This is a genomic window from Bacillus sp. LQ16 (assembly GCF_057784645.1).
Genome location: NZ_CM173491.1, coordinates 2500213 through 2557883, shown reverse-complemented (window position 1 = coordinate 2557883; position 57671 = coordinate 2500213). Strand labels below are relative to the sequence as shown.

Genomic DNA, 57671 nt, shown 5'->3' with positions numbered 1-57671 from the left:
ATTATCATCAACATAAGATTCACTATCCCATAATTTATTAAGTAACACTTCTCTACTCACAACACGCGGATAATTTTTCATTAATGTCTCTAATAAAATAGCTTCGTTTCTCGTTATATCAATCTCGTCATTTCTAAGTTTCAATACAAGTCTTTCAGGATATAAACAAAGACCTTGTTGCTCAATCATTCGCTCTTCTAGTTTCGGTGCATAATCTCCATATGCACGTCTTAAATGACTACGAATTTTCGCCACTACAACTTCATAATGAAAAGGCTTCGGAATAAAATCATCGCCACCGTTTTCTAACGCCATAACTTGATCCATCGTGCCTTCACGGGCCGAAATGAATAGTATCGGACATGTTGAAACTCCGCGAATTTGACGACACCAAAAGTACCCATCAAAACTCGGTAAATTAATATCTAATAAAACTAACTCTGGTTGTTCTTCTAAAAAAATGTTTAATACATTTTGAAAGTCCGATACAATAACTCCTTGATAACCATATTTCGCAACATGTGTCGATAATAGTTCTGCAATTTTCATATCGTCTTCTACAATCATAATTTTGACCATTATTGAACTCCTTTTTAATCCACAATCTCAAATATACTTATATAAAATAAATACTACCTCTTTTCACAAAATCCGTAAATTAAAAAAGGAGGCTTTTATACAAAAGTATCCTTTTTCGTCCCTTATCTATTTAATATGAAATTTACTAAAAGTAAATCCTAGTTTCTCCACATAATCCATTCCTAGTTCCATACGCGCTGTTTTCAGCGGATCCACAACTTGGCAAACTTTTAAATTACCTGCTGCCGATAATAAAAGCGTTGCATCCGTTTTAGACATTGCTAATTCTTCATGTAAAAATGTCACCATATTACGTACAGCACGATTTGCTGCATCATCTAACAATTTCTCTGAAGCAATCGTCATCATTTTTTCTTTTTGAATAGCCATTGGTAATGGCCATTGTTTTCCTTTTATAATTTGAACTGTTACAGTTACCTCACCAGCAACCTCTACACCACTAACACCAATTTCACCATCACCCATTGCTGCGTGTAAATCACCTAATGCTAATAGTGCTCCTGGGACATTAACTGGTAGTAGTAATGTTGTTCCTTCTTTAATTTCTTTACAGTCCATATTCCCGCCGTGATCATGCGGTGTGCCACATGAAATGCTCTCTTCTTTCGGTGCAGTACCAATTACCCCAATCATTGGATTAATCGGGATTTGTAGTTCACTTGAAAACAAAACATATTCATTATGTATTGGGACAATTTTCACTTTATTTTCATTTAACTCATCACCCATTACACCAAGGTTTGCACCTGTAGTTAAAACGCCCTGCTCTGCAATTTCAATTTTTTCAATCGTTACGACTAATATATCGCCAGGTTCTGCTCCTTTAACATATACAGGTCCAGTCGCTGGATTAATTCGGTTCCAATCTAATTCTTGTAACACAACATCTTCAGAATCGATTTGATTTTCAAAGCAATCATATGTTTCAAATACAAGACTGCTCCCAATTTCTACCTCCATACACGGCTTATTTTCTGGTGACATTGCGTAAATGATATCATCTTTATGAATTCGATACATAATACCTCTCCCTTTTATATTTATCTACTATTACTAATTAGCTTTTTTTATACAAGCTCCTCTTAAAATTAAATGTTATTTTTATGTAAAAAAGCACGCAGATTGTTTTATAACATACACTCTTTACTATAACAGAAAGGTGGTATCACTATGCCCCTTATTCCATACAACGAAAGTGATGTTGATTTACTAGCTCGTTTAATTCGTGCTGAAGCTGAAGGCGAAGGTCGCCAAGGTGAGGAGCTTGTTGGATGCGTTGTCGTAAATCGTGTATTTTGTGATTGCTTAGATTTTAAACAACTCCGGTCTGTACGTGATGCAGTATACCAAAGCCCCGGCGGATTCGAAGCAGTGCAATACGGGTATTTTTATCAACGCGCTCGTAATTCAGAAAAAGAAATTGCAAGAAAAGTTTTACAAGGTCAATGGCGCTGGCCTGCACGATGGGCTCTTTGGTATTTCCGTCCAGTTGGAGCTTGTCCACCTGAATGGTATGACCAGCCATTTGTAGGACAGTTTAAAAGCCATTGTTTTTATGAACCAAGTGGTGATGAATGTCCGAAAATGTATTCACGATAGTAAAATTTGCAACGCAAGTACTTAGAAAGTTTGGTACTTGCGTTGCTTATAACTGTGCTTTAGAAATCTAATAGTGTGATGAATCTTTCTATGCCGACCACATGTATTAATAATGGTATACGAGGACCATTTGATTGATTCATAATGAGCTTATATATAATAGTGAATAATTGTTTTTGATTTTCTTTCATTATTTTTTTATTTTCATGATGACAAATCGCATATAATTGCTCCATTAAGTTAGAGTAATCTTTATTAGAACGAAGTATTTTACAAACTTCTACTAGCCATTCTTTCTGCCTTTCATCTAATGTATAGTAAAACTCTGCATTTTTCTCCTGATTTACCGCGATTAATTTTTCAGATTGAAAGTTTCTTATCCAATACTCTGCGCGATTACTTATCGCTCTCATTTCATCTAATGCATAGCTCCTATCTATTTTCTTTAATATCCCCTGTAAAATAGTTGAATCAAAATTTAATAATGGTAACGTTCCTGCTACTTGATTAAATTTCGGATATTCTTTAATCTCACTATCAACTCTAGAGATTTTAATTGCATCAAATAAATCTTCATTTTTGAGCGTTTTATTTTCATAACTATCTTTCAATCGCTCATACTCTGTATAATTACGAATCACATCTTCATCCAACCCAATATGAAAAGCAGCACCTGGTTTGTATTTTGCAAACATAAAGAGAATTACTTCTGGTATATACACTTTCAATAAATTGCTTGGTGTAATACTATTCCCTGAAGAACTAGACATTTTTTCATGATTCCCTTTAATACCAATAAAATCGTAAGCAACGTAATGAGGCGCTTCTCGATTGAATATTTTCCTTGCAATTTCTTTTGATACATTATAACTACCCGTTTCTGATGAATGATCTCTACCGCCCGGTTCAAAAATAACATCCTCTATCATCCATCTCATCGGCCAATCGATTTTCCAGTTTAGTTTCATTTTATTTGTATTTAATACGGATAACTCTTTTTCATTTCCGCATTCACATTCATACCGGACTGTTTTTAATACTTCATCAAAATGTGTAATAGTTGTTGTATCTTTTCCGCATCTCTCACAATATAATGTAGCTGGATAAAAGCTCTCTCGCTCTTCTTCACTACACTCTCTAGTTTTAAAACCCATTAAAATATCATATATTTCTTTTCGTTTATACAAGGCCTCTAATATATTTTCGTTATACCTTCCGCTTCTATATTCATCATGTTGATAAATAAATTCTACTTCAATTCCAAATGCTTGAAGCGATTTTTCAAACTCTTTTTCAAAATGCTCCGCATACGAGTTATGACATCCATACGGATCTGGAATATCACAGTATGGCATACCAATATACTTTGCAAAAGATGGATCAATATTTTTTGGAACTTTTCTAAACCTATCATAATCATCCCACGAAAATATAAAACGAGTCTTTTTCCCTAAATCTTGAAGTGCTCTTACTACGAAATAAGTCGTTACGATTTCACGAAAGTTCCCAATATGAACAGAACCTGACGGACTAATTCCAGATGCACAAACAAACATTTCTTTATTTGGATGTTTCCTAATTAATTCATGTGCTACTTCATACGCCCAATGCATATATTACTCACCTCAATTATTTTTTGTTTCTCATTTCCAGTTTTATGCAACAAAAAAACTCCCACCCCCAAGATTATTCATCTTGAGGACGAGAGTTGTTAGCTTCGCGGTACCACCTCAGTTTGTTAATATGTCACCATATTAACCTCTTCAGGTACGGCAAAATATGCTTATACCCTATCTCTATAACGGGAGAACCCGTCGCACCATCCCTAAATAAATTCGTTCCTTGCGCAGCTCCAAGTCTTTTTTCATTAAGATGTATACCGCTCTTTCTCAGCTACCAGAGCTCTCTGTACGTATTCTTTCTTAACTACTCTTCTCTTCTATGCCTTAAATATTAGTTTTTTAATATGATAATTTATAACACTTTTATTGTCAAACTTTTCCGAATCGAAATCGTAAAATTATCTAAAAAAATTCTTTATCGCTTCTAATTGAATTTTGTGGCTACACTCATCACAACAATATGCCCCTTTTGGTTTCTCTTTAAATCGCTTATATTTTTCACTGCCTTCGTAAACACGAAATATATTCTTACAAGAAAAGCAAACAATCTCATAAAACATCATATGCATTTTTCTCTCCGTGTTTATAAACCTTTTAATCACTTGAGAAGATTAGTTTTCTAGAGCAAAAATCATAATATCCTCTGACTAAAAGGTTTACCTCTATTCTTATCGAATTATATTAATATCTTATAACGCGAGGTGAACATCTTGTTCAGTAATATAGACTTAGTTTTAAATATTAAAGCAAGTTTAGCTGAAGGACCATGTTGGAATGAAAAAAAGCAACTTTTATATTGGGTTGATATTATGGAGAAAAAATTATGCATATATAATCCTACTACCAATACGAACCGAGTAATCGCACTCAATCAACAAATTGGCTGTGTTGTTCCATATTTAGAGGACATATTACTCTTAGCTATGGAAAACGGCTTTTATTCTATTAATGTAAATACAGAAAAACTGACACATATTTTTGACCCCGAACCTCATTTAATAGAAAATCGTTTTAATGATGGAAAATGTGATCCCGCTGGTCGTTTCTGGGCAGGTACTACAGATACATACGGTATGAATGCTGCAGGTTCCTTATATTGTTTACATAATAATTTGAGTGTAGAGAAAAAAGTTTCACACGTAAATACTTCAAACGGAATCGCTTGGTCACCTGATCATACATACCTTTACTTTATAGATACACCTACTAAAAAAGTGGTTCGCTATCAATATAATATACGTACTGGAGACATTCATAATCCAAGTGATGTAATCAATTTCTCTGAAAATGATGGTCTACCTGATGGTATGACAATTGACGAAGAAGGTTGTTTATGGATTGCACATTGGGGAGGTTCAAAAATAACTAGATGGAATCCCTCTACTGGAGAACAAATATTAAGCATTCCAATTCCCGCGTTATATGTAACATCATGTACATTTGGTGGGCCTAATTTAACAGATTTATATGTTACAACAGCCAGAACAAGAATGAGTGATAACGAATTAAAAGAGTATCCACATGCTGGTGGTATTTTTCGAATTCAAACAAATGTTAAAGGCTGTCCCACCTATTCATTTTGCAATAAAAATATTGGAGCTGAAACAATGTGAACCGTATCGATTACATAAGACAAGAAGAAAAGAAATATCACGACCTTTGCTATGAACAATATAAACTGTTTGAAGCTGGCTCTTGGCTTTTCAAACCAGTTAAAACGGTTATGGACTTGATGAACCACTTTGACGGACAAAACAACTTGCAAGTACTTGACCTTGGCTCTGGCGTTGGGAGAAATAGCATTCCAATTGCAAAAAAAATAAAAAATACTAGCGGCACCGTTACATGTATTGATTTACTTGATTCCGCTTTAACAAAGCTACAAATTTATAGCAAAGAACATGACGTATTCGAGGTTATAAAAACAGAAGAAGCAGCAATTGAAAACTATCATATTAGACCTAATACTTATGACTATATCGTTGCAGTATCAAGTTTAGAGCATGTCAGATCAGAAGAAGATTTTAAAAATGTACTCCACTCTATGAAAAGAGGTACAAAAAACGGTGGTATTAATTGTTTAATTATTAACTCTAACATACAAGAAATTGATTCAATAACGAATGAAGAATTAGAAGCTTTAATTGAAATTAATCTTTCAACCGAAGAAATGATAAGTACTTTAAAAAGCATTTATAAAGAATGGAAAGAACTAAAAGTTGAAATAAAAGAATTAGCTTATGATATTGTTCGAAATGAAAGACACATTCAATTAAAAACAAATGCCATTACGTTTGTCGTTCAGAAATAATACTATAAAAAGTAAGGATATTTCCTCATATATTCATAGGAATACCCTTACCTTTTATTTTCATAAAATTATTTTGTTATTAGTTTTCGCATCATCTAAAATATACTTTTCATTCGAAATACTACTCAGCTATTAATTGAATTCATTAACTGGAAGAAATATTCTGCTTCATGAGTCTCATTCAATTTATACCATGAATGAAGTGTATCCGGCGCAAATACATCTAATTTTTTCAGTACTTCCATTGCAAATTCTAGAGGCGCTACACCCGATGCAGTAATAAGATTTTCACTGGTTGCTACAGGTCCCATTTCATAAAAATTTTCTCCATTATAATTAGGACAAACCATCTTCATATAATCTAAACTATTACTTGTATGCTTTCTAGAATTTAAGTAACCGTAATTTGCAAGACCTATAGTTGCACCGCAAATTGCCGCTACAATTGTACCAAGTTTTAAAGCTTCACCAATTGTTTTCAAAATAGGTTTATGTATTTCTTCACTCCAAGTATTCCCTCCAGGTAAAATTAATAAATCGTTACTTTCAAGGATACATTCATCTAGGGAAATATCCGGCTTTATATTCAAGCCTCCCATTGAAATAATCGTTTCTCTATTTATTCCAACTGTGACTACTTTAAAAGACGCTACATCTTTTTTGAAATATCTTCCTGTATTAAGTTCAGCAATTAAATGTCCGTACTCCCAATCAGACATCGTGTCAAATACATATAGATAGGCTTTTCTTGTTTGCATTCAATAACACTCCATTCATATGCTACACTCTTAATTAAAACGAGTGTTCTTTTCAGTTTAACATTTTATGCAATATTTATGGTGTAAAATTCCAAATAAAAGAGCACTTGTTTCCGCAAGTGCTCTTTTCGGGGATTTTGAGATACCCTATTAACGAAAGTTAAGGTTACTTAAAGTTAAGAGGTATTTATACTATATGCTTGTCCTTTTTATTTGTGCATGATCAATATATAAACATCTTTAGAAATATTTAAAAACTTTTATTTATAGTTCCTTCTGGCATTTTATCATTAAGAAATTGATTGAAGGCTTATTTTCCATGTGCTTATTTGGTTCATCAATTTCGGAAACTTGTACTAGTCCATATTTATTAAAATCTCGTTTTATAGATTCAGAATTATAGAAGAACATTTTTACTCCTTCCATTATTTCGAAATAGTCTTTATCCAACTGTTTTCCCTTGCCAAACATTGGAGCTTTTTGAGAAACAGTTGTGAAAACCATATATCCACCTGGTTTTAGCTGATTATAACAATCTTTAATAAATTGCTCTCTCTCCTGCTTATTCAACAAATGTAGAAGTGCATGACTATATATACCATCATATGATTTGTTATCAAAAGGCATCTCATTTACCGAACCGTGATAGATACTAATATCTTCTAGGCCATTTTGCATTGCTAAATTAATGGCTGTTTTTGAAATTTCAATACCTGTTACATTTATACCATTATCGATAAAAACATTTGCATTTCTTCCATATCCAATACCCGGAACTAATATATCCTTAACGTTCTTTTCAAGAAAAAAATCTTTTGTCAAAATTGCAGATTCTGTAGGTTCAAATCCCCACATCGTTTGTTTTTCAATAAAACTTGATTCCCAAAATTCCATTATGTATCTATCTCCTTATTTTCAATCCATTTTCAGTATCAAATTAAAAACATTTTTGTATTTGCTATACAGTTTTTTCTTCTATTCATACCACTTACCTTAGTCATCGTAGCTCCATTGAATATAGCATAATAATAAGCCTATATCTAATATAAAGATTGGTGAAAAATCTACCCTATTTTATTAATCTTTACGTTTATTGAAAATAAAAAAACAGCCAATATTTTTATTGTAGTATTGGCTTTTTCTCACGAGAAATTATCTTTTTATATTGTACCGATCTAATACTTTTTCTAACATTTCTAAAGTTATTGGTTGTGCTTTTTTTATTAATTGATAACCAATACGACCATTCGGTTCAGCTGTAACTTTTTGTAAAATCTTCAAATCATGAATTCCTTTTTCTCTTAATTGCATATAAAGTTGTTGTTCCGACATTTTTGCCTGCATCAAATTCTCTTTTACAATCTCTCCGTTTTCAACAATTATAATGCTACTTCCATTTAAAAATTCTTCCACCTTCCTTAATTTCAATTCAAAGAAATGAATGATAAGTAATATGCTTGCAAATATGATAGCCGCGAATATAGATGGGACTACTTTTCTACTTAATACAGGTTCTACAATAATACGGCCAATTGATACAACTATAATGATTTCAGCTCTTGTCATTTGGCTGACAGATGTACTACCTGTCATTTTCAAAACAATTATTCCAGTAAGAGTTAATATAATACTTTCCCAAATTATATTCATAATAACCCAATCCTTTAATGGTGTATTTTACTATCATTCCCATTAAAGGTGTGTTTTACTTACCTATTAAGTTGTTAAATCCTTCAGACCATGATGGAAATAAAGGTATCCAACCATACTCTTTACGTGCCTTATTATTGGAAGCTCCTCTTTCCCAACTATTTTTCCCTTCTTGAACTTTAGGCTGAGGTGCCCCTATCGCTGCTGCATATATTGGTAACCATTCTTTACTAGTTGCTGGATAATTATCTACAATATTTACGATTCCTGAAGGCCAATTAAGAGCTAGCATAGTAGCTCTTGCAGCATCTTCAACATGTATAAACGAGCTTATCCCGTCTGATGCGATAATTTCATTATTACGAACTTGACTTGCTATTAATCCGTTTTCCGCATACCATGTTCCTGGTCCGTATAATGTGCCGTAACGAAGTATAACCGATTCAGGTAACTCAGTAACAGCTTTTTCTAATTTCAATATGCCATTAACAGTGACTTGCCGAGGCATAGAAGCAGTAATATGTAGTGAGTCTTTTTCAGTCGCAAATGTATCCCCTGATTCATACGCCCATGAAATACTTTGAGCGATTATTTTCTGTACCCCTACATTTTTAGCGGCATCGACAAGGTTACGAGTGCCTTTTGTTCTAATTTTTGCATTATCCTCAAAATTCCATGAAGACAATGACGTTAATTGATGAATAACTACATCGGGATTTGTTTCTTCTAATACAGAAAATACAGCCTTTCTATTAAATACATCAGCTATTACTGGTATGGCACCAATCTTTTTCATTGCTTCTACTTGCGAAGTATTACGGATCATCGCAAAAACTGTATGCCCATTTTTTATTAACATTGGCAATAAAGAACGTCCTATTACACCAGTTGCACCTGCTACAAATATTTTCATATATGTTCCTCCTCATTTAGTAATCATAAATGTGACGAAACATTTGTAAGGAATGTGACAAATATTTGCTTATTTTTTTCGTTATTCATATGAAACATATACTTTTAATGGTTTAATTATCCCTAAACTCAATTCATCAAAGCATTCTATGAGTGAAGTATAATGTATTTCATGTTGAAAGATCTCTTCTATAAATGGTGTTTTTCCTATTTCTTTAAAAAACCAATCTGCATGCTTTTGATAATGGTATCCGTCACTTGATCCAATGATTTGCAATTCTTTCTGATAAAAGTTAGCAATTAATGTTAGTTCTTCTATATTACCATCAGACAGTATACATATTTCACCATTAGTTTTAAGAGCTTTTTGCAAAGTATGGAACCCACTATTTGTAGCAGAACATTCGAAACCATAATTATATGTTTCTATTATTTTCTCTTCTGAATCATATATGTTTTTCACACCAAAATTCTTTGCAAAATCTTTTCTATTTTTATTAGGCTCAACAACATCCACGTGCTCAACGCCTACATAGTATTTTAAGAAATAACAAGCGAGTAAACCAATAACTCCCATTCCAGTTATAAGTACTTTTTCATCCTGTCGCGGGTTTAGTTTCAATACTCCTTTAGCGGCATCACACGAAAGAATAGATAATAAAGCAACTTTAGGTTGTATAGAACTAGGCACTCGAATTACTTTATAACCCTTAACTATCCCTATCGTTTCATGTCCATAAAAAGAAACTACTTTATCGCCTACGTTTACATGTGTTACTTTATTACCAACTTGAATCACTTCACCATAACTTTCATATCCAGTTTTTCTTGGATAAAAAGGATTCGTATCTGTAACATCGGATCCATTATACTGTGGTAACTCGGCCCCAATGCTTATCGCTCCTGCGATTGTTTTAACGATAATTTCATCGTCCTGTATGTCCTTAATTTCATTTGTTTCCCACTCAAGTTGTTTAGGCCCTTTTACAATTAACTTATATTGTTCCATTTATATCCTCTCTTTTTATAAAGATGTTATAAGTAATATTGTTATCTATCTAGATTTCGACTAAATTTATTTACCTAATAGATGATAAATTACCCTTGCCCACGTTTATACCTTTAATGCTCCTGTACCTTTCTGTTCAGCGTCTAATACTTTAAGATTACTATTCTGATAACATTTTAAGAAAAGTCGTTGCCGCCCAAATGAAATACGCAAGTTGCGTCACGATATACATCGTAATTTCAAAACCTGTAAGCTTTCTTTCCCTTTTTATTTTCTTTAAGTATCTATAAAAACAAAATGAACATAAGATCAGTAAAACAATAGACATTTGATATAGATTATCCACTAAAAGAACTGCCATTTATTTCATCACCTTTCCAATAAAGTGAAACTTTAATCAGTGGGGGTTTTGTTCATCCTTCACTGATTATCAGCCCTCACCAGTCGGGATTTAACGGGATAAAAAATATATAGTTCAAGCATATCATTTTAACGGAACAAATTACCACAATTTTCAAATTGAATAAACTTCCTAAGTAAAAGAAGTCACTTTTTGGAAATGTTTCAATACAATATTATGTAATTCAATACTCACTATATAATATTAGATTAGGTTTTCTTTTACTGTACATGCTTAGGAGGAAGTTTTACATGCAATTGATTCATAACATACAAAAAACGTTTAATAACCTATGTAACTACGATACGGTCAATTTAATACACGCTATTCAATCATTAAATATTTCACTTCATAAAATATCTCCTTTTATTACTTCACCAGTTAATCTGGAATATGGAAGGAACGTTATCTATCAGTCTGAATTTGTAGAGATTTTAGTATTAAATTTCCCCAGCAAAGCAAAGACTTTTGTGCACGATCACGGAATATCTGTAGGATGTATACTAATAGTCAATGGTACGCTACAAAATATAACGTACGAAAATAATAGCGAGCGGATTGAAGAGTTTACAGAGGGAAATATTTTTACAGTAAAAAAAGATACTGTGCATAAAATGTATAACGCTACAGATTCAACAGCAATAACATTTCATGTATATTCCCCACCATTAAAAGATGTACAAATATATGAGTAGTCTTTAAAAGGAGGAAATATGCAAAATTTAAAGGATTACTATATAAAGAGCTTACAAGATGGTCGTAACGTTTGGCTCTATGGACAAAAAGTAGATGTAACTACAGACAAACATTTTGCAGGTACATTAAGTACCATTTCTAATTTATTTACATTGTTTGATGACCCCATACGAAGAGATTCTATTGGATATGTGAGCCCAAAAACGAAAGAATTTGTTCATACTGCATTTTTAGTTCCGAATTCCTATAATGAATTATTAATGAGAAGAACTGCATTTGAAACGTGGAGTTATGCTACAGACGGTGTAATGAGTAGATTATCTGATTATGCAAGATCGAGACTTACTGGCTGGTACGTATCAAGATATTTTTATAAAAAATTCGATGCACAGTTTCCAGATAAAATTACATCTTATTATGAAAAAGCAAGAGATAATCACTTGTTCTTAAGTGTAGTTCAACGTGACCCACAAATAAATCGTTCTACAGAATCAATATTGAATGCAAAAAATTTAGGGTTACTAAGAGTTACGAAGGAAACTTCTGATGGAATTTATTTAAATGGTGCAAAAATGGTAGGTACTGCTTCTCCTTATTCAAATGATTTATTAATCTATCCATTAGCAAAACTGACTGATACTCAAAAAGATTTAGCTCACTTTCTCATTGTGGCAGCCAATTCCCCTGGATTACATATGGTTTGTAGAGAACCATTTGCGAATGCAAACTCAAGTACAATTGATTCCCCTCTTAGCTCACAGTACGATGAAATGGATGCACTATTAATCTTTGATAATGTATTTGTACCATGGGAACGTGTCTTACTGTATAACAACCCTGAAGCATTATGGAAATTAAAGTCAGATATAGCTTCTAGTAGTTTAGCTTATCATCAAGCAATTGTACGATTAGTAGTAAAACTAGAATTTATAACTGCAATTGCTTGTGAAATTGCTGAAGCGATCGGTGCTACTACTTATTTGCATGTTCAAGAGAAGCTTGGGGAATTAATTATGCAAATCGAAACAATTCGCGCACTTTTAATTGCTGCTGAAGTTGAAGGTACTACAAATGATACGAAAACTTATTTGCCGAATTTTAAATATATCGAAACTGCAAGGGGTCTTGGTTCCAAATATTATCCCCGTGCAATAGAAATTTTACAATTAATTGGAGCAGGTGGGTTCATTCAACTTCCTTCGAGCTCGAATGACTTCAAGAGTCCTATAGCTGATTTATTGAAAAAGTACTTTAAAGGAACGAATATAGATGCCGAACAACGCACAAAATTATTTAAGTTAGCCTGGGATATCATCGGAAGCCCCCTAGGATCTAGACACGAATTGTATGAAAGATTTTATGCTGGAGATCCAATACGAAATACAGCTATGCAATATGTAAATTATGATAAAAATCACTTTAAAAAGATGATAAGTAAATATTTACATTGATGAAAAAGAGCACTCTTTGAAGAGTGCTCTTAAAAAATATATAATTATCCAATTATATATATAATTGCTCCGGCCACAACTGCTACTTTTCTCCGTAATGGTTTCATCTTATTCACTTTTATTTTTATAATTCAGCTTTATTACTTCTGGTATATACTTACTATCATATTTTCTCGTATAGATTTCTCCATCTGGAGTAACTAATTGTAAAACAATCACACCACAAACCCCATCTAGTATTTCAAATTCACCTTGTGCATTTGAAATACTGTGTTCCTTACTTTCAATTGAATCTTCATATATTTTCACATTAAATATAGGTTCGTTATTTTGATCTACGATAATACCTCTTGAATACTTAGCAACTGCTATGCATTGATCCTCTTTTTTATAATATTTAGTCACAACTATTACTCCAATTATTATAGCGCTACATACAAACAAGAGAATGATTTTGCGCCTCACAACGAACCTCCTAATTCAAATTATTCTTTTCTAAACTGAAAATTAAACTGTCTTAATTGCTTGATTTCCTCAATTACTTTACGAATACCTTCTTCAATCTTATCTTCTTTTACATTCGAAACATTTAACTTTAACAGTTTTTCTTTAGGAAAATTCCTCATATAATTCTTATCAATAGTATCGACACTTATTTGAATGTCACCTAATTTTTGTATAAGTGTGTCTGTAACTGTGTTTTTCTGCATTTCTAAACAAGTGTGTATTCCAAATGTGTTTTGTCTATTATATGTAAATAATGATGGATTTTCATTTTGCACTTTTTCTAATGTTTCTGCTAGTTTTATTGATCTATTGTAGTAGGAAGAATTAATTTTACTTTTATGACGTTCAAACATACCGCTCTTTATATAAATTTCTAAAGCCGCTTGAGAAATCATTGGACTATCAATATCTAGTATCTTTTTGTATGTATAGAACGCATTTGCAATGGATGGTGGGATGACTGCAACTCCAACCCGTAAACCAGGAAAAATAATCTTCGAATAACTTTTCAAATATATGACATGACTACAATTATCCAAGCTATATAACGGATCTGCTTTTGAATCAGTTTCTAAATCTGCTAAATAATCATCTTCCACTATAAATACATTGTATTTCTTAGCCAATAGTGCGATTTTTTCTTTCTCATCTATAGAATAAGAAGTTCCAAGCGGATGATGATATCTCGGTATCGTATAAAAGAATTTTATTTTTCCAGTTTGAAATATTTGCTCCAATTCATTCAAATCGATACCTTCATTCGAACGTTTAATACCGATTACAGGAACTTTATTTATTTCGAGATAATCAATATATAGATGATATGTTGGCTGTTCAATTAATATGGTTTCATTTCCATTCGGAAATGGTATAGAAGTTAATATAGCAAGTGCCTGCTGAACACCTGATGTTATAAAAATATTTTCTTCTTTTGTAAAGACTTGATAATTTGCTAGTTGTTTTTGAATAACTGGTATTAAAGATGGTAACCCTTTCGGCGTTCCATATACAAACAAATCATTTTTATACGTATCAATAGCCTTATTAATACAATGTTGAAAATCTAAATACGGAAAAACATCTGGATCTGGTGCTGAAGAGGCAAAGTCAATTATCTCATTATTTTCTATCGTACTCCCTGATTTCTTAACAACGTAGTATCCACTTTGAGGGACAGAATATATAATGTGACGCTTTTCTAATTCATGAAGCGCACGTATAACTGTTGCCTTATTACATTCATATTGCGTAACGAGTGACCGTATAGACGGTAATTTCTTCCCTTCTTTTATTTCTCCATTTTGAATCATATTTTCTATGTCGTTTAAAATATTTAAATACTTATACATCTTACACCTCCTTCAGTAATTCTATATTTAATTATATCGATTTTTCATTCGTATAGCATTCATTCCTCAATTAGTTAATTTTCCGATCATCTATATCGTAAATCCCAATAGCATATGAATCATTTTCAATCCATTTCTTTACTGCTTCTGTTTTAAGTACACCTTCAACTTCTTTTTCTATTTTCTGTCCAAGTTCTCTCGCCCCTACTTCATCATCGCTAATCTTAGTTTTTATATCTATGGTAACAGGTTGATTCTTTTTATAATTTATTTGCTGAATACCAAACCCTTCATATCCATTTTTTCTAAATACGTCATCAAATATCTGTCCAAAAACTAACTCCCATCTATGTTCTGCATTTACAATCTCCTTGTTTCTTTGAGATATATTTACTTTATAGGACATAACGCCTTGAATTTGCAATCTTTTATTAATTTCTTTTTTTATTTCGTTAGCATTTTCGCTATCAGCAATCTCTAAATCTACTATCCTTTCTTTTTCATCTCTTATAGCAGCACTAAAAAAAGATTCCTCCTTTACCGCGGCTGTAGCAATATCCATCACTATAGACTCTTCACTTTTAGCATCTTCAATGTCATTCTCACAGGCACATAATAAAGCAAGGGGAAATAAAAATACAAGTAACTTCTTTCCCTTTCTCATGTAGCACCCCTCCATATATTTTCATTTACGATAAACTTTTTACTTTGACATATAAATACCTTCTTTAATTATTAAATTTAACATTATTTCACATTTCCCCCATTTAACAAGGGAATTACAATTAATAAATAGAATATCTCTATGAATAAATAAAAAGTGAGGGATATTTAATGCAACGTGTAAATACGATTGATATTAGTAATGTACTACAATTGGAAAAAACTCTTTCGACTTTATTAAATAAAATGATTTCTTCAAAGCTAGACCTTGAAAATTGGTTAAAAGAGCAGTCAAAAGTTATTTGGGACATCGAAGAACAATTAAGATCACATTACATCGCCTTTCAATGTAATACGGATGATGAAGAAATAAAGGATACTTTTGAACATGATCAACAATTTGTAAAGCCACTTTTAAAGCGGTACCAAAATTTATTGGATAATAAATATTTAGAGTCACCTTTTCGAATGGAATTAGATTCTAACGTATATGGTTTATTAGATACAAAAATAAAAAATGCTCAAAAGTTATTTTGTGAGGAAAATATTGAATTAGAAATACAGGAAGACAAATTAGTCACAGAGTACTTTGAAATCACTGGAGGATTAAGTGGAATTTGGGACGGAGAAGAAAAAACGATAACAGAATTACAATCCTATTTACAAGATTCGAATCGTGACACCCGTAAAAAGGCAAAAACCATTATTTCTGAACAATTTTTATCTGTTGAAAAAGAACTCCAAAACATATTAAATCAATTAATTGAAATTCGCCATCAAAAAGCAAAAAATATTCAACTAGAGAATTATCGCGATTATATGTTCAAAAAATACGAGCGTTTTGATTATTCAGCGATAGATTGCTATGAACTAGCTGAATCCATACGTAAGTATGTTGTGCCTCTTAAAGATAAAATATTGCTAGAGAAAAAAGATAAACTGCAATTGGATACGCTTTGCCCGTGGGATGTATCAGCTGTAACTCCAGATCAAAAAGTACTTAAACCTATTGCAAATGAAAATGATTTAATTGAAAAGAGCACTCATATCTTTAATAAACTAGATGTTGAATTTTCAGCACTTTTAAACCGAATGTATAAACACAATTGTCTTGATTTAACAAGCCGCAAAGGAAAAGCAGCTGGTGGCTTTTGTGAGTACTTACCAGCTTCACAATTATCTTATATTTTTATGAACTTAAATTATACACAAGATGATATTGTCACTTTTATACATGAAATGGGTCATAGTATTCATAACGAACTCATAAAACCATTAAAATTACGACAGTATATAGAAATTCCAGCTGAAACAGCTGAGCTAGCCAGTATGACAATGGAGTTATTCTCGCTTAATTATTGGGATACCTTCTATACAGACAAAAAAGATTTAAAACAAGCAAAAATTAACTTCTTTAAAGATGTTATTTCATATTTACCTATTATGCTTATTGTCGATCAATTTCAACACTGGCTGTATGAAAATCCAAGTCATACTTCTGAAGAAAGAAATGAAAAATACTTACAACTTCAAAAACATTATCAGTCTAGCGTCATACATATTGATGGCTACGAAAACTGGATAGCAACGAGTTGGCTACCTGTACTCCATATTTTTGAAGTACCATTTTATTATATTGAATATGCGATCGCCCAACTTGGTGCATTACAAATGTATAAACAATATAAAGAGGATCCTAAGCAAGCGCTAGAAAATTATAAAAAGGCATTATCACTAGGAAGCTCGCAATCTATAAAAGAAGTGTATGATGCAGCCGGTATTCGTTTTGATTTTTCTGGTGAAACAATTAAAGAACTAATGCTATTTGTAGAAAAAGAATTAGAATTACTTGAGCAATTATAAGAAGAAAGCTGCACCTATATTTTTGGTGTAGCTTTCTTCTTTATTTTATTAATCAGCTCTATGTACTGAGTATCTCCATATCCGATTGTTGGAAAAAGATAAAACAACTTTATTAATAATTCACGAGTTGATAAATCTTTATTTTTAGAGATGAATTTCATTACTGCATTATCTTCTGTTAACATTTCTAAAAATAAGTCTATAGCCTGATACATTACAGGTGGTACCTTATGAGAGGTCTTTTTATGGTTTACTAATACTTCATTGTATATAGAAGAATAATTCCCCAATTCAAGTTCAATTTGATTTACTTTAAATTCATCCTCTCTAAAGCTATTTAAGTATACCTTCCCTTCATAAGCAGACTGTTCAAGGTGAGAAAGTATGGTAAGTAGGTTCATTTGGCAAAACATATCTTCACCAAACCATAGAACAATACATTTATACTTTTTCGTAAAAAGGTTTTCTAACGGATCTATAACCTTTTTTATATAACTTTCTACTGAACTGTTATGTCCTTTCGCTCTTGTTTTAATAAACTCTTCATTAAAAACTTGAGTAGTAGCCGAGTTCACACACATTGCCTCATTAAATGGTGCATAATCAGAATCACCCATTAGCTTTTCGTTTTTAAATTCTTCATACATAACTTGACCATTTAATATGTTAAGTACCTCTTTATCAAATAGCTCACTCTTCCTATCTCGTAACTGTTCAACCTCTATTTTTCTAGAAATATTCATTTTAAATGCCCCTTCTTTATTTAAATTTAGTTTAACAAATGATTGAATAGGCATTTTGTTAAGTTGGTATTCTCTTGGATTCATTCCAAAAACATTTTTAAAACTTCTACTATAAGCCTCTTGGGAAGAGTAATCGTAATCCAATGCGACCTCAATTATCTTCCTACCATTCTTTAAATCTTCCGTAGATAAATACAACCTTCTAAGAAGAATATAACGTCTAATACTGAAACCCGTTACTTGATGAAATTTAAAAGAGCAATAATAAGGAGAATACCCCATGTAACGAGATAATTCATCTAATGAAAATCTCTTTTTTAAATTGCTCTCAATCCAATCAATCATCTGCTGTATATGTTCATTCATTTCCTTCACTCCTTATTTAAAAGTATAGGAGAAGTGCGTTTCTTTCTTTTGATATTTCTTGTGTTTTATAACATGAGCCTTTCTCTAAAATCTTTATAATCTATATATAAGTATTAATTTTATATTTTTTCATCTATCTTATTTTGTCATACCTTCTATTCATTTTTCAATTTAGCGTTAATGAGTATGTTGGCAACACCTTACTAATTATTAAAGGTCAATTTACATCATATTTCATTTTAAAGGATTTCAAAAATTAAACACGAATTTTATAAAATAAAATTCTTTTAATTCCCAAGTTAAAAAATTAAGGTTTGGAAAGGACGTTTCAATGAACAAGCTAGAAAAAGAAATACTTCAATTCATAAATGAACAGTATCCGTTGAATTTTATTAACATTAAGCCAATAACAAATGAGATGTATGAATGTCTTACAGAACAAGGTACATACTTCAGTAGAATTACAAACTACAAAACATATGAAGAACAGATAGAAGAAGTTATATATACGAATTTTTTATATCAAAATGGTTTAGGTGTTCCACCAATAATCCCTTCATTACAAGGGAATTTTGTAGAAAAATTCACATTAGACAAGGAGATTTTTGCTGTATTATATAAAGCTGCTCCTGGTATACATTTACCAAGGTCTGAATGGAATTCTAATATATTAAAAAAACTTGGTAAACAAATTGGAAAATTACATCGTATATCTAAAAGCTTTGAAAAGATTAAACCAGTAAAACATATAAACGATTGGTATGAAAATGAAGAATATAATTTTCTTAAATATATCCCTAAAGAAGAAAATACAATAAGAGAAATTGCATCTGACGTTTTAACTTCCATAAAAGAGCTACCAAAATCCCCTTCAAATTACGGCTTAATACACGGAGATTTATGGTTAGAAAACATTTTAGTCGAAAATAATTCAAACTTAACAATGATAGATTTTCAAGACTGCGAAAAACATTTTTACATATTCGATTTAGCCGTTCCTATTTATAGTGCGATAGAATATTCATTTGCTGGAAATGGGAATATCGTTGACTATGAGTATTCTATTACAAAAGCACTATTTGAAGGCTACCAAGAGGAAAATGAGCTACCAAAAGAGATGAAAGACAAGTTTCCGTTATTTATTAAATTAAAGGAGATTTTTGAATATAGCTTAATGCATATGTATTGGGATAAAGAAGAATTAACGGAGGAACAAGTACGGATTATGAACCTTTATAGGATGAAGATCGAAAATAAGAATACCTATATCAATATTTAAGAATGCTGTTGTTTAACTGCAAGGAAACTTTGGTTAAACAACAGCATTTATTAATTAGCTGACAACCTTTTTTATGACTTATAAATACTGATTCAATAATCTTCTCAAATACACTTCATTTTGCGGTGATACTTTTTCAGAAAATCTAGCTGCAATAATAATAGGAGCCCATTGAAAAACTTCATCTCTTGATATGCCGGTACGACTGCAATATATATGTAAATACATCTCAGCTAATTCTACCGAAGATTGTGAGTACAACAAGTATGTTCGAAATACATCTGCGCGAATATCACCTGAACTAGCATCTACCCAATCTATAACTTTCACTTTCTCTTCCTTACTCAAAATCAAATTAAATGGATGAAAATCTCCATGACATAGCCTAAAATCAAATGTAATAAAATCTAATTTTTGTAATATATCCTTCTTTTTGCGTTCATCCAATTTATGCACAGATTTAATTTGACGCTCTAACCTTTCCCTCATTAACTCCATTTCATCTGTATTCACATGTATAGCATGAATCTTTTTTTGCTCATTAACACAAAGGCCGATATAACGCTCTGCCTCATTTAAATTATTAAGCAGAAGATCACCAATGTTGTCCCCTTTTACATGTTCCATAATAATTGCCTGTCTATTTTGTATCTTTGTCACTTCAAATACGTTTGGAACTGGCAGCCCGCATGTATAGGCATATTTTTGTTTTTTTGCTTCATTCATAGACTCTGTATCTGGGAGGTAATCTTTAAATAATTTTACAACCTTATCATCAGTTAAATAAATTTCTGCAGTATTCCCTTTTGCAATTGGATTACCTAGATTCACTTCATTTCTCTCCTTAAAATAAATTTGAATAACGCTTAATCCTTTTCTTTGCATTCACTCTAATCATAACGAAAACCTTCTTCACGAAGATATAAAAAACTTACCACTTTCTATCCTTAAATAGAAAGTGGCAAGTTTAGTTCTTTAGGAATATTGGAATGAAACTCTGGTGTATACACAATAGAAAATGAATATCCCTGCTCAATAAATGATACTTCATTATGTTTACATTCAAAGGGAACATTATTTATCTTAAAGTTATTATGGATTCGCTGTAAAAATGCGACGTCTGGTGTTCCGAAAGAAACGTGTACTTTCGGTGATAGAGCTTTCATCGCGATTGGAATCCAAGGTCGCTGCCACCAAGTCGCGACAATATATGCAGTGCCACCTATAACAAAGTTAAAAATATCCCCATCTTCCATCGTTTTCATATTTAGATTTGATTTTAACCATTCCGTAAAAACAGGTACACTCTTAACGGGAAGACCGATTTCCCTTACGTATAAAATGTTTAAAGGTGAATATGGTACTAATACATCTTCTTTAACATAACTATGCGCAATAATTTCGAGTAGATTTCCATCTCCGTCTTTAAAGTATAAATTGAATAGACCATTCTCTTCACCAATTACATTTCCATTTTGCCATTTCACAATGAGTAATCCAGAGTCGTTTAACCACCTCGCTGTTTCATGGAATTTTGAATATGGGATTTCAAAAGCAAAATGTGCAGGTGCGATTGGTTCATACACTTCTTGAAAACTAATTGTTGTATAAGGTGTTACTTCAAATTGAATGAAGGATGCTGTTTCTTTTTTTATTGGAAAAGATAATATGTCCTTATAAACTTGTTTTACCCCTTCTATGGAAACCGTTTGTAGTTTTATATCTGATATATGTGTAATCACTTTACATTCCCCCTCATTTCTTATTATCTATTCGTATTGTATTACACTTATAAATAGATAAAATCAAACGGAAGGATGGATTTTTCATATAGAAACTACAACTTTAGTATGATTATGTTAGCTCCAATTATTTTTTATTTCCGCTATAACAATTTCTGGTTTATCCCAGTGCAACATGTGTGTAGTATCAGGAATTACTTTTACTATACTGTCCGTTTTCTCTTTAAAAACATTTGCTGTCTTATCTCTATAATCCGCCCAAACTTGTGGGACTGTAGCTCGAAGTAATACAATATTAGCCAGTAGCTTCTCATATATATCTATTGTTTCATCTTTATGCATACCTCTTATTATATTACTAGCTGTATTTCCCCTGGCATGCCACCATACTTTATTATCCATTTCGATCCCTAGATCCTTTACAGCAACTTCTAACAATGAAGACCACCTAGTATAAGCTTCTTTTTCACTTTTGAAAAATTCGTCCCAATTATTAAAAACGTATTCATCAAAGTCCTTTTCATAATAAGCAATTTCTTCTTCCAACGTTTCTTCTCGAAGCCTTTTTGTTTGATATCCACCATCAATAAGAATACTTCCTTGTACTTTTTCTGGATGATTTAACAAATAAAATAAAGCTACAAAACTTCCCCATGAATGTGATAGAAAATAGAAGTATTCGATTCTCAATTCATTTATTATTTCATTTAACCAATTTGCTAAATTGTGCATCTCATAATCTTCTGTTCTTTCAAATGGAGGTGTTTTACCATGTCCAGGTGCATCAACGGAGATAAATCTATACTCTTCTTTTAATTCCTCAGCAATTTCTATAAAACTTAAACTCGTACTACCTAATCCATGTAAACAAAAGATAACGGGCTTGTCATTATTCCCCCATTCAGTAATATGTACATTTATTTTTTCATTGCTAATATAGTAACGTTTCAAAACATTTATCCTCCATATTTTGATTTTTTAATTTACACTTTATTTATTTCTATTATTTTCAAGTATTTTCTGTATTCTTTTCCACACAAAAAGCTGCTTTTCTTTAAATGAAAAGCAGCTTTTACACTAAAATATATTATAATTTAACAGCAATAATCATAAATCTTTTTGAATTAGTACGAATCCCTTTTTCAGAACTAGACGTATCAATGAACTTTTGTAAAATAGTAAAATCCTCTTCCTGTTCTCCAAATCTAGGAATAATAGGGGTATGTTTTAATAAGAAAATGAGATCTTCAGACCTACTGTAATAATCAGTAACATCATATTCACGTACTTGCACGAGATCAAATCCTGCACTAATAAGTTCATTCATATACTTTTCTTTTAAAGTACCATCCCGTTCACCTAAGCATTGTCCTCTACCAAATGCTTCTTTCAGGTTTAATTTATCATTCTCACTTACTTGTTGTGTTAAGAAAAAGGCACCCTTTTTCATTACTTTCGCTAACTCAGATGCCAGAAACGGGGCATGACAACTTGAAGCAATATCAAAATGTGCATGTGGAAATGTTAAAGCTTCAGAACCCATTTGAAGAAACTCAACATTTTGTACACCTGATTTTTTCAAGTTAGAATGTGCCGTTGCAATCATGCCGTTAGAATTATCAATTCCAATCAACAATTTAGCTGATGATGCTATGTTAAGTACATTTTCTCCTCCGCCTGTACCAACATCAAGTAAAATATGTGATGGTTTACACCTTTCTTTTACCTCACTATAAAAGTCCCATGTATCTCCTACAGTTTCACATTTTATTTTGCTAAAATCCCATCCATTTAATCTTCCTACTTTATCATAGAAGCTTTTATACTCTAATTCGTTCATCTTATTACTTCCCCTTTGTAAAAATAAATTAAATATGTATAATAACCTACGACACTCCTTAATTATATATTATAAAATACAAATTATTAAAACAATATTTCCCTTCACACTACAATAAGTTTACATAACATTTTTATGGTTTATCTTTATCTATATATTCTAAATGCCCTCTTCCCCAACTACACATACTATCCAAAACAGTACTGACTGTTTTTCCATGTTCAGTTAAGCGATATTCTACTTTAGGTGGTATTTCTTGATAAATTTCGCGTTTTATTAGTTGATCTTGCTCTAATTCACGTAATTGCTTCGCTAACGTCCCTTGAGATATATCTGGTATCAATCGCTTTAATTCACCAAAACGTTTCATTCCATCTGTTAGCAAAATAAACAAAATGAGTGGCTTCCATTTCCCACCGATTATTTGTAATGTTGCTATTACCCCTTTTAACTTCGGTTCTTGTAAATCCATTTTTCTCACCTCTCCTCAGATATCATAAAGTGAAACTTTAATCAGTGGGGGTTTTGTTCATCCCACACTGATTATTAGTTGAACCAATCGGGCTTTTACGGGCAATTGATCTCTTACCTAATTTCCTTGCATTTTCCTAACTTTGAGGTGAGAGTTTTACTGCCCGTTAATGCGGGATAAACCATATTTAGAAATTTTTCCTATTACTTATCCGCATGTATAGCAATTAGTACGAAATTTGCGACTATGTACATATAAAGTGCGTACTTTTCACTTGCTCCCTTTTAGCGAATAATAAAAGCATAGCACAGTTAGTTATATTCTAAATTTTTTATTAAAGGAGTGGCTAAAATATGTCTATTACTACATTAAAAAATAGCCGTATTGTTATCATTGGCGGGAGTTCTGGTATTGGATTAGCAACAGCAACACAAGCAATTAAACAAGGCGCACATGTTATTATTGCCGGACGCTCGGAAGAAAAATTAAAAGTTGCTCGAGAAGTAATAAATAACAATCATCTTCAAACTTATATATTGGATAATCAAAATAAAGAGCAATTACAAAATTTTTTCAAGACAGTTGGGAACTTTGATCATTTATTCACACCGGGAGCCTCTTACACACTTGGACCAATTACCTCTACAGAGGAAATTGCTGAAAGTAGCTTCATCGGAAAGTTTTGGCCTCAATATTATGCCGTAAAATATGCAATTCCTTTTCTTTCAAACTCTGGATCTATCGTGTTAATGTCCGGTGCATTTAGTCAAAGACCACTTAAAGGCGCACCTGCTTATGGAGCTTGCAATGGTGCTATTGAAAGTTTAGGGAAAGCTTTAGCTGTTGAATTAGCTCCTATAAGAGTTAATGTTGTTTCTCCTGGAACGATACAAAGAGAGAATGAACAAAATGAAAATAGACTAGTTGCTTACGAAGCTTATAAATCTCTTTCACTTGTACAACGAGCTGGATATAATGATGAAATTGCACATACTGTCCTATATTTAATGCAAAATAGTTTTACTACGGGTAATGTATTGTTTCCTGATGGAGGGTACACATATCATTAAATTATTTAAGACAAAAGCCCCTTATTACGGTGGCTTTTGTTGCTCATTTAAACATTGCTGAAATTTCCAAATAGATGATTACATTACTTTAGTACCAACTGGTTGGTTTTTAGATGATTCATTACAATCCGCTCATTTTGTACATTTGCAAATAAAATTGTGCTAGTAGTTGACGAATCGAATCTCGAAGTAATATGTCTTGATATTTATGGATAAGTTTACAAAGAAAAAAGGCATATAAATAATGCCTTTTTTCTTTATCATCATTTAACTGGATAACAAACTTCTGTAACCCACTTATTAGGATCCGATTCCATCGCTGGGCTCACATGATAAATATTAAACATCGGGCTTGCTAATTTGTAACCCTCTGTCTCAATCCATTTTGCCGCAGCCTCATTTACAGCTGTCATCTGTTCATAACTTCCATTAACTGTTATAGAAGCTACATTGGTTGATTTCATATTTTTAAATGTAACGTCTTTTGTATTTTCGTGCTTACCTAGAATACTTAGCTGTATTTCTATATCTACATCATTTTCTTTGTATTCACGATCATGGAAAACCGCAATACTATAACTCGGTTGGGCAATACTAATATTTTTCATTTGAATTTCTTGCATTAATATACTCCATAAATCACCTTCGCAATTATACGATGGAATAATCTTTCTAACACTAGCTACAGTTCTTTCTGGAATTTCTTTTATTGAAACATGATAATTCATCTCAACAACATCCTCTCTCATCGTTTTCATTGAGTCTTCGAGGAGACGTAATTGTTTTTGGAGGTTATTCATGTCTTCTTTAATTTGAGCACTACGATTTAAAAATTGCTCTTTTATGCTATCTATATTATCGCATTCTATTATTTCTTTGATGGTAGCAATATTAAACCCCATAGCTTTTAATGTTTGAATTTGATTTACCTTTTTTAATTGGTCAGCTGAATAAAATCGATATCCACTCTGCTCATCGACTTTTACTGGTTGTAATAATTCCACTTTATCGTAGTGTCTCAACATACGTATGCTAATGGAAGATAGTTTAGAAAAATCCCCTATTTTAAACATGATTTCCTCCTATAAGTTACATCTACTTTGAAGCTCAACTTTATCTTAAACAATGACATTGTGTGAGAGTCAACTGTTTATAACACTTGAATTATATTTCTTTAATTATTTATCCTTATACCGTCTTATACCTATAAAGATTGATAATAATCCGTTCACAGCTAATAAAATTACTATAATACTTGTAAGTAAACCTACATCTGCCGCAAATATTTTTATCGTACGCCATGGTGAGCTTGTACAATAAGTAAGAAGTGGGATGAAAATAATAGATAATAGTAGGAATAGAGTCCCTACGAATAACCAAGTTAATTTTTTTACAGTTTTCTTATGTTTATATTTTTTAATTAACATAATTGATGAAATGAAAAGCGCGAGTATAACTGTAGACATAACAATTTGTGTAAATGGTATGCTTTTATGGGGATCAACCGGTTCTTCTTCATTCAAAATATTAATAATCCCCTTTTTTAATACTGAAAGTGCTGGTTCTTCTAATACATGATTTTTATTTGTTAAAATCACACCACCCCAGCCACTTTTATTTAAAGTAAATATTTCTGTACGAGCATCGGGCGTTGATCCTGAATGCCAAATCATCGTTTCGCTTTCATTTATACTTGTTGTTCTTAATCCAAAACCATAGCTTTTTTCTGAATTTATGTTATAAAGTGGTGTAAGATAAAGGTCGATGTTTTCTTTCTTTAAAAATTGAGTATCTTCTTGTCGATTCAAAAACATAATAAATTGAATCATATCTTCCAAATTTGCGGTAATATAACCATACGGTGCCCCGGCATTATCATAGGACACTACACTTTTTCTTGGTATGCCAAACCATGACTGATAACCTGTTAAATAGCCTTTTTCATATGCAGTTTCTTTACTTGCTGCCGCACCATTCATATTTAATAGCTGAAAAACATGTTTTTCCATATATGAGGAATATGTATCATTTGTAATTTCCTCAATAAGTGCACCTAAAACAATATAATTCGCATTACTATATTGATATTTTTCTCCTGGTAGAGCAGTTAATTTTACATTTGAAAGTCTCATTACATTTTCTTTTAATGCTGTAGAACTTTTGGATTGCTTATCTGATATTAATAAGCCTTCATATGTGTTTATTCCGCTTGTATGAGTTAAAAGGTGTTGGATTGTTATAGATGAGGATATTTGAGAATCTTTTAGTTTAAACCAAGGAAGATGTTGTTGAACTGAATCCTCTAATTTTATCTTTTTGTCTTCTATTAATTTCACTATAGCTAAAGCTGTTAAAGATTTGCTTATTGATCCGATTGCAAATGGTGTTTTACTAGTTATTTTTTTTTCAGATTCCCCAGTAATCCCCCACGTTTTAGTGAAGAATACATCTTTATTATGTACAATTGCAACAGCAGCCCCTGGAATATTCTGTTCTTTTATAAATTTTTCAATATACTTATCTAAAGTAGCTTTAATATCTTGCTGAGCATATGATTTTGGATGAATGATACATAATACTATTACATTACAAAGAATATAGATTTGAAATAGTTTATAGATAGTTTTCTTCATTATACTTTAGATAGCTTTCTTTTTTTATAACTTACTAAGCTAATAAACACTACTACAGAGAGCATAAAGCTAATCATTATTAATAAAACGTTCCACCATTGATTCTCTGATATGCGATATAAAATATTATAATTAAATGTATTTTTGCTATTAGTTGAATTAAATGATTCAGTTAAAAATATTGAAAATGTAGTTTGCGAGATGAGGTAAGTAATAAATGCGATGAATATGCCACGTAAGATAAATGTGTTGAATTTTCCTTTTTCATTTTGAAGTTGTTTCATTTTAACTTGTAAATCAATTTCATTTATTTCTATAAAATCTTTAACAAATAATTGAGGTGTACCTAAATCATCTATACTGTCTTCACCATGTTCACGACACTCTTGAATATGTTCTAATATTTGTCGCTTAATATTTTCCCTTTCTTCTAAACTAATATCGTATTGCTTTAATTCCTTAAGTACGTCTCTTAAAAATTGCTTTTCTTTACCTATCAATTTATTCCTCATTTCAGAAGGTCTCCTTTCAAACCGCTTTTTAATAATGTTTGAATGTCCAATTGCAATTCTAACCACTCATTAATTTTCTTCTCAAGACGTATTTTCCCATTTTCATTAATTTCATAATAAATCCTTACTTTACCACTGTCTGTTACCTCTTGATAAGTATTAACCCACTCTTGATTTTTCAACTTAGTTAAAATAGGATAAATACTTCCTACTCCTTTCAATTTTAAATTGTTTATTTCAAGTTCTTTCATAATCTCATAACCATAACTTTTCTTTTTCGACAAAATAGATAATACACACATTTCTAAATGACCTTTAATTAAACTTGTTCTATCCATAGGATAAATTTAACAGAAATATATACTTCATTCAAGTATATATTTCTGTTAAATTCAAAAAATCAGACAACGCAAAATAGATTAATAAACAAAATATATCACTTACGAACCGTTTTCAACCTTAATTTTAGATTTTATAATATAATAATTACATAATATATTAATCGTTTATCACTATTAGTTTTTTATCTCTCCTTCCATATTACTTCTTTTCTTATTGAAAAATATTTTATGGAGACATAAAAATACTAAAAGATCCAATTTCTTAATTTTGATATTAAGAAATTGGATCTTCTTTCATTACCTTGTATTAGTCATACTGCGCTAATATATACATTATAAAGAATATATGTTTTATTAATTTATGCTAATAACACATAAACTAATAAAATTTACTGATTACTCTCAAGACATTCATAAACCGCCATCATATCTCGTTTATTCAACTCACGAATACGATTAAAAATTGGTATTTGCCCAACAGCTTCTGTTAATAATCTTTCATTCACAACATCACTTACTTTTCCAGTTAACCACGTTTGTACATCCACGCCCTCGACAACTTCTTTTAACCCTTCGTCATTAATACCACTTGCATTACAAGTTACACATGGAATTGTTAGTTTAAAGACACCATCATGTAGATTATCTTCGGTTATCACTTTCTTACCTTTACAAAATGGACATGGATTACTTTTTTTAATTTTATTAATTTGGGTAACTAATTTTTTGTATCCAAATGCTTCGTATACATACGTAAGTTTTTTATATTTACCATTTGTGAAATACTTATCTATAATGTTTTCTCTCGTTTCATAAACATTAGGGAAATCACAAACAGTTACCTGATTATTAACACTAATGGATTCGATATTTCCTTTTATTTCGCCCCAGAATGGTAAGACATTTTGTAACACCATTTCATAGTTTGAAAAGCTTGCTTGTTCTAATTCAAACATCTTCAGTGCGACTTGTGCTTTTCTTGACAATAAAGAAACATCTTCCGTCAATACCATTTCGCCACCGACAATAGACTTCAATTTAACAAGTGCCGGTAAATCACCAACTGTTTTCAATACTTCATTAATAGGCTGATTGATTATTTCACGAATATCTACGTTATCAAATTTAAGTGGTTTATGATGATTTAAAACCGTCCCCTCACAAATTGGACATTTCATCATTTTTTTTGAACTTTTAATTTCTTCTTTAATAGGTGCTTTTGAAATAACAATATATCCACCAATAATTGTATTAAACCCTACCCATGTTCTGCGTGTCTTTCCTTTTTTATCATAAAATGATTTCTCAAAATATCCGTACCAAAACGTATGCTTTTCTTCTTCTGACATATCATTATAGCTCTTTGACAAATCGTGACCAAGCTCATTTTTTATTTCTTCGAATAGAAATTCTATTTTTTCATGCTGATAAAATTTTAATACCTTCATGATTTCTGGATCGAATAGCCCATCCCAAAATGGAACACTTTTATCTTGAATGGCAATATCTTTATCAAAAACTTCAATTTGAAGACGTCCAGAACAAGATGGACAATGATTGTCCTGTGAATAGAAATCAAAACTTCTCGTATCTTTATTAATTGGATGAGCAGCTACAATATGATTAATTAATCCACCAATCTCATATAAGAAACTATATTGACTATATAAATGTCTTTCAAGATCAATAGCAACAACAGGTGCGATTGTATCAGATTCATATTCACCATAAATTAACCTAGCCATTGATGATAAACTTTTTAAAATACCGCCCTTATAAACGTTTTCGGCATTTTTAAAATAGTTAATATGATTCCCTTCTAAATAGTGAACTCCTTTTTTCTGCTTAAGCATTGAAGAGATGTTTATTTTCTCTGTGCTATTCACATTACTTTTTTGACGATAGTAATCCTCATGATTAACAACATCCAAATGCTCTACAGATTCATTCTGCCTTTTTCCAAAATCAACTATATAATCAGAGCTTTCTAACATGTAACGATTATGCTCAATCATAATGATAGAAACTGATTCATCTTGCAGAATACCTCTAATACTATCGATAAATTGATTTAAAATATTTTGTGATAAACCTTTTGAAGGCTCATCAAAAATGAATAATGTATGTGGATTTCTAGTGTTTGCAAATAATTCCGAAACTAAATGAACACATTGAAACTCACCTGTCGATAATGTTTGTGTTTTTCTCTCTAATGTTAAATAGCCAAGTCCTAATTTAATTAGTAGGCTCAAACGTTTATAAGCGATATCTTCATTTGGAAGTTCATCAATAATATCCTCAATCGAGCGCTCAAAAATATCATCAATGTCTTCACTATACTTTGTTAGTTTCTTTTTAATATCTAGGAAAGTTGCTACAGTTGATCGACTTGTAATTGATTGATTTCGGTCTTGTCCCACCATAACTAATTTATCTTTTGGATATCTTTTCAAGAAATCTGTAGCTAGACATTCATTGACAAGTGTAGATTTCCCACATCCTGATTCTCCTGTAACCGTTACAAGCCTGTTTTTAGGAATTTGAAACTCCTCCATTTGGATATTACGGCAATATAAATCATAGAATGTATAATATTCTGTTGGTATTTCTTTATTTCGATCCCACAGTATTGACTTTGGTCTTGGTGATTCTTTCACAATTTTCCCGCCATATTTTCCGCTACCAGGTCCAAAGAACAATTGCTCATCAGTTGTATCTAGTACCGTATCTGAATGATCAATAAGCCAAATTTGATTTTTACACCCTAATCGTTTAATCTCTTCCAAAATTTTCAATAATGTTTCATGATCAAGTCCAACTGAAATCTCATCAATAATAATTACAGCATTTTCACTTACTGCCATGAATTCAGCCAAATAAAGTCGTGTTAACTCTCCACCTGACAACGTACCCATAATTCGATTTAATGTTAAATAACCAATGTTCATATTAATAATATTTTGCAGTATATGCTGTTTTTCTTCACTAATATTTAATTCTTTTGCTAGTGAAAGAATAGATTCAATACTTAAATCATTAATATTTGAGATTGAATGTGGCTTGTCCAACAAATCAATTTCATATTGTTCAATTTCTTCACTATAACGTTTTCCCTTACATTTTTTACACTCAACATTTTTTGTAGTACCACGGCCTTTACAACCAGTACACCAGCCTAATTGATTATTAAATGAAAAGACCTCTGGAGAAAGATTAAAAACTTCAGCAAGTTTTTCCCGAACCTCTGTAAAAACACCAGTATGAGTACCAATCGTTGAACGAGGATTAGACGAAATCGATGATTTTCCTAGAAAAAGTACTAAAGGCATTTCTTCCATCTTAATGGCACTAAAATTTGTTTCCATAATGTTAGGAAATAAATATTGATATTCAGCCTTTGGTAATAAAGAAACTAATCGTTTTTTTGATTCTTCACCAATTGTTTGGCAAAAAGTTGTTTTACCCGATCCAGATAAACCAGCAATTCCAAACGATTTATTAAACGGTATAGTTGCATCTAATTTATTTATGTTATTAGCAATTAATTGATTTACTTTCATATTAACCTCTATTCTTATTTATTCACAAAAGCATTTTTAAAATATAATAATTACATAATGAATATCACCTATTATGCAATTATCCTCTCACTTCATGAATCTTATCCTTGTATATTTCAAACCACTGTTGCCATTCATCTTTAGAAAATTCTTTCTCTTCTCCTTTTAAAACGAAAGAAAAAAGATTTAAACAAATATGCCAACCAGCTACATCTCTCGGTGTATGATCTGTTAATTCATGAATGTACTCTTTAAGAAGTAACAAAGTACCATTCTCCTCTTTATGTATTTCAAATCGAACACGGTCTTTATCCCAAGTAAATTCAAGTACTGAGTTTAGTTGACATTCTAAAATATCAATGTTTATGAATGAACCGTCCATCATGTCGAACTTTATTATTCCACCAGTTTTAAGGCTTTCAATCTGTAAATTGGACATCCATTTTTTCAGCTTACTGTTTTCTGTTAATACAGACCAAACTTCCTCTACCGTATATGGACATTCGCGTTCAAATTTTACAATATATCCATCAGTTAGTTTCCCAATTTCAGCTATCATTTTGATTGCCTCCTTATATAGAATGTATGTTCTCACTTCATTTTACACGAATATAAATATAAAATAAATATTTATGACAACGAAGTGTTAATTTAAAGTGAATGGTGCTGAGAAAAACTTAAATATTTTCTAAATCGAGTTATATAATATTGAAAATTAAATATAGATTTACGTACAAATAAAAAAGCCGCATTTGCGACTTATGAAATCATAGGATTAACTCCTGTTTTATTGTATGATTAACGCTTAATCGCATCGACAATTAGCGATGGAAAACCAAGTTTATCGCCTTTATTTCTAGAATCATACCTTTTCGAACGGAAAATAACACCGTCGTTTGCATCCCATTCGTTGTAATAAAACCGACCATGTTCATCACAATATTCAAGTAAAACTACCTCGAATCCAGCAGTTTCAAACATTTTCGTTAATGTTATATAATTATGAACGATTTTATGACTTGCTGCTGGATGATCTTTCGGACCGGGTCCCCCTATTTGAACTATATTTTGATATGCCTCATCCTGAAAGAATGCATCAGGGACTCCGCACCGAATATGACCAGATGGTTTTAAAAATTCATAACAAATTTCAGCTGCTCTTACACCTTCTTCAAAAGTAAGGTGTTCCCATACATGCTCAGCTAAAATAGCTGAAATAGAGTTGTATTCAAATCTTTCTTCCCACGTAGCTTTATCTAGTAAGTTAAGTTCATCTTCTTGCGTTTGAATCCAACCTGGATTATTATTAAACACTCCAGCTCCGACAACTACTTTAATTTCGTCTTGTTTTATTGCCACCATGTTCACCTCTTAAATATTTTAATTCATTAATATATTCTATGTTTACTATTATCCTTCCTCCTTTAACAAATTTAGTACCATGAGTCCAGTACAATACCGAACTCATGTCCTAAAAACTCTCTAACGCAACGATTTGTCTAACTCTATAAAATTAGTTCATAATATACGATTTTTCTTACAGAAATATAGCACAGCAAACATTAGCATAATACCAATTACGTAAAAAATTGTTGTTCCGCTCCCACCAGTATTAGGAATTACCCAATTATTCTTCGCATTTTTCACTGTTATTTTTTGTGTCTTTACTGCTTCTGTAATTTCTATTTCTATTGGATCCCTAAGTAACATATATCCGTTTGGCGCTTTTATTTCTTTTATCGTATATTTTCCAAGTACTAATTGACTGGAAATCACCTTTCCTTTTTCATCCGTTGTTAATCTAGCCACTTCTTTACCCTCTTTATCTAAGACTTGAAATATAGCGCCTTGTAGTTTTAAATTGATATCCTTATCATCAACTTTCTCAATTTCAAATTGTCCAGTCGGATCTGGTAATTTCTTATTTCCTATTTTAATTTCTATTACTGCATCTTTTTCTACTTTTACAGTTATTTTTTCTTTTAATAATTCGTAACCTTTAGGTGCTTCTACTTCCACTAAGGTATAGTTTCCTTTTGGTAAGTCTTTTGATACTACTTCTCCTTCTTCATTTGTTACTAGTTCTCCAACTATTTTTCCTTTTGAATCTTCTATATGAAACTTTGCCCCTGCTAGCTTTTTATTTTTATCACTTATGTCTACTTTCACAAGCTTTATTTTCCCCATTGGATCTGGCAATTTCTTATTTCCTATTTTAATTTCTACTACTGCATCTTTTTCTACTTTTACAGCTATTTTATCTTTTAATAATTCATAGTCTTTTGGCGCTTCTATTTCTACAAGGGTATAGTTTCCTATTGGTAAGTCTTTTGATATCGCTTCTCCTTCTTCATTTGTTACTAGTTCTCCAACTACTTTTTTATTTGAATCTTCTATATGAAACTTTGCTCCGACCAATTTTTTATTAACATTATTACTATCAACCTTTTTTATTTTTATTTTTCCTGTACTAGGCTTGTTCCAATGTTGCCAGTTAAATTTGAAATTGTGAAATTCAAATCCACCAGTTTGTTGTACCGCACCGACAAATGCTTGTCCATTAATCGAACCGCCTTTTGTTTCTAATACAGCATTGGGGGCAAACACACTACCAACGACACCATATCCCTCTGTTATAATTTTTTTCGCATTTGGAAAAACCCAAATCACTTTCCCATATAGCTCAGTAAACGGGGAATTAGGAGAATATGGTTGTGATGTAGGAACTATATCTGTAGCCCTTCCAATATTGTTCGTGTCATATAGAATAGACCCATTTTTAAATGTAACCTCTGTTGCATCCGAATACATAACAATAAAATCTTTGTCCTTAGCACTCGGTAAAAATACATCTCTTATATCTAAATTGATTTTCCCTGTCAATTCTGATGAAACATAAATATTAGAATTGTTTATATCTTTTCCGATTCCATAACTCATATTTGGAATTGGGGTATTCGTTTTATATTGACCAGCATTTTTACTGACTTGGTTCACTATATTGCGAAATTCATTAAATTTCGCGTCAATTTCTAGTTTTTCTTTATATACGATATGATCATAAGAAGATTGTATGATGCGATCTGGATCACTCTCTTTTGTCATTACGACTATTCCGTTTTGAATGATAAAAGATTCTTCTCTTGATTTCTTAAATTTTCCAGACAATAACAAGGACGGATATCCCTCATCAACCCATTTTTCACCTACTATATTAGATGTTCCCGCTGCAGCACCTACAATCGTATACCCCGATGCTTCCATATCACCTTGAACTGCGATTGCTCCTTCAATGTCACCACCTATTGCTTTATGGTTACCAAAGACAACAGCATTATAACGCGATATATCACCTAGACTTTCTAGGTTTGTCGTGGATCCATATGCTTCTTTTGGTACATATACGACAAAACTTACACTTAACATTAACAAAACAATAAAATGAATACTTACCAGCTTTAATCGTAGCCTCAATTCCTTTGTTCCCACCTTTACCGTATTTTTTCTATAGTCGAATAAAATGACATATTCACCAATGAGGATTTACTTCATCCTTTATATACTTTCTTTACTTATCTCTGAATTTCCGTTCCCACTTCCCATTAATGCAGGATAAATAAATACATTCTATCGAGTTAACCTTTTCTTATAAATTACGACTAGAAACACACATAACAATAGGATTGGAACTATTACAGTCCACTTATTAAATATAAATATCTCTGTACTCACTTTTTGTTTTTCTTTCTCGTTTAACTCCACACGCACACCTCGAACTAGCAATCTATTGGTGTTTACTCCATAAGGCGTACACGTAATTAAAGTTGTATAATCTTTATTTTCTACAATTTGTAGATCGTCCGTTTCGTGTGGTAACACTACTTTAATTTGATCTACTTTATAAGCAAGAACTTTGTCTAAAGAATGAATATAAAAAAGATCTCCTTCACTCAACTTATCTAAATCTGTAAATAATTTTGCTGATGGTAAACCACGATGCCCTGTTAAAATAGTGTGCGTATTTTCTCCACCTATCGGGAGCGAAGAAAAATCTAAATGACCTATCCCGCGGCTCAATACTTCCTCAGATGTCCCTTGATAGATTGGCAGTTTTATATTGATTTTCGATATTTCAATATACCCCATTACATCTCCTAAATTTAACGCATCAGCATATGCTTGATGATTACTTTTTTTTTCAGAAAATGGATCAGTAAATGTTTTCGTGGAAGTGTGAACTTGTTTATTATATTCGGCTGCTTCTTTTTCCCTACGTTCGACTTCTTTCTTTTGTAGCGCTTTGATCTTCTTATCGTAAGAGCTAATCTCAGAATAATGTGCACGAGTCGCCAACCAATTACTAATAGTAGGATATAAAAAAACACCTAATCCAAATAAAAAAATACCTCCCAAAACAAGATTTCGTTTCATATTTCCACCTCTGTATATGCTTAAATATCGAAAAGAGGGAAGCATTTTGCTTCTCCCCTTTTCCCATAGTTACATGTTCCTAAAATCTTAATTATTAGCAAACTTTTTTCTAAAGAAAACAAATGCCGCTGTAACCATTAACGTAAGGCCTATTACAGTAAAAAGAGTCGTTCCTATGCCACCCGTTACCGGAAGAACCCATCCACTTTTATTATTTTCAATCGTTAATTTAACCGTTTGATTATTTTCGCTAATCTTTACATCAATGGGATCTTTTAATAATTGATAAGAAGCTTTTGTACCATCTTCTTTTGTATATGTTGGTGCTTTCGTTTCAAAAATTTGATAGTCTCCATATGGAATGTTAGACCATTTAATAACACCATTTTCATCTGATACACCTGTTACTTCTTTTCCTGCTACAACAACTATTTTTCCATTTTTATCTTTAAGTACAAACTCTGCACCTTTTAATTTATTCTTATTAGCACCATCAATTTTTGTTAACTCAATTATTCCAGTTGTCGGAACAACAACTACAGGTTTAGATTCCTTTTCTCCAATTACATCATTTTTATTTGTAAAATCAATTTTTGCTGTATTTAAAATTTCCGAACCAGATGGTACTCCTTCTTTTACTTGAGATTTAATTTGCAAATGAAATTCGTTTTTACCATCTAATTTTGTGAAATCTTTTACTGTAGCTGTTACTTTTTGACCTTCTATAGCTACCTCTACAATGCTTGTATTTACTTCTGCTCCATCAATTTTCACGATTGGCTTTCCTTGAATCGCTAAACGATTATCCAAAGTATCTGTTACCACATATTTTTTGTATTCCTTAATGTCTTCTGGAATTAATGTTTTAATATCATAATTATAATTAGTTAACGGATTGATTGGTAACGCTTCCAATTTTCCGTTAATCTTTTTATCAATTATTGGTTCTTCATAGTTTTTCACTTCTAATTTAACTACTGTACCAGAAGTAATAGTTCCCTCTTCATTAATTGTTCCGGAGTTCTTAACAAAAAACTCACGTTTAGTTGGATCTATTACATAGCCTTTCGGAGCTTTTGTTTCTTGGAAATAGTATTCTCCATACACCAATCCTTGCACGCGAATATGACCATTAGCATCTGTTACTAACTCTTTTTTCACTTCTGTACCGTCTTTTTTAAATAAAGAGAATACTGCACCTGCTAATGCTTTTTCATTTACACCAGTTTTTATTAAATCCACTGCACCACGTTTAACCTCATTTTTAGGATACATGTGAACATCATAGTTTAGCACCTTACCCTCTTTATTCGTTAATGGGATATCCACTGTATACGTATTGGGATTTAGATTAACATGTGGAGGTCCTGCCACTTCTTTCACCTCATAACGTCCTAGCGGAAGATCTTTTAATACAGCTTGTCCGTTATCATCTGTTACTACTTGCGTTGGAGTTGCTCCCATTACAGGTTTCACATCTTCTTTTACGATTTTCCCATCGTTTGAAATTTTTTCAAACGATGCAACCCTTTTCACTTCAAACGTTACACCTTTTAATGGTTTCGCATCTTTTGGCACCTCTTGATTTGCAGAACCGTCACCTTCTAGCCCCTGCGCTCCATCTTTTTCTTGTTCATACTTATGAATCGTTAAAGTACCTTTAGATGGTGAATCTGCCTTTACTAATACACTAGACCATGTAGAAAATGTTAAGAATAACACTAAAAGCACACTAAATATTTTTTTCATTTCTCTTATCCCCTTTACTACTTCTATCATTTTAAAAATCTCTTTATTACTATTACCTTCTTAAAAGCAATAGTGTGCCAAGTATCAGATTTAAACGAATAACATAAAACATAGTCGTCCAATAATCCATTGTTTACAATCACTTATTCACTTTTCTTATCTTCTATTATTACGTTTTCTCTCCACATGATATATGTAATTTCCCCCCCTAAATTACACTTATATCCCTACTTCTAGAATCATTCCATTTGTTACATAATAGCTTTCACTGCTATTTTCGACTAGTCACTTACTGTCAATCTATTAATTTCTCACTTCCTATCCCTATTTAAAATCCAATCTTAATCATTTTTTAATACATATAAGTAATAACCAACAAATAAATGTGACGATTCATATTTTATGCTACTGTCCAAAACTATTACCTGTATATTCAAATAATATGTGCTATTCATGTTAAATTATGGTATTATTCTTAGAAGTTTATAACTTTTATTTATATTTTTTATTAATAAATGTTTTCCGTTTCTACTTATGAAAAAAGGAATATATGTTTATTTAACTATTACGCATAACTGTAAGGAGGAAGAATATGACTAAAAAGCTCAGTCTAGTTGAGATAGAGTACATTTGCAATATGTTTTTCCAATCTTTTGAAATTCCAGTTTGTTTTTTAGATTGTAACAAAAATATTCTTTTAGAATTCACATCAAAAAGTGATTCACATTCGTTGTATACATCAAAAATAGAGCAGTTACATGTGCTTTTTCAGAGAAATGATACATATAATTTCCCCATCTTCAGAACTCACGAACATCTAGGGCACTTCATTTTAATTCACATAAAGAGCGATTATATGGTGAACGGTACTGTTATTATTGGGCCCTTGGCACATGTAAATTTTTCTACAAGTAAAACGGATAGTAACCTTAATTTCATTCCAAATTATAAAAGAACAAGAGACCATTATTTTTCATTGTCAGTCAAAGATCAAAATTTCTTTGTAAATATAGCAATATTGTTCTATAACATTCTCTATAAAAAAAATTCAGATGTAAGCACATTTTCAAATAACAGTGACTTACTTCATATAAGTCATAGCAGAATCTTAAACGAAGATGTATATATTTCAATGCAAAAAGACGAATCCATTTATCATAATTTATATATAGAGCAGCAACTACTTGGTTCTATAGAAAACGGGGATAAAGAAACCGTACTCAAATATTATTACGAATTCCAACAAGAGACTCTTTCATCTTTATCTTCATTCCATCAATTAAGACGTCATAAAAACATTTGTATTTCATCCATCACGCTCGCTACTAGATATGCGATAAAAGGGGGACTTCCATCTGGGATTGCTTACAAAATTTATGATTTACATATTCAAAGAACAGAAGATTTAAAAGACAAAGAATCTGTTTGGGATTTATTAAAAAATGCTTTTTGTACCTTTGCAGACCGTGTAAAGGCACAAAAAAGACAGCAACATTCACAGACTATCGCTATTTGCAAAAACTACATTTTTAAAAACATTTACAATCCAATATCTGTTAAACAACTTGCTAAATTTGCAAATGTGAATTCAGATTATTTATCTATATTATTTAAAAAAGAAGTCGGTATTTCATTAATTGAGTACATTCAACGTGAACGAATCGAAGAAGCAAAGAAATTATTAACTTTCACCACCTATCCCTTATCAGACATATGCGCTTCGCTAAATTTTAGCGATCAAAGTTATTTCACTAAAATTTTTAAAAAATTCACCAATGAAACACCTGGTAAATACCGAAAATCTCATGTTGTCATTTAGAGTGACACTTCCATTAAAACAAAGTGTTTTCAGTAACTTATCAATGGCAAATTAGAAGTACTCCTATATTCATGAGCTATAGGATTTATGCTATTTTCAAATCAAAAAACACGTTACTATTCTTTTATTTTAATGAGAATAGTAACGTGTTTTATATGTAATATAGTTCTGTAGACAGAATAGTATCCAACTGCAATTTTTATAAAAGCCAGATGTACCGCTTAACTATTAAAATCTTAATAAGTAAAAAATCCATATTTCGTTTTATTTACTTTCTACTTTATTTCTTTTGAATACTCAACTCTTTTCTTCAAACGAATAATCCCTACTATTATTTTTGTATCTTTCTAAATTTGCGAATCAAAGTGAGTACTGTACCTGCAATAATCATCAATATGCCGATTGCTGCACTGTTAGTTGTACTTACACCCGTCTTTGGCAGCTCCTTATATGTATATTCTTTTTTATCGGTATTACTGTTATTTGAGATATTATTGTTATTTGTCTTATTAGCAAGACCATTAGGTTTGCTAGTTTCTTTATCTTTCACTAATACTTTTTGTATTGTATTTACCTCATTACCCTCGGAATCTCTTACACTATATATTATTTCATAAGTACCAGCTTTAGTTGCATCTATAGTTCCTTCATACGCTACTTTAGAAGTAAGGTCACCGTCTTCTTTGTCAGTAGCTGATACTCCTACCAACGGATCAAATTGATCACCCTCAGTAATTGAAGTTGTAGCAGGTACTTTTAGTATTGGTTTATCATTTTTAACTTCTTCTCTAACTTTGACCGTTACAGTTTGCTTTGCCGTTACTTCATGACCGTTAGAATCTGTAACCGTGTACGTTAATATGTAAGTACCGGCTTTAGATGTATCTACTTCACCATCAACTTTGATTTTAGAAGTGAGATCACCGTCTTCTTTATCGATAGCTAATACTTCTGCCATTGGAACAAATGAATCTCCTACATGAATTGTCGCTCTAACAGGCACTGTTAATTCAGGTTCTAAATCTGATGTTTCTCCATTTTTCTCTACAATTACAGTCTGTGTTGCCGTTGCATTCCGCCCTTGAGAATCAACAACCATGTATTCCATAATGTATGTACCTGATTTTGAAGTATCTACATCGCCTTTATGCTTTACTTTATTTGTTAAATCACCATCTTCCTTATCAACAGCTTTTACATTTCTCATTGGATCAAACGTATCTCCTACACGTAGTGTAATGGTAATCGGTACAGTTAACTCTGGAGCTTGGTTTTCTACTGTTTTTTCGTTTTCTTTCACTGTTCCTGTAATTTTTGCCGCATCAAAAGCATTTTGGATTGCTTGAACTTCAATTGAGTTCGTTCCATATTTATTAGTTGCAACTGTAAGGCATGCCAATCTCAATTCAGAGAAATTAGAAGTCATGTTTAATTCATCAGTATTTGCATAATAGAAAATATCAAACATTTTATCTTCACCAATACCATTTACATTTACACCGTTATGAGTACCACCTTGTGCAATTAAATACGCAACTTTATTAATAATACTTGAGTTAAAATGAACGCCTCCATAATCCTCTCCATTTAAATCATTATATTTACTATAATCATCAGGATACGGTAGTCCTTCTGAAAAATTAATTGCAGTTGGATTTTTCATATTACGAAAAGTCGATCCAGTTTGTTCTCCTATTGTCCAGTTAAATTCCCCATTATTTATGTATTTCTCTATAGCCGTTCCCATAATATCAGATAATGCCTCGTTAATCGCCCCAGATTCTCCTGAAAATTCAAGGTTAGATTCGCTTGATGTAACTGCATGTGTAAATTCATGACCCGCTATATCGAATGCTTTTACCATAGGATCTCCATATAAAAGCATACTAATGTTATTAATATTAGTACTAAATGCATTCTCCCAATTTTCAGGATCATTTGTTCCTCCAGAATCCCATGCATGTACAACTGAAACTACTTTTTTTCCTTTATTATCAAAACTATTACGCTTATATTTTTCTTTATAAAAATCGTATACCTTTGTTGCTAAGAAATGAGCGCTTACCGCCTTTGGATCATTAAATGTTGTTGAAACGCTAGTTGCTAGTATACCAGGATAATAACTTTCTTCATTTGTAATATCTCTATAATTTACATCATATGTCTCAATTCCTTGTCCTCTTGTGTAATCAGCAAGCGCATAATTCCCATTAGTCTGTTTAGAAATACCAAATGTACGAGTTACGCCTAAATCATCGTTTCCTGTTCCAGTTAATGATGTGAAATTGTTAGTTTTATTTTCCTTAACGGATTCAACATACTCTTCACTTATTTTCAAACTTGATTCTTGTACCATATCTTTTAACATATCACCATTATGAGCATTCACTAAATAAGTTCCAGATACATAATTTGGTGTTGTAGCAGCAAATGTAACTTGATATGCGTTGCTAGCCTGCCCATGATTTTCATCAACAAAAATAACTGCCTTAACTTCTGGCTCTGAAATAAATTTAGTATCGTTTCCGTACTTTTTATAAATATATTGTTTTGCTTCTTCTTTTGATAAATTAATAGGTTTCTTTAAATCTTCTTGTGTTAAATTTTGTGCGCTAGCTCCTGAAATGCTTTTAATAATACCTTTTTTATCTACGTGAGCAGTCAACTGGTGGCCATATACTTCTTTTCCTTCATAAATTTGTTGCATGCGCACAAGTGTAGTTCCATCATAAGAACCACGTTTTTGAAGAACCTTGTAATCTACTCCTGTTTCTGCACTAACTTGTTTTGGAGACAAAGCATGCTCCGTATTTTCCTTAAGTGCATCTTTCACTACATTCTCTGGTGCCTTTTTTGATGGTTGTGTAAGATCACCTGTACGGAACGAATCCTCTTGAATTTCAACTTGCATTTGACCAGGTTCCTCTGCATGACCTACTCCATATGATGTTACACTTGTTAAGACGAATCCTGTTGTTAATGCAACTATAGCTATTTCTTTTTTATTTCCCATGATATTTACCTCGTATAAATTTCTATTATTTATATGAAACTGCTAAAATGTATACAATCTATTCCTAACATAAAAAGATGACTTTTGTAATCTACAAAAGCCACCTCTTCAATATGTAATATCCCTAAAATGTTTTTAATACATAATTTCTATACAAAAAGAAAAAAGCATTCATTAACGAGCATTTTGCAATACTTTTATTAGGTCATTTATATTTTCAACTTTCTGCTGAAACTGATCAAGTCTGCTATGTAGCGATGAAGGATTTTTATCTTCAGTTGAAATAACTTGTTTTAATTCGTTTTCTAATTTATCATACATATCAAAGAAATTATCAAATTCTACACTTACAAGCTCTTCATTTTCGCGATAGAATCTTTTTGCTTCTATATAAGTCATATATGATTTATTTAAAAATCCTAATGAAATTAAATATTTAGAAGTATTTTCTTGATAAATAGCAATATCACATGCCATTTTAATATCAGAATAAGTCTTTTGAACGAGACAATGCAATTCAAAAATCTTAAACTTTAATCCATTATTCATTTCATCCCCTCCCATCGTATCTATTCTACATAAAATTAGAATATTATACAAAGAAAATTATTAGTATGAAATTGACAATTAAAAAATAACTTAAGGATAAACAAACTCCCTCGCATTATAAATTATAGTTACGGAGCATTTACCAACATAACAGCAAAATAAAAAGCGAAAAGAATAAATTTTTCCGCTCTTAGAGTAATAAATACATTTCATATTGTGCTAAAGAATTCTTTTCAAATCTACATTTCTTTAAAAAACCCTCCAGTAAATTATTGTTAGGAAACCCAATTGATAAACTTGATAAATGTAATTCTTCTCTTGCTACTTCTAATAATTTCATCCCAACACCAATATTTCTATAATCTTTATCTACGAAAATAAAACTAATTTTACCTTGTTCATTTACACATAGAGAGCCTTTTAAGTCATTAGTGACATATGCACCATAAAATACATTATTTGTTTTTTCGATATAATCAACATCATTTTGCCAATTTATATGGAAGTTTAACCATTTCTGAATTTCATCTTTAAAAGTTGGAAATTCTAATTGTTTTACTTCAATATCCTTACAATCTTTATTCATTATTTTAGTCAAATCATTTAAATTATAATAAGAAAGATCGTAAACTTTTTCATAGCCCAACTTATTATAAAAATGAATCGCTCGGTCGTTTCCTACAATGACTTCGAGAAAAAGTTGCTTACATCCATGTTGAATCGCCTCTTCTTTATGCAGTTCAAATAATTTTTGACTCACACCAATACCGCGGTAATTAGGATGAACCGCTAATGTTCCACAGCGCATAGTCTTTATACTTTCATAATCCTTTATACCACCTAGTATTACGCCAACAGATTTGTCACCGTCTAAAGCAAGAAAAGAATGTTCTAGCAAATTACCTTCTGGTCCCAAAAAACGTTGTATAAAATCCTCTTTTGAAACCTCCATCTTAATAATATAATCGGAAAATCCATCTTTAAAAGCTTCATATACTAAATCAATATTCACTTCACTACACCTTTTATATTGAATCATATAAAATTGCCCTCCAATTGCTTGTATTAACCTCAACATGTACCCATATAATATATTCCATCTATTATAAATTTCAGCTCTTAATTTGAAATGAACGGACATTTCCCTACATATAACTTACTATTAATTTGTTTTATAACAAACTATCTATTATTTACTACATTAATCTCATAAATACGCAAAAAAGCAATTAAATGCTCACATGCTCTTTCGCATGCTAGCATTTTAAAGATTTTTTGTTCTTCTTTCGTTTTATCATTAGCCTGATCTGAAGCAGCTTTTAAACATAGAAATGGTTTTTTATTTATTTGACACACATAGGCGAAAGCTGCTACTTCTTGATCAACTGCCAATGCTCCATATACGGTATGGAGTAAATATCTCATTTCTGAACTACGAATACGTTGATCTCCTGATAAAAATGTACCGAAATGTATTGGATCATACGATCGTATTTTTTTTATTCTTCTTACAAGTGATTTTGTTGTTTCAATAGGTGCTGTTCTACCGTTATATAAATTAAAAACATTTTCCCCTGAGCCAGCAGCAGTAACATCGTGTTGTATTGCGTTTAGTGCCACTACAATATGACCGTTTTTCACCTTGTTTGATAAACTTCCGCATATTCCTGTCATAAACAACTCATCTGGCTGAAACTCACTAATTAACAATTGTACACAACTAGCGCAGCTTACTTTACCGACACCAGTAACAACTGATATTATTTCCAGCTCATTAATAGTATGAAAATGAAATTCCCAAGCTGCTCTTTTTTCAACACGTTCACTCGGATAATGTTGATGCAAATACGTCAGTTCTGGTTCCCATGCAGATACAATTGCAATACGTTTCATTACACGCTTCACTTCCCCTATTGTCATTTAAATAAGTTATCTATACTTTCTCGTTCATAATCTGGAATCCATTCTTTGTATTTCTTATATGAATCTCGTATTATTTCTTTATTCTTCGCAATTACTTCACATCCTCTATCATCATACATAAACATCACAATATCTTTCTTTGCATTTATGAGAAATACATCTGGATAAGAAATTTCTTTTTTTCGTCCAAATCGAAGATACAGATCAGAAAAATCCTCATGATTAGCAGCTTGTATCAGCGGTTCATATTTAATATCTTCCGCAAGACATTTAAAAGAAAATTGATATGTACAATATAAAGTGAAACTTTAATCAGTGGGGGGCTTACTGCCCGGCAAATAGCGGGATAAATCTGCTTCTTCATCTTCAAATAAAAACGGTAACGTTTCTTATCTTATATGAAATCTTAAATCTCTTTTCTTAATATATTTATTGTATATATTTATTTTCTGTGGAGTTTTTATGTTTTCCTTTTTAAATCTATAAACATTTGTCACTACAAACACTACATCTTCTTTTGAAAATATGTCTTCAAATAAGAATTTATTATATGTATATAGTTGAGAAAAGTATTCCATATTTAAATCGTCGGTTCCTTCTACAATTTGATATTTATCTTTTCCGAAATCAAAATGTAAATGATTTTCCCACTGAGAATATAAGTAGGGTCCTAATGTAACTCCTGGAAATGTTTGATTCATATATTCTTTTAATTGCATTTCCTTGTCCTTTCTACTGTACAATTCTTTTTAAATCCCAATATGCTTCTTCTAGCCACGGATGTATAACTTTCAATGTATCTCTCCTTTCCCACAAATATGAAATATATACAAAAGCTGCTTTTTCCAAAGATTTTCCCAATTCTTTTTTTATTTCTATTAAATATGGTGGTGTCCCTTTTTGATCCCATTCTATTTTATCTGCAACAAATAATACTAAATCCATCTTCGTTGCATGTTTACGCAACGTTGTATGGCAACAAATTGCATTTAAAATCTCTTCATCTTCGACTTTAAATATTTCTTTTGCGATTACCCTCGATAATTTTTGATGAATAATCATAGGAAACTTTCTTTCCGCTTCCACTATTTCTACACCAAATTCTTCAGCAACTGCAATCCGCTCCTCGTTTGGAAAAATGCCACTAATATCATGTAAATATCCTGCAATTGCTGCTTTTTCTTTATCTACGTGAAACTTTTCTGCAATCTTTTTTGCCTCATTTGCCACACGAATTGGATGTTTATATGTAAACTCTTTATTATATTTTAGTAGAAAAGCTTTAATATCATTGTCTATTTTTCCAGTTGGAGTAAATGAATATATATCATTACATAACATAGAAAATCCCCCTTATAACTAACTTTCATTATAATGTGGAATCTAAATATCCTTGTTATTTTATATTCGTTATTAATCTTTTTACTCCTTTTTAATACGTTACATGAAATTTTATACAGAATCATCGCTACAAGTACATAAATGTTTGATATTATAGTAATGTTGATGATTTGTAAGGAAAGGAACTACACAATGAATAAAAATATATTAATTATTGATGATGATAAAGAAATTGTTGAATTACTTGCTGTTTATTTGCGAAATGAAGGCTATAACATTTATAAAGCTTATGATGGCGATGAAGCATTGCAAAAGGTTTCTACATATGAAGTTGACCTTATGATTTTGGATATTATGATGCCAAAACGAAACGGATTAGAAGTTTGTCAGGAAGTGCGTGAAAATAATACTGTACCAATTCTAATGCTTAGTGCAAAAGCAGAAGATATGGATAAAATATTAGGCCTTATGACAGGTGCTGATGATTATATGATCAAACCATTCAATCCATTAGAATTAGTAGCTAGAGTGAAAGCTTTATTACGAAGATCCTCTTTCCAAAATGCTACTTCGCAAAAGAATGAAGATGGTATTATTCGTATTCGCTCTGTTGAAATACACAAACATAATCATACAGTTAAAGTAAATGGAGAGTACATTAAACTAACCTCTATTGAATTCGATATTTTATATTTACTTGCGAGTAATACAGGAAGAGTATTTAGTTCAGAAGAAATTTTCGAACGCGTTTGGAATGAAGATGGTTATGGTTCAAATAAGACGGTAATGGTCCATATTAGCAACTTACGAGATAAACTTGAAACAGTAATAAATGGAGAAAAATTTATTCATACTGTTTGGGGAGTTGGCTATAAAATTGAGAAATGAAGCATTTGATATATTAAAAGATATTCCTAAATGGAAACTTATTTTTTGGCTTTTATTAGCTATCACACTCACTCCTATTACTGAACTAATTATTTATCGCCTCGTTACGAGTGTAATTGAGAGTTCACTTACTCTAACTGAACTCGGTAAAGAATTCATTCGAATTTTTGGTTATGAAAAGTATAAAGGGATTAAAGAGTCTTTATGGATGATGATTGTATCTTATTTGTTTTTATTTTCTATTTTTTCATCCTATCTTTACATTTTTTATCGTCACGAGAAAAAACTTTATTATGAAACTTGTATAAAAAAAATGATAGAAGAAATTCGTTATATTGCAAATGGAAACTTCAATCATAAAGTTTCTATTGTAAATCATAATTATCTAGAAGAATTAGCAATCGGGGTCAATGAAATTGTTGAACAATTAAAAGTCTCCATTGATGAAGAAAGACAAGCTGAACAAGCAAAAAGTGAACTTATTACAAATGTATCACATGACTTACGCACTCCCCTTACTTCTATAGTTGGATACGTAAATTTAATCCATCATGATAATTATAGAGATGAAGTGGAATTGCGATACTATATTCAAGTCATTTACGATAAAGTAACTCGTCTTAATGCATTAATGAATGACTTGTTCGAATATACACGTGTTCAAAATAAAGAATTAAGCTTGTATTCTGTTCCTATTGATATTGTAGAATTACTTGGACAATTAACTGTTCAATTCCGCATACAGGTTCAAGAAGCTAATATAGAATGTCGGCCTTCTTTCCCGTCTCAAAAGCTCATGGTATTAGCTGATGGTGACAAATTAGTGCGTGTGTTTGAAAATCTTATTATAAACGCTATCGCTTATGGAAGCGAAGGTCGCTATATTGACCTTACTGCTTATGAAAGCAATAATATGATTACAATTGATATAACAAATTACGGACAACCTATTCCTAGTACGGATTTACCTCATATTTTTGAACGTTTTTACCGCGTTGAGAAATCTCGCTCTACAAACACTGGTGGATCTGGACTTGGATTAGCAATTGCAAAAAGTATAGTCGAGTTGCATAAAGGAACAATTGAAGTATATAGTGATGACGAAAAAACAACATTCACTGTAAAACTACTTCCATACAAATGTTAATATTACAAATAAAAAGTTCAATTTCTTACCATATAAGAAATTGAACTTTTTCTATTATTTCCCTAAATTTAATAATCCTTTATAATTCTTTAGAAATTCTTTACCTTTTCTTTCTTCCTAATTAAGCATTCCTTTTTACAATACTATTATTGATGTCATAATAGGAGGATCACTTATGCAATTCTTAAAAAAATTCGCTATTTTATTATTATCTTTTTTCATTACTGCACTTATCGTTTTATATTTTTATCTTTATGTAAATGGTCCGATTATTCAAGCTAAATCAGCTATCTTAATAAATGCTAATTCAGGTGAAATTGTTTATAAAAAAAATGAAGAAACCCCAGTACAATCAGCTACTTTATCTAAATTAATGACGGAATATATCGTATTGGAACAACTAAATGATAGAAAAATACTGTTAGATGACTTCGTACAAATAAGTAACGAAGTTTTCCGAGTAGAAACAAGCCCTATACAAGTAACATCGAATGATAAAACAACGGTTCGTGATTTACTTCATGCATTGCTACTGGCAGGGAATAATCGTTCTGCACTCGCTCTAGCAGAACACATTGCTGGAACTGAAGATAACTTTACAATATTAATGAATAAAAAAGCAAAAGAACTACAGTTATTACAACCATCTCCATTTCTAAACTCTACTGGAATTAATCATGATACAAATAAACAATCAACTACAACAGCAATAGACGCAGCTAAACTAGCTGCACGATTAGTAAAAGATTTTCCAGATGTATTGAATATTACGAAACTAACCTCTTACCAATTTACCTTCAAAGATTCCCAGGTTTTCAATACGAATAAAATGATATATTCCCTTAATGAAAACATTAAACTTCAAGGTGTTGATGGCTTACAAACTAGTTTTTCAACTAACGGTAATTATAGTTTTGTCAGTACAGCAAAACTAGGAGATACTAGACTAATTTCAGTAATATTAGATGCAGATGAAGAAAACATCTCATTTATTGAAACAAAAAAGTTGCTACAGTATGGTTTTGATCCTTCCTCGTACTCTGCACTCCAAGCTTTTAAAGACGCCCTTACATCTTGGACAATATTGCTTCAGTTTAAAAATTTAATTATACAAACTATAATGATTTTTTTAATCATTACCACCTTAATGTTTTTACATATACGTCAGAAAAAATCCGAGGATTTCAATTAAGAAATCTTCTTATATATAGAACCGACTTGCGCTTGAGATGCAAGTCGGTTTTTAATTCTATCATCCTCTTCCAATCAAATTTGCTGAAACAGGTTGCAAGTTTAACTCCCTCGCCCATATAGATAACTGACCAATATGATGAATTTCATATCCCATTACATGTCTTAAAACCTATGTTTTTTGAGACATACATCCATCTCTGTTTCCTTTCGTTGTATTCGTTTGTTTAGTTTAAATGGGTTAATCTATTAATTCTATTAAATCCAACAATTGAACTATTACACTTTAAAGTTCTACTCATATACTATAGTAGATTACTAGAAAGGAGGATTAACTATGGATAGTTGTGTTGTATTTGTAAACGGACAACCTTTTTTAGTTCTTTCAGTAGCTGGTATTGAAATTGCTAGATTAGAGATTTCCCTTCAAGTAGCATTAGCTCTAAGAGTGCTTGGGATACCAATCTGTGATTAATTACCAAATTAATAAGAAAAGAGGGCATTAGCCCTCTTTTTTTATTTTCTTCTCACCTTTTCTTAACAACAAATAAAATTTAAATTTTATTTGTTATATTGTAATGAAAATCCGAAAAATCAACCCATTTTATTCAATAAAAAAGAGCACCACCCATACCTCATTATCCGTTTCTATAATATTCAAGTTTGATTAATAATAAAATTAAAGTATATGAACGTTACATGAAACACTTGTTAAGATAGCTCTCCTTCACACTATTTATTTCGCTGACGCTATATTATCAAAGCACACAATGATTAACTTTTTATACGGCTTATTTTAAGTATGCTTGCCAATACTTTTACTTGTATGTTCTATACACTCATTCTCTACGGTATACTGATACCAACTTATATTTTTTGATGAGGGCCCATTTCCCTATATCCCTCTTTATTCCCATGTACTTTTTTTCTCAAATCCAAGCTAAATAATCTATATTGTTATCTTTTAAAATCAGCTCACTATCTGATTATATTAATAACCTATCACCTGGTAAAATCCTATTACCTAATTTATCTTCAATTGAATGGTCCATCATTTATACTTACGGATTGGCTTTCCCGTATCTATTGTGCATGGATATTGGATTTTCTAGCATCTAGCTCATTTCTTTAAAAATGTCGGATTTTTCGTCTATTATTAAATGAATAATGTTTGGAAGGGGATATAATATGAAAGAAATTAAAGTAGGGCTTACACAATTTTTAGACTTCACACTGAAAGGTAGTACAGCTAAAACAACCTTTATAAAAAATCTAAAATCCCAACCTGAATATCAACCAGCTTTTGATTACTGGAAACAATTACGAGAAACTGTTATTAAATTTCATCAAAACAAACTAACTTTTGAATATTTCGAAACATTAGTACAAACGGTTGATCAGAAAAAAAAACAAAACTACATTGATGTCATAAAGCAATACAAAAAATTCATTAAAAATAAAGACATCTCTTGGTTTGATCCAGGTAAATCACATTGGAAATCAGATGATTTAATCGTCCGTTCATCACCTGAACTTGGCTTATTCATTAATAATGAGCCACATCTTATCAAACTGTTTTTCAAAGGAAAAAAAGAGCGAATTGATAAGTACAACATTAACTCGACGCTTACACTATTAAATGAATCAACATTTTCAAATGAACGAAACGATGTGAATTATACGGTACTTAACATCCAAAAGAACAGAATGTATACGAATAACTCTATTAATAATAATCATTTAGTAGCGCTTAAATCAGAAGCTAACCAGTTTTGCTATATATGGAATAATCTATAAAGGTTACTATTCATCCCTTTTAATACCTTGTTGATGCATACTTTAGTTACAATTTTTACAGATTCATTCAGTTTCGTTTAATTAGGGCTCACCCTCTTATTCCTCAGAAACAATGCAGGTGGGCCTTTTTCAAAAATGGTTTCTTTGTCAGTTTTAACATACTAGCTCTCCCCCGAAACAGCTGCAATTGAAATTATTTTTGTTTTATTATCCACTATACCCACCAAGCCCCTTTTGTTAACATAATATAATTATAAATTACTATCGTTGCTACTTCTTCCATTCATATTCTAACATACTCATTTCCCATAAATTCCAATACGTTTCTCCTACTCTTTTTGCCTCTCTTAATAAGCCTTCTTTTACAAACCCTATTTTTTCGTAACATGAAATGGCCGATATATTAAAATCATACACACCAAGAGTTACTCTATGTAGTTTTAATTCGTCAAAAGCAATATGAAGTACTGCTTTCATCATATGTTTTCCTATAGAACGTCCTCCCATCTTCGTATTACCAACTAATACTTTTCCAATTCTAGCGGACTTATTAATATTATCTATTTGCCCAAGCGAAATATGACCAATAACGTCTGAAGTCTCTTCATCTACCACTTTGAAAGCGAGTGTATTTGCACTTTCTATATACTTCTCTAATTGCTGTTCGTCTAAAGGGAATGTGAATGCATTTCCTGACCATTGTATTAGAAATTCTTCAGAATTAATCCAATTTATTAATTGTTTAAAATCAGATTTTTTAAAGGTTTTTAGTTTAATCACTTCCATGCTCCTTTCGTACATCATACTTTATAACCTCAAACTTATTTCTATATAAAGAATATATTCTCCTTTTATATGAAATTAAAATAAAGCCATTCATGTGAATGGCTTTACAAAAAAGCAGCATAATTATGCTTTGTTTGCTACATCAATACCATTAAAATCAAAGTCAGCAGTAACCGTTGTAACAGGTGGGAAAATTGCTTCAATTTTACAAATGGAAATAATTACTCCAACCGATCCAGGAATAGCCGCAAGCCTAACTACATCACAACTTACAGACGAAACAGTACCTACATAAGTACGTCCCTCTGTATTAATTTGAACTGTTCGATTAATTAATTTCTTAAGTTCATCTCTAATTCCTTGTACACAAGAATTATCACATTTCTCATGCTGTTCTTTTTTACACTCTTCGAATACTTCCCAACAATCATCTTGTTTACATGTACACTTCTTTTTACAATTATTAAATCGAGAACCCAATACCTCACCCCCTAATCCTTTCTATTAGTAAAGTATGTCCACTAGCTTAAAAGGGTACGAGGCAAACACATAAAAAGAAAAAAACAAACAATTGTACCAAACCTTCTTTTCATTATTCATTATAAAAACAGACTTCTCCTAATTAAAATCTTGTTTAATGAGCGGCCGTGAATTTAGTCCTACTCCATTTAATGTTTAGACACCACTTTCTAAAACAAATCTTTTTCTTTTAATAAGATGCCCCTTAAAAACACACTAGATTTTCCCATTAACTCACATATACATAGACTTTATTTGTGGATTTCCCATTTTTCATTGTGAAATATACATTTAAAAAAGCGTACTCGAAAATAAGATATTATATGTAATCAGAACGCTTTCTTCAACAAATGTTTATTGGAAAACACCATAACTAGTAGTAGTTCTCTCCACTATCTCTTAAAAATTAGCATAGTTTGTATGAACTCTATATCGAGTAGAAAACACTCTATCATATAAAGATAAAATAGTAGGTTAATAAACAAGCCATTTTTTTATTAAAACATAGAATAATATGAACACTATTGAAAGGAGGTAGAAATGAATGTCTTGGAAAAATGATTGCTGGAGTTCTCAGAAAAAGCATTGTTGTGATGATTGGTGGAAATCTAAAGAAAAGCATCATTGTGATGATGATTGGAGTTCTCAGAAAAAGCATTGTAATGATGATTGGTGGAAATCTAAAGAAAAGTGTCATTGTGATGACGATTGGAGTTCTCAGGAAAAACATTGTAATGATGATTGGTGGAAATCTAAAGAAAAGTGTCATCGTGATGATGATTGGAGTTTTAAACGAAATAAGTGTCGTTGTAAATGTTTCTTTATTTGTTGCCATTGTAAAAGAAAAAATTGGTAATATTTTTGATGTCAACTTAAAGGAAAGAATATATCTTTTGGAACCAATAAATACTAGAATGTATTATACAAAAAGCTGACTGAATATAGTCAGCTTTTTGTCAATGAACACGTAAAGATTTCAACAGACATATATATTTACTGATTAAGTGGGGTATTAAGAAAAGACAAGCTAACTCTTATAAATCGATTTTTAATTACTTCACGTACGTATAAAGCTTTAGATGCTCTCATTAATTCAGACGAATTTACCGGCATTTTCACCAAAAAATTCATGGATTCTTTAATTAGTCGAGTACTTTCATTATCTTCAGGAGCCCCACAGATAATCGGGGTTTCTTTTATTTAAATAAAGATTTTTTAAATTTTACAAACTCTCCTATATTAAAATATCTTCTAAAATCCCTATTGAACATTTATAATACTTTTAAAAGGTTTAAATTCGACAATCAGTAATGGAGGCATTTTAATGGGAAACATCCCAAAAGTATCATCACACCAATCAAATCCTAATATACCCTCACAGCAAGTGAATCATACTACCCAACAAGGTAGTATTAAAAAAACAAGACGCCGTATTATAACTACTTTGGCTTTTATATTGCCTATAATTTTTGTCCTCCAATATTCTCTGAATAACCAACAAGAAATGATTAAAGAAAAACAAATCACACTTAATATGGAACAACAAAAATTATCTTCTGTAAAGAAGGATGGTCATTCCCTTAACAAGGATGTCAAGGCTTTAACAAGTAGTGAAGAAGAAATTTTAAAATTCGCAAGGAAACTGTATGGATTTTCCAAACAAAATGAAACTATATTTCAAATAACTGAATAAAATTACACGGCATTACCTAAAAGGCGATTTGAAGATAATCGCCTTTTTATATTTAATTTCTAAAGGAATCATACTAATCTCTCTTTCTATCATATAACTACTTTGTTTAATTTGTTAAAATACAACCGCTTGTCTGTTTCACTTTGCTCTATCATTACATTTACTATTAGTAATACGATTTTTAGAGGTGATAAATAATGGACGAGTTTTTATCTTTTGCTGCACTTAATCCGGGTTCTATTGGACCTACACTTCCACCTGTTCAACCTTTTCAATTCCCTACCGGTCCCACCGGTTCTACAGGAGCTACTGGATTAACCGGATCAACTGGACCGACTGGGCCAACCGGATCAACCGGACCAACCGGATCAACTGGACCAACCGGATCAACTGGACCAACCGGATCAACCGGATTAACCGGATCAACCGGATCAACTGGACCAACCGGATCAACCGGATCAACTGGGCCAACTGGGCCAACTGGATTTAATCTTCCTGCTGGACCTGCATCTATTACCTTGACTTCTAACGAAACCACAGCATGTGTATCCACTCAAGGAAATAATACTTTATTTTTTTCGGGTCAAGTATTAGTAAACGGTAGTCCTACTCCAGGGGTAGTGGTCAGTTTTTCATTTAGTAACCCATTTCTTGCTTTCATGGTTCCTCTTGCTGTCATTACCAATGCCTCAGGTAACTTTACCGCTGTATTTCTGGCCGCTAATGGGCCTGGAACAGTAACCGTTACTGCTTCACTTCTTGATTCTCCTGGAACAATGGCTAGCGTCATTATTACCATTGTGAATTGTCCGTAATAATTTTATTTTTAAGAACTAAGCAATTTCTAATAAAAAGAGCACTGATTTTATAGTGCTCTTTTTTTATCATTTGGATGTGCCTTTCAAATTAAATTTCGTAACAATCTATTAAAATAACGCTTTTATTGAATTTCATCCTTAACAAAATTTAATTACTCCAATGAATAAAGATGCCACAGTATCGTATTTTAATAAAAATTATAAAACAGACATACTTAACACCAATAGTAGAATTTTTCTTCTTCATCAACTTCACTTCTTCTCTTTTTATAAACATAAAAAAGGAGCTCTATTTATATAGAACTCCTTGCTAACTTTATAATTTACTAGACTGTAACCCCTGAATAAACGGAACTACTTCAGGATTTACAAGCGATGATAAATCACCTAATTCTTTTCCTAAGTAAGCTGCTTTAATAACACGGCGCATTACTTTAGAATTACGTGTTTTCGGTAAATCTTCTACAACGTGGATGTCTTTAGGACACAACGCTTTTCCAATATGAGAGTTTACTAAACTCATTAATTCTTTCTTTAATTCTCCTGTGAATGTTACATGATCTCTTAACACTACAAAACAATGACAAACTTCACCTTTTACTTCGTCAGGTACACCAATTGCAGCAGCTTCGATTACATCATTATGTTTCACAAGAATAGATTCATATTCAGCAGGTCCAATACGTTTACCTGCAATATTTAACGTATCGTCTGAACGCCCTGTGATGATATATTGTTCACCATCGTAAATGACCCAGTCACCGTGGACCCATTTATTTTCAAAACGCGACCAATATGTGTTCACGTAACGTTCATCATCTTCCCAGAAGCTTTTCGTCATACCTACCCAAGGTTTCTCTAAGCATAATTCTCCGACTTCATCTCGAATTGGTTTACCTTGATCATCCAGCACGACAGCTGCCATTCCTGGTAAAGATGCGTTAAAACTAATCGGTGCGATTGGCTTAATAAGAACATTACCGAAAATCCCACCAGAGATTTCAGTTCCACCTGAGTAGTTACAGATTGGAACATTTCCTTTTCCAACTGTTTCAAACAGCCACATCCATGGATCAGGATTCCAAGGTTCTCCTGTTGATGCGAATACTTCCAAACTCTTTAAAGAATGTTTATTGACATACTCATCACCTTTTGCCATTAATGCTCGGATTAACGTTGGCGAAATACCTAGATGAGTAATTTCATATTTATCAACTGTCTCCCATAACCGGTCTGCTTCTGGGAAGTCTGGAACACCTTCGTACATAACCATCGTTGCTCCATTAATGAGTGAACCGAATAATAGAAACGGCCCCATCATCCAGCCCATATCAGTTACCCATAATACACGATCACCTTGTTTAATATTCATTCCAAATCCTGCATCAAAAGCTGCTTTCAAAGGAAATCCTGCATGCGTGTGTACTGTTCCTTTCGGCTTACCAGTCGTTCCTGATGTATAAATGAGCATTAATGGATCATCACTTTGCATTTCCTCGGCATGTATGAATGGTTTTTCTTTTTCTAGCGTACTCCACGAAAAGTCATAGTTATGTGGTGTAAAATCATTTCCTGCATGACGAACGATAACAACTTTTTCAACAGTTGGGCAATGTTCACAAGCTTTATCTACTTCATCTTTTAAAGAAACAATTTTACCACGGCGTGAAAATCCATCTGCAGTAATAATCATTTTTGAACCCGCCGCTTGCACACGTGTCATAACTGCATCAGACGCAAAGCCTGAGAATATTGGTGAAATAATTGCTCCAATTTTCATTACAGCTAGCATCGCAACAACTGTTTCTGGAATCATCGGCATATAAATTGTTACACGGTCACCTTTTTCAATACCCGCGTGTTTCAAACCATTGGCAACACGGCTTACCCAGTTATCAAGCTCTTCATATGTAAATGATTTTGAAGTTCCATTTTCTCCTTCGTACTGAAGTGCTGGCTGTATTCTTGTCTCTTCATCCGCAAGCCAGCGGGATAAAGCTGATTCTACAACGTTACATGTTCCGCCATTATACCACTGTGCAAACGGTGTACCATTTTC

Annotated in this window: 55 protein-coding genes, 3 pseudogenes and 1 other annotated feature (2 of these 59 only partly in view); of the genes and pseudogenes, 17 read left to right on the top strand and 41 right to left on the bottom strand. The window is 31.7% G+C overall.

What is annotated here, in order from left to right:
* Together AC3EMB_RS12730 and AC3EMB_RS12725 are read right to left on the bottom strand one after the other, a co-directional pair.
* Positions 1–579, bottom strand: partial view of a response regulator transcription factor gene (locus tag AC3EMB_RS12730; RefSeq protein ID WP_000238996.1) — the 5' portion only. The gene continues 129 nt to the left of window position 1, outside the view; 579 of the gene's 708 nt are visible here — the first part of the coding sequence; its start codon is at positions 577–579; its stop codon lies beyond the left edge, outside the window.
* Positions 580–705: 126 nt separating this feature from the next.
* A complete protein-coding gene (locus AC3EMB_RS12725; protein ID WP_488517736.1) occupies positions 706–1620 on the bottom strand; it encodes an acetamidase/formamidase family protein in 915 nt (304 codons plus the stop codon).
* Positions 1621–1770: 150 nt separating this feature from the next.
* On the opposite strand from AC3EMB_RS12725, the gene AC3EMB_RS12720 reads away from it, so the two are divergent.
* Positions 1771–2199: a cell wall hydrolase gene (locus AC3EMB_RS12720; RefSeq protein ID WP_242308503.1), complete on the top strand. Its 429-nt coding sequence runs from the start codon at positions 1771–1773 to the stop codon at positions 2197–2199.
* Between the two features lie 59 nt (positions 2200–2258).
* On the opposite strand, the gene lysS is transcribed toward AC3EMB_RS12720, so the two are convergent.
* Together lysS and AC3EMB_RS12710 are read right to left on the bottom strand one after the other, a co-directional pair.
* Entirely contained in the window at positions 2259–3812 is a 1554-nt protein-coding gene (lysS, locus tag AC3EMB_RS12715) for a lysine--tRNA ligase (protein WP_488517735.1), read from the bottom strand.
* An 81-nt stretch (positions 3813–3893) separates the two neighbouring features.
* Positions 3894–4150, bottom strand: a binding site (T-box leader).
* Positions 4151–4219: 69 nt separating this feature from the next.
* Positions 4220–4390 carry a DUF2197 domain-containing protein gene (locus AC3EMB_RS12710; protein ID WP_000551042.1) on the bottom strand — a complete coding sequence of 57 codons (171 nt, stop codon included), beginning with the start codon at positions 4388–4390 and terminating at the stop codon, positions 4220–4222.
* Between the two features lie 141 nt (positions 4391–4531).
* On the opposite strand from AC3EMB_RS12710, the gene AC3EMB_RS12705 reads away from it, so the two are divergent.
* Positions 4532–5434 (top strand): SMP-30/gluconolactonase/LRE family protein, encoded by a 903-nt coding sequence (locus tag AC3EMB_RS12705; RefSeq protein ID WP_488517734.1) that lies wholly within the window; start codon positions 4532–4534, stop codon positions 5432–5434.
* Entirely contained in the window at positions 5431–6132 is a 702-nt protein-coding gene (locus AC3EMB_RS12700; protein ID WP_488517733.1) for a class I SAM-dependent methyltransferase, read from the top strand. Before AC3EMB_RS12705 ends, AC3EMB_RS12700 begins: the two co-directional genes overlap by 4 nt.
* Positions 6133–6257: 125 nt before the next feature.
* On the opposite strand, the gene AC3EMB_RS12695 is transcribed toward AC3EMB_RS12700, so the two are convergent.
* From AC3EMB_RS12695 to AC3EMB_RS12670, 6 genes are all read right to left on the bottom strand, one after another.
* Positions 6258–6890 (bottom strand): type 1 glutamine amidotransferase family protein, encoded by a 633-nt coding sequence (locus AC3EMB_RS12695; RefSeq protein ID WP_488517732.1) that lies wholly within the window; start codon positions 6888–6890, stop codon positions 6258–6260.
* A gap of 264 nt (positions 6891–7154) precedes the next feature.
* Positions 7155–7784 carry a class I SAM-dependent methyltransferase gene (locus tag AC3EMB_RS12690; RefSeq protein WP_098127265.1) on the bottom strand — a complete coding sequence of 210 codons (630 nt, stop codon included), beginning with the start codon at positions 7782–7784 and terminating at the stop codon, positions 7155–7157.
* A gap of 258 nt (positions 7785–8042) precedes the next feature.
* The gene (locus AC3EMB_RS12685; RefSeq protein WP_053564418.1) at positions 8043–8540 is read right to left on the bottom strand and encodes a DUF421 domain-containing protein; all 498 of its coding nucleotides are present in this window, start codon (positions 8538–8540) and stop codon (positions 8043–8045) included.
* A gap of 55 nt (positions 8541–8595) precedes the next feature.
* Entirely contained in the window at positions 8596–9453 is an 858-nt protein-coding gene (locus tag AC3EMB_RS12680) for an NAD-dependent epimerase/dehydratase family protein (protein WP_488517731.1), read from the bottom strand.
* 81 nt (positions 9454–9534) lie between these two features.
* Positions 9535–10461, bottom strand: coding sequence for a zinc-dependent alcohol dehydrogenase (locus AC3EMB_RS12675; protein ID WP_488517730.1), 927 nt, complete (start codon positions 10459–10461; stop codon positions 9535–9537).
* A gap of 160 nt (positions 10462–10621) precedes the next feature.
* Positions 10622–10822 carry a hypothetical protein gene (locus AC3EMB_RS12670; RefSeq protein WP_000279689.1) on the bottom strand — a complete coding sequence of 67 codons (201 nt, stop codon included), beginning with the start codon at positions 10820–10822 and terminating at the stop codon, positions 10622–10624.
* 290 nt (positions 10823–11112) lie between these two features.
* Here AC3EMB_RS12670 and AC3EMB_RS12665 point away from each other — a divergent pair, with 290 nt between their 5' ends.
* Both AC3EMB_RS12665 and AC3EMB_RS12660 read left to right on the top strand, forming a co-directional pair.
* Positions 11113–11556 carry a cysteine dioxygenase gene (locus tag AC3EMB_RS12665; RefSeq protein WP_078401815.1) on the top strand — a complete coding sequence of 148 codons (444 nt, stop codon included), beginning with the start codon at positions 11113–11115 and terminating at the stop codon, positions 11554–11556.
* An 18-nt stretch (positions 11557–11574) separates the two neighbouring features.
* A complete protein-coding gene (locus AC3EMB_RS12660; RefSeq protein WP_488517729.1) occupies positions 11575–13008 on the top strand; it encodes a 4-hydroxyphenylacetate 3-hydroxylase family protein in 1434 nt (477 codons plus the stop codon).
* A 108-nt stretch (positions 13009–13116) separates the two neighbouring features.
* Here AC3EMB_RS12660 and AC3EMB_RS12655 read toward each other — a convergent pair whose 3' ends face one another.
* The 3 genes from AC3EMB_RS12655 to AC3EMB_RS12645 all read right to left on the bottom strand — a co-directional run bounded on the left by AC3EMB_RS12655 (position 13117) and on the right by AC3EMB_RS12645 (position 15528).
* On the bottom strand, positions 13117–13473 hold the full coding sequence (locus tag AC3EMB_RS12655; protein ID WP_488517728.1) for a carboxypeptidase regulatory-like domain-containing protein: 357 nt from the start codon (positions 13471–13473) through the stop codon (positions 13117–13119).
* 20 nt (positions 13474–13493) lie between these two features.
* Positions 13494–14864: an aminotransferase-like domain-containing protein gene (locus tag AC3EMB_RS12650; RefSeq protein ID WP_488517727.1), complete on the bottom strand. Its 1371-nt coding sequence runs from the start codon at positions 14862–14864 to the stop codon at positions 13494–13496.
* A gap of 70 nt (positions 14865–14934) precedes the next feature.
* On the bottom strand, positions 14935–15528 hold the full coding sequence (locus AC3EMB_RS12645) for a DUF4030 domain-containing protein (protein ID WP_406652552.1): 594 nt from the start codon (positions 15526–15528) through the stop codon (positions 14935–14937).
* A 170-nt stretch (positions 15529–15698) separates the two neighbouring features.
* On the opposite strand from AC3EMB_RS12645, the gene AC3EMB_RS12640 reads away from it, so the two are divergent.
* Positions 15699–17390 carry a M3 family oligoendopeptidase gene (locus AC3EMB_RS12640; RefSeq protein ID WP_340719914.1) on the top strand — a complete coding sequence of 564 codons (1692 nt, stop codon included), beginning with the start codon at positions 15699–15701 and terminating at the stop codon, positions 17388–17390.
* Between the two features lie 14 nt (positions 17391–17404).
* Here AC3EMB_RS12640 and AC3EMB_RS12635 read toward each other — a convergent pair whose 3' ends face one another.
* Entirely contained in the window at positions 17405–18499 is a 1095-nt protein-coding gene (locus tag AC3EMB_RS12635; protein ID WP_488517726.1) for a helix-turn-helix domain-containing protein, read from the bottom strand.
* A 331-nt stretch (positions 18500–18830) separates the two neighbouring features.
* Between AC3EMB_RS12635 and AC3EMB_RS12630 the strand changes: the two genes are divergently transcribed.
* Positions 18831–19778, top strand: coding sequence for a phosphotransferase enzyme family protein (locus AC3EMB_RS12630; protein ID WP_488517725.1), 948 nt, complete (start codon positions 18831–18833; stop codon positions 19776–19778).
* Positions 19779–19856: 78 nt separating this feature from the next.
* Here the strand turns inward: AC3EMB_RS12630 and AC3EMB_RS12625 are convergent, their stop codons facing one another.
* The 5 genes from AC3EMB_RS12625 to AC3EMB_RS12605 form a co-directional block, all read right to left on the bottom strand.
* Entirely contained in the window at positions 19857–20609 is a 753-nt protein-coding gene (locus tag AC3EMB_RS12625) for an aminoglycoside phosphotransferase family protein (protein ID WP_053565505.1), read from the bottom strand.
* 116 nt (positions 20610–20725) lie between these two features.
* Entirely contained in the window at positions 20726–21520 is a 795-nt protein-coding gene (locus AC3EMB_RS12620) for a VOC family protein (RefSeq protein WP_053564428.1), read from the bottom strand.
* Positions 21521–21637: 117 nt separating this feature from the next.
* Positions 21638–22471 (bottom strand): alpha/beta fold hydrolase, encoded by an 834-nt coding sequence (locus tag AC3EMB_RS12615; RefSeq protein ID WP_098678501.1) that lies wholly within the window; start codon positions 22469–22471, stop codon positions 21638–21640.
* A 136-nt stretch (positions 22472–22607) separates the two neighbouring features.
* Positions 22608–23360 carry a class I SAM-dependent methyltransferase gene (locus AC3EMB_RS12610; protein WP_098678502.1) on the bottom strand — a complete coding sequence of 251 codons (753 nt, stop codon included), beginning with the start codon at positions 23358–23360 and terminating at the stop codon, positions 22608–22610.
* 133 nt (positions 23361–23493) lie between these two features.
* On the bottom strand, positions 23494–23832 hold the full coding sequence (locus AC3EMB_RS12605) for a winged helix-turn-helix transcriptional regulator (protein ID WP_488517724.1): 339 nt from the start codon (positions 23830–23832) through the stop codon (positions 23494–23496).
* A gap of 353 nt (positions 23833–24185) precedes the next feature.
* Here AC3EMB_RS12605 and AC3EMB_RS12600 point away from each other — a divergent pair, with 353 nt between their 5' ends.
* Positions 24186–24902, top strand: coding sequence for an SDR family oxidoreductase (locus AC3EMB_RS12600; RefSeq protein WP_048558502.1), 717 nt, complete (start codon positions 24186–24188; stop codon positions 24900–24902).
* Between the two features lie 263 nt (positions 24903–25165).
* Here the strand turns inward: AC3EMB_RS12600 and AC3EMB_RS12595 are convergent, their stop codons facing one another.
* The 10 genes from AC3EMB_RS12595 to AC3EMB_RS12550 all read right to left on the bottom strand — a co-directional run bounded on the left by AC3EMB_RS12595 (position 25166) and on the right by AC3EMB_RS12550 (position 38128).
* Positions 25166–25975, bottom strand: coding sequence for a MerR family transcriptional regulator (locus AC3EMB_RS12595; protein ID WP_488517723.1), 810 nt, complete (start codon positions 25973–25975; stop codon positions 25166–25168).
* A gap of 105 nt (positions 25976–26080) precedes the next feature.
* Positions 26081–27535 carry a serine hydrolase domain-containing protein gene (locus AC3EMB_RS12590; protein ID WP_488517722.1) on the bottom strand — a complete coding sequence of 485 codons (1455 nt, stop codon included), beginning with the start codon at positions 27533–27535 and terminating at the stop codon, positions 26081–26083.
* Positions 27535–28047 (bottom strand): DUF1700 domain-containing protein, encoded by a 513-nt coding sequence (locus AC3EMB_RS12585; RefSeq protein WP_001244707.1) that lies wholly within the window; start codon positions 28045–28047, stop codon positions 27535–27537. Before AC3EMB_RS12585 ends, AC3EMB_RS12590 begins: the two co-directional genes overlap by 1 nt.
* Positions 28044–28385: a PadR family transcriptional regulator gene (locus AC3EMB_RS12580; protein WP_000376286.1), complete on the bottom strand. Its 342-nt coding sequence runs from the start codon at positions 28383–28385 to the stop codon at positions 28044–28046. The genes AC3EMB_RS12585 and AC3EMB_RS12580 overlap by 4 nt, the downstream gene beginning before the upstream one ends.
* Positions 28386–28777: 392 nt before the next feature.
* Complete coding sequence (locus AC3EMB_RS12575) at positions 28778–31948, bottom strand: ATP-binding cassette domain-containing protein (protein WP_488517721.1); 3171 nt, start codon at positions 31946–31948, stop codon at positions 28778–28780.
* A 79-nt stretch (positions 31949–32027) separates the two neighbouring features.
* Positions 32028–32507: an SRPBCC family protein gene (locus AC3EMB_RS12570; RefSeq protein ID WP_098678504.1), complete on the bottom strand. Its 480-nt coding sequence runs from the start codon at positions 32505–32507 to the stop codon at positions 32028–32030.
* Positions 32508–32746: 239 nt separating this feature from the next.
* On the bottom strand, positions 32747–33310 hold the full coding sequence (locus tag AC3EMB_RS12565) for a class I SAM-dependent methyltransferase (RefSeq protein WP_141544789.1): 564 nt from the start codon (positions 33308–33310) through the stop codon (positions 32747–32749).
* A 156-nt stretch (positions 33311–33466) separates the two neighbouring features.
* Positions 33467–35422, bottom strand: coding sequence for an MSCRAMM family protein (locus tag AC3EMB_RS12560; RefSeq protein ID WP_488517720.1), 1956 nt, complete (start codon positions 35420–35422; stop codon positions 33467–33469).
* A 153-nt stretch (positions 35423–35575) separates the two neighbouring features.
* Positions 35576–36379 carry a class C sortase gene (locus tag AC3EMB_RS12555; protein WP_075719284.1) on the bottom strand — a complete coding sequence of 268 codons (804 nt, stop codon included), beginning with the start codon at positions 36377–36379 and terminating at the stop codon, positions 35576–35578.
* Between the two features lie 87 nt (positions 36380–36466).
* Positions 36467–38128, bottom strand: coding sequence for a SpaA isopeptide-forming pilin-related protein (locus AC3EMB_RS12550; RefSeq protein ID WP_488517719.1), 1662 nt, complete (start codon positions 38126–38128; stop codon positions 36467–36469).
* 592 nt (positions 38129–38720) lie between these two features.
* Here AC3EMB_RS12550 and AC3EMB_RS12545 point away from each other — a divergent pair.
* Positions 38721–39947 carry a helix-turn-helix domain-containing protein gene (locus AC3EMB_RS12545; RefSeq protein WP_142340470.1) on the top strand — a complete coding sequence of 409 codons (1227 nt, stop codon included), beginning with the start codon at positions 38721–38723 and terminating at the stop codon, positions 39945–39947.
* A gap of 331 nt (positions 39948–40278) precedes the next feature.
* Here the strand turns inward: AC3EMB_RS12545 and AC3EMB_RS12540 are convergent, their stop codons facing one another.
* The 6 genes and pseudogenes from AC3EMB_RS12540 to yqeK form a co-directional block, all read right to left on the bottom strand.
* Entirely contained in the window at positions 40279–42960 is a 2682-nt protein-coding gene (locus AC3EMB_RS12540) for a M4 family metallopeptidase (protein WP_071730582.1), read from the bottom strand.
* A 174-nt stretch (positions 42961–43134) separates the two neighbouring features.
* Positions 43135–43509 (bottom strand): hypothetical protein, encoded by a 375-nt coding sequence (locus AC3EMB_RS12535; protein WP_001059026.1) that lies wholly within the window; start codon positions 43507–43509, stop codon positions 43135–43137.
* 190 nt (positions 43510–43699) lie between these two features.
* Entirely contained in the window at positions 43700–44548 is an 849-nt protein-coding gene (locus tag AC3EMB_RS12530; protein WP_071730584.1) for a GNAT family N-acetyltransferase, read from the bottom strand.
* A gap of 143 nt (positions 44549–44691) precedes the next feature.
* Positions 44692–45429 (bottom strand): 5'-methylthioadenosine/S-adenosylhomocysteine nucleosidase, encoded by a 738-nt coding sequence (mtnN, locus tag AC3EMB_RS12525; protein WP_142238995.1) that lies wholly within the window; start codon positions 45427–45429, stop codon positions 44692–44694.
* A pseudogene (locus AC3EMB_RS12520) lies at positions 45426–46151 on the bottom strand (DUF3885 domain-containing protein). The gene mtnN and the pseudogene AC3EMB_RS12520 overlap by 4 nt, the downstream one beginning before the upstream one ends.
* 13 nt (positions 46152–46164) lie before the next feature.
* On the bottom strand, positions 46165–46773 hold the full coding sequence (gene yqeK, locus AC3EMB_RS12515) for a bis(5'-nucleosyl)-tetraphosphatase (symmetrical) YqeK (protein WP_098852508.1): 609 nt from the start codon (positions 46771–46773) through the stop codon (positions 46165–46167).
* Between the two features lie 192 nt (positions 46774–46965).
* Here yqeK and AC3EMB_RS12510 point away from each other — a divergent pair, with 192 nt between their 5' ends.
* The 3 genes from AC3EMB_RS12510 to AC3EMB_RS12500 all read left to right on the top strand — a co-directional run bounded on the left by AC3EMB_RS12510 (position 46966) and on the right by AC3EMB_RS12500 (position 50000).
* Entirely contained in the window at positions 46966–47661 is a 696-nt protein-coding gene (locus AC3EMB_RS12510) for a response regulator transcription factor (RefSeq protein WP_001038807.1), read from the top strand.
* The gene (locus tag AC3EMB_RS12505; RefSeq protein ID WP_001243312.1) at positions 47651–48808 is read left to right on the top strand and encodes a sensor histidine kinase; all 1158 of its coding nucleotides are present in this window, start codon (positions 47651–47653) and stop codon (positions 48806–48808) included. Before AC3EMB_RS12510 ends, AC3EMB_RS12505 begins: the two co-directional genes overlap by 11 nt.
* A gap of 175 nt (positions 48809–48983) precedes the next feature.
* Positions 48984–50000 (top strand): D-alanyl-D-alanine carboxypeptidase family protein, encoded by a 1017-nt coding sequence (locus tag AC3EMB_RS12500; RefSeq protein ID WP_265938076.1) that lies wholly within the window; start codon positions 48984–48986, stop codon positions 49998–50000.
* Between the two features lie 60 nt (positions 50001–50060).
* Here AC3EMB_RS12500 and AC3EMB_RS12495 read toward each other — a convergent pair.
* A pseudogene (locus tag AC3EMB_RS12495) lies at positions 50061–50153 on the bottom strand (DinB family protein); the annotation flags it as partial.
* 183 nt (positions 50154–50336) lie between these two features.
* On the opposite strand from AC3EMB_RS12495, the gene AC3EMB_RS12490 reads away from it, so the two are divergent.
* The gene (locus AC3EMB_RS12490; RefSeq protein WP_000376554.1) at positions 50337–50474 is read left to right on the top strand and encodes a DUF3956 domain-containing protein; all 138 of its coding nucleotides are present in this window, start codon (positions 50337–50339) and stop codon (positions 50472–50474) included.
* A gap of 713 nt (positions 50475–51187) precedes the next feature.
* Positions 51188–51796 (top strand): hypothetical protein, encoded by a 609-nt coding sequence (locus AC3EMB_RS12485; RefSeq protein WP_488517718.1) that lies wholly within the window; start codon positions 51188–51190, stop codon positions 51794–51796.
* A 270-nt stretch (positions 51797–52066) separates the two neighbouring features.
* On the opposite strand, the gene AC3EMB_RS12480 is transcribed toward AC3EMB_RS12485, so the two are convergent.
* Positions 52067–52600: a GNAT family N-acetyltransferase gene (locus AC3EMB_RS12480; RefSeq protein ID WP_142340471.1), complete on the bottom strand. Its 534-nt coding sequence runs from the start codon at positions 52598–52600 to the stop codon at positions 52067–52069.
* Between the two features lie 105 nt (positions 52601–52705).
* Positions 52706–53062 (bottom strand): hypothetical protein, encoded by a 357-nt coding sequence (locus AC3EMB_RS12475; protein ID WP_000535577.1) that lies wholly within the window; start codon positions 53060–53062, stop codon positions 52706–52708.
* A 563-nt stretch (positions 53063–53625) separates the two neighbouring features.
* On the opposite strand from AC3EMB_RS12475, the gene AC3EMB_RS12470 reads away from it, so the two are divergent.
* The 3 genes and pseudogenes from AC3EMB_RS12470 to AC3EMB_RS12460 form a co-directional block, all read left to right on the top strand.
* Entirely contained in the window at positions 53626–54036 is a 411-nt protein-coding gene (locus AC3EMB_RS12470) for a hypothetical protein (RefSeq protein ID WP_180233065.1), read from the top strand.
* Between the two features lie 389 nt (positions 54037–54425).
* Positions 54426–54794, top strand: coding sequence for an FtsB family cell division protein (locus AC3EMB_RS12465; protein ID WP_071730597.1), 369 nt, complete (start codon positions 54426–54428; stop codon positions 54792–54794).
* A 197-nt stretch (positions 54795–54991) separates the two neighbouring features.
* Positions 54992–55048, top strand: a pseudogene (locus AC3EMB_RS12460) (exosporium leader peptide-containing protein); the annotation flags it as partial.
* A 17-nt stretch (positions 55049–55065) separates the two neighbouring features.
* Here the strand turns inward: AC3EMB_RS12460 and AC3EMB_RS12455 are convergent.
* From AC3EMB_RS12455 to AC3EMB_RS12445, 3 genes are all read right to left on the bottom strand, one after another.
* Positions 55066–55332, bottom strand: a complete 267-nt coding sequence (locus AC3EMB_RS12455) for a hypothetical protein (RefSeq protein ID WP_488517717.1) — start codon at positions 55330–55332, stop codon at positions 55066–55068.
* Between the two features lie 45 nt (positions 55333–55377).
* Positions 55378–55593, bottom strand: a complete 216-nt coding sequence (locus AC3EMB_RS12450; protein ID WP_071730608.1) for a hypothetical protein — start codon at positions 55591–55593, stop codon at positions 55378–55380.
* A 335-nt stretch (positions 55594–55928) separates the two neighbouring features.
* Positions 55929–57671, bottom strand: partial view of an AMP-binding protein gene (locus tag AC3EMB_RS12445; protein WP_071730016.1) — the 3' portion only. 198 nt of this gene lie beyond the right edge of the window; 1743 of the gene's 1941 nt are visible here — the last part of the coding sequence; its start codon lies off the right edge, out of view; it ends in the stop codon at positions 55929–55931.

Bases quoted from the DNA above. Each gene is read 5' to 3' on its own strand.
- AC3EMB_RS12725 (WP_488517736.1), bottom strand. From the start codon at position 1,620: ATGTATCGAATTCATAAAGATGATATCATTTACGCAATGTCACCAGAA.
- AC3EMB_RS12720 (WP_242308503.1), top strand. From the start codon at position 1,771: ATGCCCCTTATTCCATACAACGAAAGTGATGTTGATTTACTAGCTCGT.
- lysS (WP_488517735.1), bottom strand. From the start codon at position 3,812: ATGCATTGGGCGTATGAAGTAGCACATGAATTAATTAGGAAACATCCA.
- AC3EMB_RS12710 (WP_000551042.1), bottom strand. From the start codon at position 4,390: ATGCATATGATGTTTTATGAGATTGTTTGCTTTTCTTGTAAGAATATA.
- AC3EMB_RS12695 (WP_488517732.1), bottom strand. From the start codon at position 6,890: ATGCAAACAAGAAAAGCCTATCTATATGTATTTGACACGATGTCTGAT.
- AC3EMB_RS12690 (WP_098127265.1), bottom strand. From the start codon at position 7,784: ATGGAATTTTGGGAATCAAGTTTTATTGAAAAACAAACGATGTGGGGA.
- AC3EMB_RS12685 (WP_053564418.1), bottom strand. From the start codon at position 8,540: ATGAATATAATTTGGGAAAGTATTATATTAACTCTTACTGGAATAATT.
- AC3EMB_RS12680 (WP_488517731.1), bottom strand. From the start codon at position 9,453: ATGAAAATATTTGTAGCAGGTGCAACTGGTGTAATAGGACGTTCTTTA.
- AC3EMB_RS12675 (WP_488517730.1), bottom strand. From the start codon at position 10,461: ATGGAACAATATAAGTTAATTGTAAAAGGGCCTAAACAACTTGAGTGG.
- AC3EMB_RS12670 (WP_000279689.1), bottom strand. From the start codon at position 10,822: ATGGCAGTTCTTTTAGTGGATAATCTATATCAAATGTCTATTGTTTTA.
- AC3EMB_RS12665 (WP_078401815.1), top strand. From the start codon at position 11,113: ATGCAATTGATTCATAACATACAAAAAACGTTTAATAACCTATGTAAC.
- AC3EMB_RS12660 (WP_488517729.1), top strand. From the start codon at position 11,575: ATGCAAAATTTAAAGGATTACTATATAAAGAGCTTACAAGATGGTCGT.
- AC3EMB_RS12650 (WP_488517727.1), bottom strand. From the start codon at position 14,864: ATGTATAAGTATTTAAATATTTTAAACGACATAGAAAATATGATTCAA.
- AC3EMB_RS12645 (WP_406652552.1), bottom strand. From the start codon at position 15,528: ATGAGAAAGGGAAAGAAGTTACTTGTATTTTTATTTCCCCTTGCTTTA.
- AC3EMB_RS12640 (WP_340719914.1), top strand. From the start codon at position 15,699: ATGCAACGTGTAAATACGATTGATATTAGTAATGTACTACAATTGGAA.
- AC3EMB_RS12635 (WP_488517726.1), bottom strand. From the start codon at position 18,499: ATGAATGAACATATACAGCAGATGATTGATTGGATTGAGAGCAATTTA.
- AC3EMB_RS12630 (WP_488517725.1), top strand. From the start codon at position 18,831: ATGAACAAGCTAGAAAAAGAAATACTTCAATTCATAAATGAACAGTAT.
- AC3EMB_RS12610 (WP_098678502.1), bottom strand. From the start codon at position 23,360: ATGAACGAATTAGAGTATAAAAGCTTCTATGATAAAGTAGGAAGATTA.
- AC3EMB_RS12605 (WP_488517724.1), bottom strand. From the start codon at position 23,832: ATGGATTTACAAGAACCGAAGTTAAAAGGGGTAATAGCAACATTACAA.
- AC3EMB_RS12600 (WP_048558502.1), top strand. From the start codon at position 24,186: ATGTCTATTACTACATTAAAAAATAGCCGTATTGTTATCATTGGCGGG.
- AC3EMB_RS12595 (WP_488517723.1), bottom strand. From the start codon at position 25,975: ATGTTTAAAATAGGGGATTTTTCTAAACTATCTTCCATTAGCATACGT.
- AC3EMB_RS12590 (WP_488517722.1), bottom strand. From the start codon at position 27,535: ATGAAGAAAACTATCTATAAACTATTTCAAATCTATATTCTTTGTAAT.
- AC3EMB_RS12585 (WP_001244707.1), bottom strand. From the start codon at position 28,047: ATGAGGAATAAATTGATAGGTAAAGAAAAGCAATTTTTAAGAGACGTA.
- AC3EMB_RS12580 (WP_000376286.1), bottom strand. From the start codon at position 28,385: ATGGATAGAACAAGTTTAATTAAAGGTCATTTAGAAATGTGTGTATTA.
- AC3EMB_RS12575 (WP_488517721.1), bottom strand. From the start codon at position 31,948: ATGAAAGTAAATCAATTAATTGCTAATAACATAAATAAATTAGATGCA.
- AC3EMB_RS12570 (WP_098678504.1), bottom strand. From the start codon at position 32,507: ATGATAGCTGAAATTGGGAAACTAACTGATGGATATATTGTAAAATTT.
- AC3EMB_RS12565 (WP_141544789.1), bottom strand. From the start codon at position 33,310: ATGGTGGCAATAAAACAAGACGAAATTAAAGTAGTTGTCGGAGCTGGA.
- AC3EMB_RS12555 (WP_075719284.1), bottom strand. From the start codon at position 36,379: ATGAAACGAAATCTTGTTTTGGGAGGTATTTTTTTATTTGGATTAGGT.
- AC3EMB_RS12550 (WP_488517719.1), bottom strand. From the start codon at position 38,128: ATGAAAAAAATATTTAGTGTGCTTTTAGTGTTATTCTTAACATTTTCT.
- AC3EMB_RS12545 (WP_142340470.1), top strand. From the start codon at position 38,721: ATGACTAAAAAGCTCAGTCTAGTTGAGATAGAGTACATTTGCAATATG.
- AC3EMB_RS12540 (WP_071730582.1), bottom strand. From the start codon at position 42,960: ATGGGAAATAAAAAAGAAATAGCTATAGTTGCATTAACAACAGGATTC.
- AC3EMB_RS12535 (WP_001059026.1), bottom strand. From the start codon at position 43,509: ATGAATAATGGATTAAAGTTTAAGATTTTTGAATTGCATTGTCTCGTT.
- AC3EMB_RS12530 (WP_071730584.1), bottom strand. From the start codon at position 44,548: ATGATTCAATATAAAAGGTGTAGTGAAGTGAATATTGATTTAGTATAT.
- mtnN (WP_142238995.1), bottom strand. From the start codon at position 45,429: ATGACAATAGGGGAAGTGAAGCGTGTAATGAAACGTATTGCAATTGTA.
- yqeK (WP_098852508.1), bottom strand. From the start codon at position 46,773: ATGTTATGTAATGATATATATTCATTTACTCCAACTGGAAAAATAGAC.
- AC3EMB_RS12510 (WP_001038807.1), top strand. From the start codon at position 46,966: ATGAATAAAAATATATTAATTATTGATGATGATAAAGAAATTGTTGAA.
- AC3EMB_RS12500 (WP_265938076.1), top strand. From the start codon at position 48,984: ATGCAATTCTTAAAAAAATTCGCTATTTTATTATTATCTTTTTTCATT.
- AC3EMB_RS12490 (WP_000376554.1), top strand. From the start codon at position 50,337: ATGGATAGTTGTGTTGTATTTGTAAACGGACAACCTTTTTTAGTTCTT.
- AC3EMB_RS12485 (WP_488517718.1), top strand. From the start codon at position 51,188: ATGAAAGAAATTAAAGTAGGGCTTACACAATTTTTAGACTTCACACTG.
- AC3EMB_RS12480 (WP_142340471.1), bottom strand. From the start codon at position 52,600: ATGATGTACGAAAGGAGCATGGAAGTGATTAAACTAAAAACCTTTAAA.
- AC3EMB_RS12465 (WP_071730597.1), top strand. From the start codon at position 54,426: ATGGGAAACATCCCAAAAGTATCATCACACCAATCAAATCCTAATATA.
- AC3EMB_RS12450 (WP_071730608.1), bottom strand. From the start codon at position 55,593: ATGGTAATAATGACGCTAGCCATTGTTCCAGGAGAATCAAGAAGTGAA.